This window comes from Mycobacterium sp. ABE4_509 (genome assembly GCF_056160785.1).
In genome coordinates this window covers 1-55,417 of sequence record NZ_JBSWXU010000013.1, presented here as the reverse complement: position 1 = coordinate 55,417, position 55,417 = coordinate 1, and the positions used below count along the sequence as shown (strand labels likewise).

The 55,417-nt window shown below is 68.0% G+C and carries 59 protein-coding genes; 34 read left to right on the top strand and 25 right to left on the bottom strand.

The genetic code is table 11. The features are described 5' to 3' along the window. Positions 1-414: 414 nt before the first annotated feature. From ACXAID_RS05090 to ACXAID_RS05080, 3 genes are all read right to left on the bottom strand, one after another. A complete protein-coding gene (locus ACXAID_RS05090; protein WP_475021099.1) occupies positions 415-822 on the bottom strand; it encodes an STAS domain-containing protein in 408 nt (135 codons plus the stop codon). A gap of 27 nt (positions 823-849) precedes the next feature. After that, positions 850-1,089 carry a microaggregate-binding protein 1 gene (gene mbp1, locus ACXAID_RS05085; RefSeq protein ID WP_475021098.1) on the bottom strand — a complete coding sequence of 80 codons (240 nt, stop codon included), beginning with the start codon at positions 1,087-1,089 and terminating at the stop codon, positions 850-852. A 77-nt stretch (positions 1,090-1,166) separates the two neighbouring features. Continuing rightward, positions 1,167-1,514, bottom strand: a complete 348-nt coding sequence (locus tag ACXAID_RS05080; protein ID WP_475021097.1) for an STAS domain-containing protein — start codon at positions 1,512-1,514, stop codon at positions 1,167-1,169. 307 nt (positions 1,515-1,821) lie between these two features. Here ACXAID_RS05080 and ACXAID_RS05075 point away from each other — a divergent pair, with 307 nt between their 5' ends. From ACXAID_RS05075 to ACXAID_RS05050, 6 genes are all read left to right on the top strand, one after another. Then, positions 1,822-2,172, top strand: coding sequence for a DUF732 domain-containing protein (locus tag ACXAID_RS05075; protein WP_475021096.1), 351 nt, complete (start codon positions 1,822-1,824; stop codon positions 2,170-2,172). 130 nt (positions 2,173-2,302) lie between these two features. Then, positions 2,303-2,596, top strand: a complete 294-nt coding sequence (locus ACXAID_RS05070; RefSeq protein WP_475021095.1) for a hypothetical protein — start codon at positions 2,303-2,305, stop codon at positions 2,594-2,596. A 55-nt stretch (positions 2,597-2,651) separates the two neighbouring features. Continuing rightward, positions 2,652-3,983 carry an MFS transporter gene (locus ACXAID_RS05065; protein WP_475021110.1) on the top strand — a complete coding sequence of 444 codons (1,332 nt, stop codon included), beginning with the start codon at positions 2,652-2,654 and terminating at the stop codon, positions 3,981-3,983. Positions 3,984-4,144: 161 nt separating this feature from the next. Further along, positions 4,145-4,438, top strand: coding sequence for a hypothetical protein (locus ACXAID_RS05060; RefSeq protein WP_475021094.1), 294 nt, complete (start codon positions 4,145-4,147; stop codon positions 4,436-4,438). Between the two features lie 110 nt (positions 4,439-4,548). Next, a complete protein-coding gene (locus tag ACXAID_RS05055) occupies positions 4,549-4,797 on the top strand; it encodes a hypothetical protein (RefSeq protein WP_475021093.1) in 249 nt (82 codons plus the stop codon). 188 nt (positions 4,798-4,985) lie between these two features. Next, positions 4,986-5,405, top strand: coding sequence for an organic hydroperoxide resistance protein (locus ACXAID_RS05050; protein ID WP_475021092.1), 420 nt, complete (start codon positions 4,986-4,988; stop codon positions 5,403-5,405). 79 nt (positions 5,406-5,484) lie between these two features. Here the strand turns inward: ACXAID_RS05050 and cynS are convergent, their stop codons facing one another. Together cynS and ACXAID_RS05040 are read right to left on the bottom strand one after the other, a co-directional pair. Beyond that, on the bottom strand, positions 5,485-5,934 hold the full coding sequence (gene cynS, locus ACXAID_RS05045; RefSeq protein WP_475021091.1) for a cyanase: 450 nt from the start codon (positions 5,932-5,934) through the stop codon (positions 5,485-5,487). Continuing rightward, positions 5,931-6,779: a formate/nitrite transporter family protein gene (locus ACXAID_RS05040; protein WP_475021090.1), complete on the bottom strand. Its 849-nt coding sequence runs from the start codon at positions 6,777-6,779 to the stop codon at positions 5,931-5,933. The genes cynS and ACXAID_RS05040 overlap by 4 nt, the downstream gene beginning before the upstream one ends. Before the next feature lie 187 nt (positions 6,780-6,966). Here ACXAID_RS05040 and ACXAID_RS05035 point away from each other — a divergent pair, with 187 nt between their 5' ends. After that, positions 6,967-7,122: a hypothetical protein gene (locus ACXAID_RS05035; RefSeq protein ID WP_475021089.1), complete on the top strand. Its 156-nt coding sequence runs from the start codon at positions 6,967-6,969 to the stop codon at positions 7,120-7,122. 3 nt (positions 7,123-7,125) lie between these two features. Here the strand turns inward: ACXAID_RS05035 and ACXAID_RS05030 are convergent, their stop codons facing one another. From ACXAID_RS05030 to ACXAID_RS05020, 3 genes are all read right to left on the bottom strand, one after another. Further along, on the bottom strand, positions 7,126-8,148 hold the full coding sequence (locus ACXAID_RS05030; protein WP_475021088.1) for a methyltransferase: 1,023 nt from the start codon (positions 8,146-8,148) through the stop codon (positions 7,126-7,128). 82 nt (positions 8,149-8,230) lie between these two features. Next, positions 8,231-9,562: a ClC family H(+)/Cl(-) exchange transporter gene (locus tag ACXAID_RS05025; RefSeq protein ID WP_475021087.1), complete on the bottom strand. Its 1,332-nt coding sequence runs from the start codon at positions 9,560-9,562 to the stop codon at positions 8,231-8,233. A gap of 90 nt (positions 9,563-9,652) precedes the next feature. Further along, complete coding sequence (locus tag ACXAID_RS05020; RefSeq protein ID WP_475021086.1) at positions 9,653-10,405, bottom strand: 5'-methylthioadenosine/adenosylhomocysteine nucleosidase; 753 nt, start codon at positions 10,403-10,405, stop codon at positions 9,653-9,655. A 100-nt stretch (positions 10,406-10,505) separates the two neighbouring features. On the opposite strand from ACXAID_RS05020, the gene ACXAID_RS05015 reads away from it, so the two are divergent. From ACXAID_RS05015 to pstB, 5 genes are all read left to right on the top strand, one after another. After that, positions 10,506-11,084 (top strand): DM13 domain-containing protein, encoded by a 579-nt coding sequence (locus ACXAID_RS05015; protein ID WP_475021085.1) that lies wholly within the window; start codon positions 10,506-10,508, stop codon positions 11,082-11,084. Between the two features lie 234 nt (positions 11,085-11,318). After that, on the top strand, positions 11,319-12,296 hold the full coding sequence (locus tag ACXAID_RS05010; RefSeq protein ID WP_475021084.1) for a phosphate ABC transporter substrate-binding protein PstS family protein: 978 nt from the start codon (positions 11,319-11,321) through the stop codon (positions 12,294-12,296). Positions 12,297-12,414: 118 nt separating this feature from the next. Next, complete coding sequence (pstC, locus tag ACXAID_RS05005) at positions 12,415-13,377, top strand: phosphate ABC transporter permease subunit PstC (protein ID WP_475021083.1); 963 nt, start codon at positions 12,415-12,417, stop codon at positions 13,375-13,377. Continuing rightward, positions 13,374-14,306 carry a phosphate ABC transporter permease PstA gene (gene pstA / locus ACXAID_RS05000; RefSeq protein ID WP_475021082.1) on the top strand — a complete coding sequence of 311 codons (933 nt, stop codon included), beginning with the start codon at positions 13,374-13,376 and terminating at the stop codon, positions 14,304-14,306. The genes pstC and pstA overlap by 4 nt, the downstream gene beginning before the upstream one ends. 7 nt (positions 14,307-14,313) lie before the next feature. Continuing rightward, positions 14,314-15,249 (top strand): phosphate ABC transporter ATP-binding protein PstB, encoded by a 936-nt coding sequence (gene pstB / locus ACXAID_RS04995; RefSeq protein ID WP_475021081.1) that lies wholly within the window; start codon positions 14,314-14,316, stop codon positions 15,247-15,249. A 10-nt stretch (positions 15,250-15,259) separates the two neighbouring features. Here the strand turns inward: pstB and ACXAID_RS04990 are convergent, their stop codons facing one another. From ACXAID_RS04990 to ACXAID_RS04980, 3 genes are all read right to left on the bottom strand, one after another. Then, on the bottom strand, positions 15,260-16,540 hold the full coding sequence (locus tag ACXAID_RS04990) for a cation:proton antiporter domain-containing protein (RefSeq protein WP_475021080.1): 1,281 nt from the start codon (positions 16,538-16,540) through the stop codon (positions 15,260-15,262). A 180-nt stretch (positions 16,541-16,720) separates the two neighbouring features. Further along, positions 16,721-17,656 (bottom strand): sterol desaturase family protein, encoded by a 936-nt coding sequence (locus ACXAID_RS04985; protein ID WP_475021079.1) that lies wholly within the window; start codon positions 17,654-17,656, stop codon positions 16,721-16,723. A gap of 8 nt (positions 17,657-17,664) precedes the next feature. Continuing rightward, entirely contained in the window at positions 17,665-18,321 is a 657-nt protein-coding gene (locus tag ACXAID_RS04980) for a TetR/AcrR family transcriptional regulator (RefSeq protein WP_475021078.1), read from the bottom strand. 123 nt (positions 18,322-18,444) lie between these two features. On the opposite strand from ACXAID_RS04980, the gene ACXAID_RS04975 reads away from it, so the two are divergent. After that, entirely contained in the window at positions 18,445-20,025 is a 1,581-nt protein-coding gene (locus ACXAID_RS04975; protein WP_475021077.1) for a DUF2252 domain-containing protein, read from the top strand. Positions 20,026-20,047: 22 nt separating this feature from the next. Here the strand turns inward: ACXAID_RS04975 and ACXAID_RS04970 are convergent, their stop codons facing one another. Next, positions 20,048-20,662, bottom strand: a complete 615-nt coding sequence (locus tag ACXAID_RS04970; RefSeq protein ID WP_475021076.1) for a TetR/AcrR family transcriptional regulator — start codon at positions 20,660-20,662, stop codon at positions 20,048-20,050. A gap of 80 nt (positions 20,663-20,742) precedes the next feature. Here ACXAID_RS04970 and ACXAID_RS04965 point away from each other — a divergent pair, with 80 nt between their 5' ends. The 9 genes from ACXAID_RS04965 to ACXAID_RS04925 all read left to right on the top strand — a co-directional run bounded on the left by ACXAID_RS04965 (position 20,743) and on the right by ACXAID_RS04925 (position 31,559). Next, positions 20,743-21,891, top strand: coding sequence for an FAD-dependent monooxygenase (locus ACXAID_RS04965; RefSeq protein WP_475021075.1), 1,149 nt, complete (start codon positions 20,743-20,745; stop codon positions 21,889-21,891). A 622-nt stretch (positions 21,892-22,513) separates the two neighbouring features. Continuing rightward, the gene (locus ACXAID_RS04960; RefSeq protein ID WP_475021074.1) at positions 22,514-25,564 is read left to right on the top strand and encodes a beta-propeller fold lactonase family protein; all 3,051 of its coding nucleotides are present in this window, start codon (positions 22,514-22,516) and stop codon (positions 25,562-25,564) included. Between the two features lie 237 nt (positions 25,565-25,801). After that, positions 25,802-26,821 carry a sodium:calcium antiporter gene (locus ACXAID_RS04955; protein ID WP_475021073.1) on the top strand — a complete coding sequence of 340 codons (1,020 nt, stop codon included), beginning with the start codon at positions 25,802-25,804 and terminating at the stop codon, positions 26,819-26,821. A gap of 138 nt (positions 26,822-26,959) precedes the next feature. Then, the gene (locus ACXAID_RS04950; protein WP_475021072.1) at positions 26,960-27,217 is read left to right on the top strand and encodes a hypothetical protein; all 258 of its coding nucleotides are present in this window, start codon (positions 26,960-26,962) and stop codon (positions 27,215-27,217) included. Between the two features lie 42 nt (positions 27,218-27,259). Beyond that, positions 27,260-28,339 carry a YihY/virulence factor BrkB family protein gene (locus tag ACXAID_RS04945; RefSeq protein ID WP_475021071.1) on the top strand — a complete coding sequence of 360 codons (1,080 nt, stop codon included), beginning with the start codon at positions 27,260-27,262 and terminating at the stop codon, positions 28,337-28,339. Further along, complete coding sequence (locus ACXAID_RS04940; protein ID WP_475021070.1) at positions 28,336-29,121, top strand: DUF427 domain-containing protein; 786 nt, start codon at positions 28,336-28,338, stop codon at positions 29,119-29,121. Before ACXAID_RS04945 ends, ACXAID_RS04940 begins: the two co-directional genes overlap by 4 nt. Positions 29,122-29,273: 152 nt before the next feature. Further along, a complete protein-coding gene (locus ACXAID_RS04935; protein ID WP_475021069.1) occupies positions 29,274-29,582 on the top strand; it encodes a hypothetical protein in 309 nt (102 codons plus the stop codon). Then, on the top strand, positions 29,563-30,558 hold the full coding sequence (locus ACXAID_RS04930) for a CobW family GTP-binding protein (protein ID WP_475021068.1): 996 nt from the start codon (positions 29,563-29,565) through the stop codon (positions 30,556-30,558). The genes ACXAID_RS04935 and ACXAID_RS04930 overlap by 20 nt, the downstream gene beginning before the upstream one ends. Beyond that, the gene (locus tag ACXAID_RS04925; RefSeq protein WP_475021067.1) at positions 30,555-31,559 is read left to right on the top strand and encodes a WD40 repeat domain-containing protein; all 1,005 of its coding nucleotides are present in this window, start codon (positions 30,555-30,557) and stop codon (positions 31,557-31,559) included. The genes ACXAID_RS04930 and ACXAID_RS04925 overlap by 4 nt, the downstream gene beginning before the upstream one ends. 8 nt (positions 31,560-31,567) lie before the next feature. Here the strand turns inward: ACXAID_RS04925 and ACXAID_RS04920 are convergent, their stop codons facing one another. Both ACXAID_RS04920 and ACXAID_RS04915 read right to left on the bottom strand, forming a co-directional pair. After that, complete coding sequence (locus ACXAID_RS04920) at positions 31,568-32,926, bottom strand: wax ester/triacylglycerol synthase domain-containing protein (RefSeq protein ID WP_475021066.1); 1,359 nt, start codon at positions 32,924-32,926, stop codon at positions 31,568-31,570. Between the two features lie 130 nt (positions 32,927-33,056). Then, the gene (locus ACXAID_RS04915; RefSeq protein WP_475021065.1) at positions 33,057-33,806 is read right to left on the bottom strand and encodes a class I SAM-dependent methyltransferase; all 750 of its coding nucleotides are present in this window, start codon (positions 33,804-33,806) and stop codon (positions 33,057-33,059) included. 226 nt (positions 33,807-34,032) lie between these two features. Here ACXAID_RS04915 and ACXAID_RS04910 point away from each other — a divergent pair, with 226 nt between their 5' ends. Beyond that, positions 34,033-35,499 carry a CehA/McbA family metallohydrolase gene (locus ACXAID_RS04910; protein ID WP_475021064.1) on the top strand — a complete coding sequence of 489 codons (1,467 nt, stop codon included), beginning with the start codon at positions 34,033-34,035 and terminating at the stop codon, positions 35,497-35,499. A gap of 11 nt (positions 35,500-35,510) precedes the next feature. Here the strand turns inward: ACXAID_RS04910 and glgP are convergent, their stop codons facing one another. Further along, on the bottom strand, positions 35,511-38,021 hold the full coding sequence (gene glgP / locus ACXAID_RS04905; protein WP_475021063.1) for an alpha-glucan family phosphorylase: 2,511 nt from the start codon (positions 38,019-38,021) through the stop codon (positions 35,511-35,513). A gap of 101 nt (positions 38,022-38,122) precedes the next feature. Continuing rightward, complete coding sequence (locus tag ACXAID_RS04900; protein ID WP_475021062.1) at positions 38,123-38,743, bottom strand: MerR family transcriptional regulator; 621 nt, start codon at positions 38,741-38,743, stop codon at positions 38,123-38,125. Between the two features lie 141 nt (positions 38,744-38,884). On the opposite strand from ACXAID_RS04900, the gene ACXAID_RS04895 reads away from it, so the two are divergent. Next, a complete protein-coding gene (locus ACXAID_RS04895) occupies positions 38,885-39,529 on the top strand; it encodes a DUF1295 domain-containing protein (RefSeq protein ID WP_475021061.1) in 645 nt (214 codons plus the stop codon). A 97-nt stretch (positions 39,530-39,626) separates the two neighbouring features. On the opposite strand, the gene ACXAID_RS04890 is transcribed toward ACXAID_RS04895, so the two are convergent. Next, positions 39,627-39,794, bottom strand: coding sequence for a hypothetical protein (locus ACXAID_RS04890; protein ID WP_475021060.1), 168 nt, complete (start codon positions 39,792-39,794; stop codon positions 39,627-39,629). Between the two features lie 84 nt (positions 39,795-39,878). Between ACXAID_RS04890 and ACXAID_RS04885 the strand changes: the two genes are divergently transcribed. The 3 genes from ACXAID_RS04885 to ACXAID_RS04875 all read left to right on the top strand — a co-directional run bounded on the left by ACXAID_RS04885 (position 39,879) and on the right by ACXAID_RS04875 (position 41,488). Beyond that, positions 39,879-40,463, top strand: coding sequence for a TetR/AcrR family transcriptional regulator (locus tag ACXAID_RS04885; protein ID WP_475021059.1), 585 nt, complete (start codon positions 39,879-39,881; stop codon positions 40,461-40,463). A gap of 128 nt (positions 40,464-40,591) precedes the next feature. After that, positions 40,592-41,011, top strand: a complete 420-nt coding sequence (locus tag ACXAID_RS04880) for a DUF6632 domain-containing protein (RefSeq protein ID WP_475021058.1) — start codon at positions 40,592-40,594, stop codon at positions 41,009-41,011. Positions 41,012-41,020: 9 nt separating this feature from the next. Continuing rightward, positions 41,021-41,488: an META domain-containing protein gene (locus ACXAID_RS04875; protein ID WP_475021057.1), complete on the top strand. Its 468-nt coding sequence runs from the start codon at positions 41,021-41,023 to the stop codon at positions 41,486-41,488. Between the two features lie 28 nt (positions 41,489-41,516). Here ACXAID_RS04875 and ACXAID_RS04870 read toward each other — a convergent pair whose 3' ends face one another. Further along, entirely contained in the window at positions 41,517-41,939 is a 423-nt protein-coding gene (locus ACXAID_RS04870) for a nitroreductase family deazaflavin-dependent oxidoreductase (protein WP_475021056.1), read from the bottom strand. A gap of 80 nt (positions 41,940-42,019) precedes the next feature. Between ACXAID_RS04870 and ACXAID_RS04865 the strand changes: the two genes are divergently transcribed. Further along, entirely contained in the window at positions 42,020-42,829 is an 810-nt protein-coding gene (locus tag ACXAID_RS04865) for a M15 family metallopeptidase (protein ID WP_475021055.1), read from the top strand. A 48-nt stretch (positions 42,830-42,877) separates the two neighbouring features. On the opposite strand, the gene ACXAID_RS04860 is transcribed toward ACXAID_RS04865, so the two are convergent. Beyond that, complete coding sequence (locus ACXAID_RS04860) at positions 42,878-43,075, bottom strand: hypothetical protein (RefSeq protein WP_475021054.1); 198 nt, start codon at positions 43,073-43,075, stop codon at positions 42,878-42,880. A 214-nt stretch (positions 43,076-43,289) separates the two neighbouring features. Between ACXAID_RS04860 and ACXAID_RS04855 the strand changes: the two genes are divergently transcribed. Next, the gene (locus ACXAID_RS04855; RefSeq protein WP_475021053.1) at positions 43,290-43,709 is read left to right on the top strand and encodes a ChaB family protein; all 420 of its coding nucleotides are present in this window, start codon (positions 43,290-43,292) and stop codon (positions 43,707-43,709) included. A gap of 16 nt (positions 43,710-43,725) precedes the next feature. Here the strand turns inward: ACXAID_RS04855 and ACXAID_RS04850 are convergent, their stop codons facing one another. The 4 genes from ACXAID_RS04850 to ACXAID_RS04835 all read right to left on the bottom strand — a co-directional run bounded on the left by ACXAID_RS04850 (position 43,726) and on the right by ACXAID_RS04835 (position 48,097). Next, on the bottom strand, positions 43,726-45,369 hold the full coding sequence (locus tag ACXAID_RS04850; protein ID WP_475021052.1) for an alkaline phosphatase D family protein: 1,644 nt from the start codon (positions 45,367-45,369) through the stop codon (positions 43,726-43,728). Positions 45,370-45,422: 53 nt separating this feature from the next. Then, positions 45,423-47,075, bottom strand: a complete 1,653-nt coding sequence (locus ACXAID_RS04845; RefSeq protein ID WP_475021051.1) for an acyl-CoA synthetase — start codon at positions 47,073-47,075, stop codon at positions 45,423-45,425. 193 nt (positions 47,076-47,268) lie between these two features. Further along, positions 47,269-47,733 (bottom strand): pyridoxamine 5'-phosphate oxidase family protein, encoded by a 465-nt coding sequence (locus ACXAID_RS04840; protein ID WP_475021050.1) that lies wholly within the window; start codon positions 47,731-47,733, stop codon positions 47,269-47,271. Next, a complete protein-coding gene (locus ACXAID_RS04835; RefSeq protein WP_475021049.1) occupies positions 47,723-48,097 on the bottom strand; it encodes a hypothetical protein in 375 nt (124 codons plus the stop codon). The genes ACXAID_RS04840 and ACXAID_RS04835 overlap by 11 nt, the downstream gene beginning before the upstream one ends. Positions 48,098-48,254: 157 nt before the next feature. On the opposite strand from ACXAID_RS04835, the gene trxA reads away from it, so the two are divergent. Both trxA and ACXAID_RS04825 read left to right on the top strand, forming a co-directional pair. Then, positions 48,255-48,677 carry a thioredoxin gene (gene trxA / locus ACXAID_RS04830; RefSeq protein ID WP_475021048.1) on the top strand — a complete coding sequence of 141 codons (423 nt, stop codon included), beginning with the start codon at positions 48,255-48,257 and terminating at the stop codon, positions 48,675-48,677. A gap of 66 nt (positions 48,678-48,743) precedes the next feature. Then, entirely contained in the window at positions 48,744-49,991 is a 1,248-nt protein-coding gene (locus tag ACXAID_RS04825) for an alpha/beta hydrolase family protein (protein ID WP_475021047.1), read from the top strand. A 24-nt stretch (positions 49,992-50,015) separates the two neighbouring features. Here ACXAID_RS04825 and fadD12 read toward each other — a convergent pair whose 3' ends face one another. After that, the gene (gene fadD12, locus ACXAID_RS04820; RefSeq protein WP_475021046.1) at positions 50,016-51,662 is read right to left on the bottom strand and encodes an acyl-CoA ligase FadD12; all 1,647 of its coding nucleotides are present in this window, start codon (positions 51,660-51,662) and stop codon (positions 50,016-50,018) included. 5 nt (positions 51,663-51,667) lie between these two features. Continuing rightward, on the bottom strand, positions 51,668-52,483 hold the full coding sequence (locus ACXAID_RS04815) for a lysophospholipid acyltransferase family protein (RefSeq protein ID WP_475021045.1): 816 nt from the start codon (positions 52,481-52,483) through the stop codon (positions 51,668-51,670). Between the two features lie 295 nt (positions 52,484-52,778). Here ACXAID_RS04815 and ACXAID_RS04810 point away from each other — a divergent pair, with 295 nt between their 5' ends. The 3 genes from ACXAID_RS04810 to ACXAID_RS04800 are packed head-to-tail and all read left to right on the top strand — an operon-like array spanning position 52,779 to position 55,149. Continuing rightward, a complete protein-coding gene (locus tag ACXAID_RS04810) occupies positions 52,779-54,203 on the top strand; it encodes a wax ester/triacylglycerol synthase family O-acyltransferase (protein ID WP_475021044.1) in 1,425 nt (474 codons plus the stop codon). 30 nt (positions 54,204-54,233) lie between these two features. Further along, on the top strand, positions 54,234-54,716 hold the full coding sequence (locus ACXAID_RS04805; protein WP_475021043.1) for a MarR family winged helix-turn-helix transcriptional regulator: 483 nt from the start codon (positions 54,234-54,236) through the stop codon (positions 54,714-54,716). Between the two features lie 16 nt (positions 54,717-54,732). Further along, a complete protein-coding gene (locus tag ACXAID_RS04800) occupies positions 54,733-55,149 on the top strand; it encodes a DUF5313 domain-containing protein (protein WP_475021042.1) in 417 nt (138 codons plus the stop codon). The last annotated feature ends 268 nt before the right edge of the window (positions 55,150-55,417 follow it).

Genomic DNA, 55,417 nt, shown 5'->3' with positions numbered 1-55,417 from the left:
GCCCGGCTCGGGCGTGACCTGCGTCGAGTCTAGCGACGGAAAACGGGCGTCAACCTTCCCCGAAGCCGCGTGCGGCCACGGTTGCGGCCGCACTCTCAGGCCTTGCTTAGGAATCTCTTCGTTATGGGTTCGTTATCTTTCGCCGGTGGCGAGTAAACACTGTGTGAACAGGACCGAAGGCGTTCTCCCAGCGTCCGTTACGGGTCCCCGGCGACACCGGCGAATGACTTTTTCTTAGCTTTCCGCGGAGAAAGTGAGCGCTAAATCACACAGCGACACGGCGGTCGCGGCGGCACGTCGGTCCATCGGAGCACCCCTGGGCCACATCCGGGCCCCGGTGGGTCGCGGCCTCGCGGACGCTGCTTAGCTGAGGCTTAGCTGAGGCGGCGGGTGGTGGGACAGCCGGCCGGCCGGCTACGCCGTTTCGGCGCCGCGCAGCGACGAGATGCGCGCCATCGGTATCAGCCCCTCGGGATCACACAGGTCCAGCACGCGGCTCACCGCAGGGCTCGCGACGACGCACCACTCGACGCCCTGTCTGAGCAGGTGGGCGTTGATGGCGTGCAACGCCGAGACACCGTCGACGGCCATGAAGTCCACCTCGGTGAGGTCGAGGATCATCCCGGCGCAGACGCCGATGCTGTCGCGGACCCCGCGGGCGAACTCCGCGGCGTTGACCGAGTCGACCTCACCGGACACCGACATCGTTTTCTCGGCCCGGGCTCCCCGGCCGCGGGTGCGGCATCCCAGGGTCAACGACGCCGGCCCGGCGGCCAGGCGCCGGCTGCCTGCCGAACGGCTGGGGATGGCTGTGACTGTCATCGATGTGCGCGGGTGTCGCGGCAGCGGCTACCGCTGCTGGGCTTTCTGGCGCTCTTCGGCGGCCTTCGCGGCGGCCCGGGCACTGTCGGCCTCGGCCTCTTTCCTGGCTACCGCCCGCTGGGCGTCGGCCTTGTCCTGCTGCGCCGCACCCTCCCGCTGCAGGTCGTCGCGGCCGGCGACGACGCCGATCACCTCTTTGGCCTTGCCTTTGACGCCTTCGACGACGCCCTTGACGGCTTCCTGCGGGCCCGAGTTGTTGTCGGCCACGGCGACGCTCCGTTCTCATCTGTCCACTGAGCGAAGCGGTGGTTCCCCGAAACGGAGACCGTCAAACCTCCGACGGATCAGCCCGAGAAATTCGTCAGCGCGACGTCCAGTGACGAGAACAGCTCGACGTAGTCGGCGATCCCGGTGATCTTCAGCGGACGGCTGGTCGCCGGACCGTCTGCGACGACCGCAAACCTGGTCCCGTCGTCCAGCCTGTTGTGGGTCGCCATCAACACCTGCATGCCCGCCGACCCGAGGAAGTCGACGCCGGTCATGTCGACGATCAGTCCGGCGGGACGGGACGCGATCGCAGCGTCGATGGATTCCTGGAGTTCGGGTGCGGTCAACATGTCGACCGCACCGACGGCGGTGACGACCATGACGGCATCCGTCTCGCCGACTGCGCGTTCGCTGAATTGCTGCACGTTGGAGGCCTCATCTCTGGGTGCGCAGCCCAGGAGAAATCCGGACGCACACGATTGATCACGATCGATCTAGTGAGGCTGCAGTCTGAACCTGGCACACAACCGCCTACAGGCTATCGGAGTGACCCCCCACCCGTCATCAGGCGGCCCAACCCGCTGCGGTCCGGGTTCACCGACCCCGGCGCCGGCGAAACCGCCGGTCGGCCACGGGCACGCCGCCATCACAGCTGCGGGCACGGGCGGCAAATGACCGGCTCGAGGCGCCGCCGCGGCTACCATCCTCACAGACATCGCACAGGGAGGCCCCATGTACGCCCGCTACGTCCGTCTGCCGAGCCTCGTCGCGGCAACTGCCGCCGCTGCGCTGGCGGTGGGTTCACCGGCGGCCTGGGCCGCCGAGGGGGACGCCCAGTTCCTCTACGCCCTGGCCGATCTCGGCATCGTCTTCCCGACCGAGGAGGCGGCGATCGCCGCCGGCAACAACGTCTGCGACATCGTCGCCGAAGGCAGTGCCAACAACATCGCCCCAGCCGAGATCCGCTCCGCGATCACCACCGCGATGGTCGGCGAGGGCCTGGCCGCCGTCGAGGCCACGCAGCTGATGGGCAGCGCCGTGGCCGCCTACTGCCCGCAGTACGGCACCGTCGTCAGCGGCTGAGCTCCCTTCGCAATCTCCACCCAATCTCCATAGAAGCTCCAAGCGCCGCCGGGCCCGGGGCGGAATCATCGGTGTCAGTCAAAGTTCACCGTGGTGACCCCAGTGGCCCACCGACGCAAGGAGATTCATCATGAAGAAGTTCATCGCAGCCGCGGTCCTGCCGGCCGGTGCGTTGTTGGCTCTGGCCGCTCCCGCCGCCGCCCAGCCCGGATCGGCCGCAACCACGATCGCCGGCCTGGAGGCCCAGGGCTTCGACGTCCGCGTCACCCGGATCGGCAGCGCCCCGCTGGAGGAATGCAGCGTGACCAACGTGCGCAACATGGGCCGGTCGGCCCAGCTGATTCCGTTCGACGACGACGACATCAACGTGTTCACCGTGATCCCCAAGCCCAAGGTGACCGTGTCGCTGAACTGCGGGGGCTGAGCACGACTACGTTCGGTGGGTGACACCGAACGCTCCGCAGGGCTTTCCCCGCGGCATGGCTCTGCTGGTGGCCGGCGCGTTCTTCATGGAGATCCTCGACTCCACGATCATCGCGCCGGCCATCCCGGCCATCGCCGCGTCGTTCGGCGTCGCCCCGGTCGACGTCAACATCGCCATCTCGGCCTATCTGGTCACGGTGGCGGTTCTGATCCCGGCGAGCGGCTGGATGGCCGACAGGTTCGGCATCCGGCCCGTGTTCCTCGCCGCGATCTCGGTTTTCACCGTGGCCTCGCTCGGCTGTGCGCTCAGCTCCTCACTGTCGATGCTGGTCGGCATGCGGGTGTTGCAGGGCCTCGGCGGCGCGATGATGGTGCCGGTCGGCCGGTTGGCCGTGCTGCGGTCCAGCGCCAAATCCGATCTGGTCCGCGCGATCGCGCTGCTGACCTGGCCGGCGCTCGCGGCGCCGGTGCTGGCCCCGGTTCTCGGTGGCGGCATCGCCACCCTGGGATCCTGGCGCTGGATCTTCTTTGTCAACATCCCGATCGGCATCGTGGGACTGGTGTTGGCCGCCAAGCTCATCCGGGGCGGCCCCACGGCGACGGCCAAACCGCTGGACTGGCCCGGTCTGCTCCTTCTGGGCGCCGGGATCGCCGCGGCCCTGGTCGCCCTGGAACACGTACGAGTCGCCGGCACCGACCGGCTGGTGGTGGGGTCGGGGGCGCTGGCCGCCGTGGCGCTGGTCACCGCCGCGGTGTGGCATCTGCGCCGGGCCCGCGCCCCGCTGGTGCAGTTGGGGGTGCTGCGGGTGCGCACCCTGCGGATCACGGTGTCGGCGGGATCGCTGTACCGGCTGGTCATCACGGCCGTGCCGTTCCTGCTGCCACTGATGTTCCAGCTGGAGTTCGGCTGGTCGCCGTTCGGCGCCGGACTCATGGTGGCAGCACTGTTCGTGGGCAACCTGACCATCAAGCCGCTGACCACTCCGCTGATGCGCCGGTGCGGGATCAAGCGGGTGCTGCTGGTCAACGGCGTGTTGTCGGTGGCGTGGTTCGGCCTGCTGGCCCTGCTCGAGCCGGGGATGCCGGCGGCGCTGATCGCGGCGGTGCTCTATGTCAGCGGAGCGCTGCGTTCGATCGGTTTCACCGCCTACAACACTCTGGCCTTCGCCGACGTCGACGGTGATGAGCTCACCCATGCCAACACCTTGAACGCGACGGTGCAGGAGCTGGCCGCCGGGCTGGGCATCGCGGTGGGCGCGCTGCTGTTGACGGTTCTCACCTCCTACGCATGGACGTTCGCCGCACTCGGTTTGGTACTGGCTCTGACGCTGGTCGAGACGCTGCGCCTGCCCGGCGATGCGGGCGCGCACGTCAGCGGCGCACGGTAGTCGCCTCTCGCGATGCCGCTGTGGGCACACCGTTTTCGATCCGTTATCGGATGCAAAGCGGCCACCCATTCTCGCCACAGCCCTACCCCATCGCCGCTGCCTAGCGTTGCCTCCGGCGCGGTGATCGGCCGCGCGAGCACGAGGAGAAACGGAGTGCAACCATGAATCTCACCCCGAAGGTCGCTGCCTCGCTGGCGGCCGGCGGCGTCGCGGCCGCGGGCCTGTTCGGCATGGGCGTCGCGAACGCCCAGCCCGCCCCGCCGTGCGGCGGGCCCAACGCTCCGGCCTGCCAGGGCGCACCGGCCCCGAACGGCGGCTGGCAGAACCGCGGCATGGATCAGGGCCGCCGCGATCACCAGCCGTTCAACTACAACGGTCAGCAGGTGCATCCGATGCCGGCGGGCAATGGTGACGGGTGGGGATTCTGGTTCCTCGGGAGGTGGATCCGGCTGTAGAACCCGGGGCGCGCTCGGCCGGGTCACCCGGATCCGGCCGGGCGCAGTTCCCGGATCGGCCGCGCGCGCCTCCCGCACTAGTCTCGACCTACACTTTAGCCTTAGGTGTCGTGACCACCTTGGCCGAACCGTCGCTGGCGGAACTGGACTTCGAGCCCGAGATTCTGTGCAGCTGCCACAGGTTCTGCGGGCCGCACACCCACCCGGCGCAGTTCTGGGTCACCCTGTCGTGCGGTTGCCCGTACCCGATGTGCCAACGTGCGCTGCGCATCGCCAACGTCCGCCTGAAGGTCCGCCCGTTGACCTGCCGGCTCTGCCAGACCGTCGAGATCGCGATCCGTTCCGTCGTCCGCATCTGACCAATCCCCGGCTGCACGGGCACGCCCCCGAGTGACCGGGTCGGCACTCCCGAACCTGATCAGTTGTGCACAATCAAATTGTGGTAGACATGTCTGGCGGGCCCCGATGGCCTCGATGACCAGGCGGTCTGTGCCGACACGGCATCGACCGAACGATGCGACACCACAACAGAACAGGGAGCACACCGATGAACACCCTCTACACCGCCGAAGCCCTCGCCACCGGTGACGGCCGCAACGGCCACGGCAGGACCTCGGACGGCAAGGTCGACGTGGAACTCACCATCCCCAAGGAGATGGGCGGCGCGGGCACCGGCACCAACCCCGAGCAGCTCTTCGCGGTCGGCTACGCCGCATGCTTCCACTCGGCGCTGCGGCTGGTGGCCAAACAGGACGGGGCCGATACCACCGACTCCACCGTCGGAGCGCGAGTCCTGTTGGGCAGCAACGGCGACGGCTTCGGACTGGCGGTCGAACTCGAGATCACACTGCCCCACGTCGACCAGGACACCGCCCGGACACTGGCCGACAAGGCCCACCAGGTGTGCCCCTACTCCAACGCCACCCGGGGCAACATCGACGTGACGCTCACCGTCACCGACGACTGACGCGCCGACAGCCCCGGGCGGGGCGCATGCGCGCATCTACCCGGGGCTGCCTGGCCGGCCGTCGTTGACTATCCGTACATCACCACCGGTAGTCGAGGAACTTGCCGTCGAAGGTGACCACGACACGATCCCCCTCGGGATGCTCGCGGCGAGCGACGTCGACCTTGAAGTTGATCGCGCTCATGATGCCGTCACCGAACTCCTCGTGGATCAGTTCCTTGATCGCCGGACCGTACACCGCCAGCGCTTCGGAGAAGCGGTAGATGGTCGGATCCGACATCAGCGCCGGGTCGATCCCGCGGGCAGGCTGGCTCTGCAGGCTCTCACCCACCGCGGCATCCAGATCGAGCAGCGCGCACACCTTCTCGGCCTGGGCCGCCGACAGCGGATGCTGACCGAGCAGCGCCGAGACACACCACACCAGCGGGGCGTCGAGCTCGGTGGCGATGTCCGACCAGCTCAGCTTCTTGCGGACCCTGGCCGCGGTGATCAGTTCAGCGGCTTCGGTTTTGGCCATGATCGGGGTCATGCGTTGACTCCTTCGCGGTTGGGAGCGGTGTCCAGCGAATCCAGCCGCGACGGACCGGTGCGGGCGTGGGTGGCGAACAGCACCAACCCGACGAAGGCCAGGCCGCCCACGAGATTGCCTATCACAGTCGGAATTTCGTTCCAGATCAGATAGTCGCTGACAGTGAAATCGCCGCCCAGTATCAGGCCGGACGGGAACAGGAACATGTTGACCACCGAGTGCTCGAACCCCATGTAGAAGAACAGCATGATCGGCATCCACATCGTGATGACCTTGCCCGGAACACTGGTCGACATCATCGCGGCGACCACGCCGGTGGACACCATCCAGTTGCACAACACTCCGCGGATGAACAGCGTCAGCATGCCCGCCGCACCGTGCTCGGCATAGCCGACGGTGCGGCCCATCCCGATCTCGCCGATCTTCTGACCGACCTCGTTGGGGTCGACGCTGAACCCGTAGGTGAACACGATGGCCATCATGATCGCCACCGTCAGGGCGCCGGCGAAGTTGCCCAGGAACACCCAACCCCAGTTTCGCAGCATCGACTTGATCGTGACCCCGCGGCGCTTGTCCAGCAGCGCAATCGGTACCAGCGTGAACACGCCGGTGAGCAGGTCGAATCCGAGAAGATACAGCAGGCAGAAGCCGACCGGGAACAGCACGGCCCCGACCAGCGCGTTGCCCGTCTGCACGGTGATCGTGATGGCGAACGCAGCGGCCAGCGCCAGAATCGCCCCGGCCATGTAGGCGCGAATGAGGGTGTCGCGGGTGGACATGTTGGCTTTGGCTGCGCCGGCATCGATCATGTCGCCGACGAAGTCCTTCGGTTTCAGATATGACATCTGGGCCTTCCAGGGGCGTGGAGAAGGTGGAAACAGGGACCCTCCACGTATTCCCGGACGATATTGCCGATCCGAGACGCTTCCTATACGGCTGTGTTGCTCCGTGTTGCCTGGTTTTCACAATCCGCTCACCCGGGCTGTGAGTGTGCGGTGTTTCACCGGTGGCCGATTTGACAACCCTGCAGCCGTGGACCAAAACAGCATTCCTCCGCCCACGCCCGAGGACGCGACCCGGGCCACCGAGCAGCAGCGCGAACTGCAGGAGAAACTGGACCATCAGGACGAGGACCCCGATGCACCTGCCCGCGACCAGACCCGCCGGGACATCCCCGACGAGAGCTGAGCACTACTTGTAGGCGACCGCTGCGCTCGACGGGCCGTCGAGTGCGATGGTTTCGAACGACCGGAAACCGGCCTCGGTGCACCATTGCCGGAAGTCCGCGGCGGTGTAGTCGAATGCGTCGCCGAACTCGATCAACATGTTCAAAGACATGGTCAAGCCGAAGGTGTTGGTGCGCCGGGCGTCGTCGATCAGGGACTCGATCACGATGAACGCCCCGCCCTCGGGCAGCGCGGCGTAGGCCTTGGCGATCAGCGCACGTTTCTGCTCGAGGTTCCAGTCGTGCAGGATCATTCCCATCGTGATGACGTCCGCGGCGGGCAGCGGGTCGGTGAGGAAACTGCCGGCCACCGCCTGCACCCGGTCGCCGAGGCCTGTCTCGGTGATCCTGCGGTGCGCGATCTCGGTCACCGCCGGCAGATCGAAACTGACACAGTCCAGGTGCGGGTGCGCCGCGGCGACGATGCGGGTCAGCAGCCCGTCGGCGCCCCCGACGTCACACAACCGCTGATGGTCCTGGAACGGGAACCGGGCGGCGAGCAGCTCGAAGTTGCGCCGGGAGGAGGCGTCCATGGCCGCCATGAAGACCTCGAGCCGCTGCGGGTCGGAGTACATGTTCTCGAAGAACGGGCGACCGGAGTGTTTGACCTCGCTCTGCGCCCGCCCCGTCCGCAGCGCCTCGGTCAGATCCGCCCAGTAGCGATAGTTGCGTTCCTCCCAGATGTTGAGCAGGCCGCCCTGGTAGGCCGGGCTGCGCTCGTCGAGGAAGAGCGCGGTCTCGGCGGTGTTGCGGTACCGGGCGGACGGGCCGTCACCGTCGCGGTCGAGCAGGTCGACCGACACCAGGGTGTCTAGGAAGTCGGTGGCCGGGCGCGCCACCAGCCCGAGCCGCTCGGCGATCTCGGCCGCCGTCATCTGCTGGTCCCCCAACACGGTGAACAGCCCCATCCCCACCGCTGACAGCAGCACCTTGGCGGTCGTGTAACCGGCACCGATGGCCATGATCCGGTCCGGTCGCAGGTCGTCCATGGCGGGCCTCCGCTCGTGCGCACGCTGTCTGCCTACGTCGTCACGGTAGCCAAGCCGGGTGCGACCGGCGCCGGAAACGGTGTCAGCTCTTCTCGGGGACTTCGGGGGGCATGCGTTCGCGCAGGCTGTCGTAGATCGGCGGGGATCCGACCAGGGTGGCGGTCAGCACGGCCGCCGCGGTGGCCGCGAGCATCGGGATGGCGGCCTCGGTGGTCGCGGTCATCTCGATGACCAGCACGATCGCGGTCACCGGGGCGCGCACCGTCGCGGCGAAGAAAGCGGCCATCCCCACCAGGGCCATCGGGATCCCCAGGCCAGCCAGATCCCCCGGCCAGACCGCGTCCACGACGCCGACGAACAGCAGGCCCCACAGCGCACCGAGTGCCAGCAGCGGCGCGAACAGCCCGCCGGGCACCGCCGCGGAGTAGGACAGCGGCCCCGCGACGAACCGCACCAGCAGATAGCCGACGATGACCGGCAGCACGAAGTATTGCCCGCTGAGGATCATCTCGGTCAGCACATCGCCGCCGCCGACGGCAAGCGGATAGACGAACATCGCCAACCCGACGATCGCGCCGACGATGGTGGCCTTGCCCAGCGGGTGCACCCGCCCGATGGCGCCGACCTTGTCGAGGAACCACAGCACCAGGCGGTTGTAGATCGCCCCGATGATCCCGGTGAGGACGCCGAACAGGGCGAACATCCACAGCCAGCGCAGTTCCGGGGCGGCGATCGTGTTGACCAGGAAGTCCGGCCGGTTCCCCAGCACCCAGCGCATCACCCCGACGCCGGAGGCCGCCGCGCACAGGGTCGCCAGCACGGTCTTCACCCGGAACGACTTGGTGACTTCCTCGAGGGTGAACAGGGTGCCGCCCAGTGGCGCGTTGAACGCCACGGCGAGTCCGGCCCCGCCGAGGGCCGTCTGCATCATCCTGACCTCGTCGATGGGTAGCCGCACCCGGCGCGCGGCCTCGGCGCCGATCGCCGCACCCATGTGCACCGTCGGCCCCTCACGCCCGAGTACCAGACCTGACCCGATGCCGAGCACACCGCCGACGAACTTCGCCGGCAGCAGGTGGATCGACGGGGGCTTGGCCTCGCGCCGATACACGGCCTCGACATGCTGGATACCGCTGCCCGCGGCCAGCGGGACCCACATCACGATCATTCTGGCCAGCGTGGCCCCGATCGCGGCCGCGGCGATCGGGATCAGCCAGCTGGGTCCCGGCAGGCTGTGTGCCCAGTCGACCAGGTCGAGGCGGAGCCGCTCGGCTTGTTCCAGACACCACCGGAAGGCGCCGCCGACCAGCCCGATGACCGCTCCGGCGACCAGCGCGGTCAGACAGATCAGGACCGCCCCTTGCATCGAGTCGTCAGGTTCGGCGGGACCGGGCGTCGACGTCGATTCGGTCATCGTGGAAGTGTGAGTCCGTCCGTCGTGCCGCGGAATCCGCGCGCATCCATACGCTGGGCCGACTCAGTCTCGCACACCGCGGCGCTTTGCTCAGAGCGCCGGCAGCAGCCGGCGCAGAATGGCGGCCGAGCTGGCGGACACCTCGTCGACGAACGCCGCGAAGTCGAAGCTGGAGTCCCGGCCGGCCAGGTCGGACAGCGCGCGGATCACCAGCCACGGAATGCCGAACGCCTGGCACACCTGCGCGACGGCCGCTCCCTCCATCTCGACCGCGGATCCGCCCAGCTCGCTGTGCAACCGTTGCCGGGTGGGCTCGTCGTGCAGGAACTGATCGCCGGTCAGCACGGTGCCGTAGACGATCCGCGGCGGACGTTCGGAGCCGCCCGCGGCACGCGACACCGGTGGCAGCGTCAGTCCGTCGAGCCGGTCGCGAACCCGCGAGTGCAGGTCGGCGTCGACCCGGTAGCCGAATTCTCCGGTCGGATTGATGAAGGGAACGTGGCCGGCCTGGTAATGCTGCAGTCCGCCGGTCTCGATGACACCGGCGTCGTGCTGGATCGCGCGATCGGCGACCACGATGTCGCCGATGCCCAGGGCCGGATCCAGACCTCCAGCCACCCCGGAGAAAACGATTGCGCGGCAACCGAACCGGTCGGCGAGCAGGCTGGCGACAACCGCGACGTTGACCTTGCCCATGCCCGCACCGACCAGCACCACCTCGTGACCGTCGAGCACCCCGGTGTCGAACCGCGCGTGCGCGATCACCTCGCTCCTGCCCGCAACCAGCTCGCGGCCCAGGTGGGCCCGTTCCTCTTCGATCGCACAGATCAGTCCGACGGTCACCCCCGTATTGTGACCCGACGGCACCGGCACCTGCCGGTGCACCGTCACCGGATTCCCGGGATCGGCCACGGACGGCGCCCGGGCGCCCGATAATCTGCTGGTGAGCGAATCGAATGAGCCGCCCCGGTCGCGGCTGCGCTTTCTGCGCCACCCCGCCGTGATCGCCGGCCTCGTCGTCCTCGTCGTGGCTGCCGGTTTCGGCGCGTACTGGTTCCAGCCGTGGAAGCTGTTCACCAACACCACCGTCGACGAGGCCCCACCCACGGTGGCGGCCGGCCCGGACGTTCCGGGCCCACAGGTCACCGCAACCGGCGCCGCGGTCACCGAGGTGGTGTCCCAGGGGGATCTGGTCAGCCAGGAGCACGAGACCAGCGGGGCGGTGCAGTTGCTGCGTCTGCCCGACGACTCACTGGTGGTGCGCGTCGCCGATCTCGAAACCAGTGACGGCCCGGACCTGAAGGTGTGGCTCACCGACGCACCGGTCACCCCCGGACTCGAGGGCGCCGGGGTGTTCGACGACGGCCGCTGGGTCGACCTCGGCTCGCTGAAGGGAAACCGCGGCAGCGCCAACTATCCGGTCCCGGCCGGCACCGACGTCGACGGGCTGACCAGTGTCAGCATCTGGTGCGACCGGTTCAACGTGTCGTTCGGGGCGGCGGAGCTCACGCCGTCGACCTGACCGTAATACCAACTGCCGGCAAATCTTTTGGTCGCCATGAAGCGGCAGCCAGCTGGGAATTTGTTGCAAACCGGGCCTGCATAACATTCCGATAACGTGCTGGGCCGATGCTGCTCACGACGCGATCATTCACTTCGTGTTCATCGGATGACGACCTTCGCTCCACCTCACGGGCTATGCGCACTGCAGCCGGGCACAGGCTTGGCAAATCCACCCAGACTGAGGAGGACGATCATGGGACAGCGGCACAGTCCGCGAACGGTGGCGATGAGCGTGGTGGCGAGCTCCGCCCTCCTGCTCACCGCGTGCGGTTCGGGCGGCGAAGGCGGCGGCGACAGCGCCGGCGGCGAGAACCTGTCCGGCGACATCATCATCGACGGCTCGAGCACGGTCGCCCCGCTCACCGAGCCGGTCGCGGCGATGTTCCAGCAGGAGAACCCGGACGTGCGGGTGTCGGTGGGCACCTCGGGCACCGGCGGCGGCTTCGAGAAGTTCTGCAACGGCGAGACCGCGATCTCGGATGCGTCGCGTCAGATCAGTGACGAGGAGCGCCAAGCCTGCGAGCAGGCGGGCATCCAGTGGGAGGAGATCACCGTCGCCAACGACGCGCTATCGGTCGTGGTGAACCCGGAGAACCCGGTCACCTGCGTGTCGGTCGACCAGCTGCAGGCCATCTACGGACCCGAAGCCGCCGCGGCATCGTGGGCCGACGTGCCGAACCTGGATCCGCCGTTCCAGGAAGAGCTGCAGATCTTCAGCCCGGGTGCGGACTCCGGAACCTTCGACTACTTCACCGAGGCGGTCACCGGCGAGGAGGGCGCACAGCGCTCTGAAGGCGTCAACATCGTCGGCGAGGACGACAACGCCACGGTCACCGGTGTCGCCGGCTCACCGGGGGGGATCGGATACTTCGGCTACTCCTACTTCCAGGAGAACGAGGACCGGCTCAAGGCGCTGGAGATCCAGAACGACTCCGGCGAATGCACCGCGCCGACTGTGGACGCCACCCAGAGTGGCGCCTACAACCCGTTGGGACGCCAGCTCTACATCTACCCGTCAGCGGAAGCTCTGCAGCGCCCCGAGGTCGCGGCGTTCGTGAACTACTTCCTCGACAACGTCAACGAGGTCGCGCCGAAGGCGGGCTTCATCCCGCTCACCGATGAGCAGCTCCAAGAAGCCAGGGACAAGGTCGAAAGCCTCACCTCCGGCTGACCGAACGTCCCATTCTGAGGCAGGTACCCGACCCGGTCGGCCGGTTGTTCGCACAGACCGGCCGACCGGGATCCGGGGCGGTGCCGACTACTTCAACTACTGGGAAAGCAGGTAACCCGTGGTTTCACGAGACACACTCACCGCTGCGGACCTGGCCAGGCGTGATCAACCGCCCCGGCTCCAAGGCAAAACTCGCTACGGCGAGAAGATCATCAAGGCCATCCTGGCCATCTGCGCGGCGCTGTCGGTGGCGACCACGGTCGCGATCGTGGTGTCACTCGTCGGTCCCGCGCTGCAGTTCTTCCAAACCGTTGCGCCACTCGACTTCCTGTTCGGCACGCGGTGGTCCCCGTCGTTCGTACCGGAGAGCTTCGGAGTCCTCCCGCTGGTCGCGGGCACCGTCAGCGTCGTGCTGTGGGGGCTGCTCGCCGCCATCCCGCTCGGGCTCGGCGCGGCGATCTACCTCAGCGAGTACGCCCCAGACTGGGTGCGCAAGATCGTCAAGCCCATCCTCGAAGTACTCGAGGGTGTCCCGACGGTGGCGTTCGGCTTCTTCGCGTTCTCGTTCATCACCCCGCTGCTGCAGGACCACTGGCCAGGTTTCCTGGGCGACGGCCCCAACGTCTTCAACGCCGGCGCGGCCGGCCTGGCGATCGGGCTGCTGATCGTACCGATCATCGCCTCGATCTCCCATGACGCGATGTCGGCGGTGCCGCAGGGACTGCGCAACGGCGCCTACGCCCTGGGAGCCAGTCGCGCCCGCGTGTCCGTCCGGGTCGTCTTCCCGGCTGCATTGTCCGGCATCGTCGCCGCGATCGTGCTGGGTGTCTCCCGCGCGATCGGCGAGACCATGGTGGTCCTGATGGCCGCGGGCAACAGCCCGAACCTCGACATCACCTTCACCGAGTCCATCCAGGCCATGACGGCCTACATCGGCGTCACCGCTACCGGCGACATCGCCACCGGCACCATCGAATACGACACGATTTTCGCCGTCGGCCTGCTGTTGTTCGTGATGACGCTGGCGATGAACGCGATCAGCATCCGGTTGGTGCGCAAGTACAGGCAGGTGTACGAATGAGCACGAAGACCTACACTCCGCGGACCCGGCTGGCCACCTCCGGCGCCCGGGCCGCCACCGAAGCTCACCTGGGGCGTCGCCCCACCGGAGAGCGAGTGAGCGGGAACCTTTTCTATGCCTTTCTGCTGCTGATGATCTCACTGTCGATGGCGGGTCTGGCGGCGCTGATCATCGACGCCTTCGTCGAGGGCTTCCCGCGGCTGGGCATCGAGCTGTTCACCGAGCCGACCGCACCGTTCCCGGAGGACTCCGGCTTCCTCAACGCGATCGTCGGTTCGATCTTCGTGATCGGCGGAGTCATCGCGCTGGTGGTCCCGCTCGGGGTGGGGGCGGCGATCTACCTCGAGGAATACGCCGACCGGGAACGTTGGTGGAACCGATTGATCGAGTTGAACATCCAGAACCTCGCCGCGGTTCCGTCGATCGTCTACGGCATTCTGGGCCTGGCGTTCATCGTCCGCGGACCGCTCAGTCTGGGCTTCGTCGTCGCTGCGGGTTCGATCACGCTGGCCCTGCTGGTGCTGCCGACGGTCATCCTCGCAGCGCGCGAAGCGATCCGCGCCGTCCCACCCTCGATTCGGCAGGCGTCGCTGGCGGTCGGCGCGACGCAATGGGAGACCATTCGGCACCAGGTGCTGCCGGCGTCGATCCCAGGTATCGCCACCGGGGTGATCCTCGCGGTGGGCCGGGCCATCGGGGAGACGGCACCACTGCTGCTGGTCGGGGCGGCAACGTTCGTCACATTCGTCCCGGAGGGATTCTTCGACAGGTACACGGTTCTGCCGGTTCAGATCTTCAACTATTTCGCCAGAGCACAGGAGGAGTACATCATTCTGGCTGCGGCAGGCATCATCGTGATGCTGGTGCTGTTGCTGGCGATGAACTCGTTCGCGATCTTCCTTCGCAATCGATACGAACAACGTTGGTGAGGACACCATGACAGAGAAGACGACTGCCCCAACCGGAAACGAGCCTCAGCAGGACACCGGCCCGGACGAGCGGCCGGCCGTGCAGGCGCTGCCCTCGGTCGAGGAGACCGCCCGCGAGTCGCGTGAACAGCGCGGTGAGCCGCAGAGCGAAACCGAACGCGAAACGCTTTTCGCCGTCGAAGATCTCACCGTCCGCTACGGCAAGAAACCCGCGGTCGAAGACGTCACGTTCGACATCTACAAGAACAACATCACCGCGCTGATCGGGCCGTCGGGGTGCGGCAAGAGCACGTTGATCCGGTGCTTCAACCGGATGAACGACCTCATCCCGGCCGCCAGCATCGAGGGGCACATCCACTATCACGGTCAGGACCTCTACGACCCGTCCGTCGATGCCGTCGAGGTGCGCAAGCGCATCGGGATGGTGTTCCAGGCGCCCAACCCGTTCCCGAAATCGATCTTCGAGAACATCGCCTTCGGGCCGCGGATCCTCGGTACGACCAAGAAGAGCGAGCTCGAGGACATCGTCGAGGAAGCCCTGACCCGGGCCGCACTGTGGGATGACGTCAAGGACCGGTTGGACGACAACGCCTACGGCATGTCCGGCGGTCAGCAGCAGCGGTTGTGCATCGCGCGGTCGATCGCCACCAAGCCGGATGTGGTGCTGATGGACGAGCCCTGCTCGGCGCTCGACCCGATCTCGACCGGCCGGATCGAGGATCTGATGATGGAACTGAAGAAGGACTACTCCATCATCGTGGTCACTCACAACATGCAGCAGGCGGCGCGGGTGTCGGACATGACCGCGTTCCTGATGGTGCAGCTCGACGACGACGAGGAGAATCCCCGCGGCCGCCTCGTCGAGTACAACCAGACGGACCGGATCTTCACCAATCCGGAAGACGAGCGCACCGAGCAGTACGTGTCCGGCCGAGTGGGTTAAGCCCCGCCGCTTAACCCTGTTCGCCGGCAGCGGTTTCCGTGGTGCGGCTGTCGTGAGTGCTCAGCCACTTGCTCAGCGGCACGGTCGACAGGCCGTGCAGCACCACGGAAACCGCGATCGCGAAGGACACATAGGTGAAGATGCGGTCGTCACCCATCCGGCTCGAGGCGTCCATCGCGTAGTACAGCGCCGACACGCCGATCGGGCCGAACCAGCTCATGAAGGCGAGTTCGGGGCGGCTGTGCAGACCGCGGTAGGCGGGGCTGACCAGCCACACCGCCACGGCCCGACGCACGAACACCGCCGCTGCCAGACCCAGCAGCGATACCGGCCCCAGCGCGGTCCACTCCGCAAACGGCAGGAAGACACCGAGCAGCAGGAACAGCGGGATCATCAACAGCCGGGTCAGCGCGTCGGCGACGGTGTCCTGGATGTTCTCGGCCGACTGCCCGACCACCTGTCCGAACATCGCGGCCGCGACGAAGACACCCAGGATGCCGTCGGTTCCGATGAGTTTGAGTAGGCCGAGTGTGAACAACCCGACCGGGATGGCGACGATGAGCAGGCTGCCGTCGTCAAGATAGCCGCGCCGCCGGCAAGCGACGTAGAGCTTGCCCAATACCCACCCCAGCAGGGCGGCCAGCACCGTTGCGCCCAACACCTGCCACAGCACGACCTCGAGCAGCCAGTCGCCCCAGGCGCGGCCGGGCGGTTCAAGGGTCAACAGCAGCAGCGGCAGCATGACGAACAGAAAGCCGAGGCCGTCGTTGACCCCGCTCTCCCCGGACAAGTTGAACCGAACTCTCGCGGGGACGTACTTTTCGGCGTTGGCCCCGGTGACCACGGGAGTGGTGGTGATGGGATCGGTCGGGGTGAGCATCGCGCCGATCAGCAGCGCGATCGTCAGCGGCATGCCCACGGCCACCAGCAGACCGGCCGCGGTCAGCCACATCACCGCCATCCCGGCGCCGATGATGCCGGCGATCCAGCGCCAGTTGCGCCGCCAGTACCCGTGCGGCAGCCGCAGCGCGACACCGACCAGACCGACGCCGAGCGCCAGGCGCGACCCCTCCTCCAGCAGAGGGTCCCGGTACTCGGCCAGCCGGTCGAATGGCAGCAGGTCCAGCGCGTGCGGCCCCAGCACCGCGCCGAGCGCGACCGCGAGCAGCGGTGCCGGCAGGCTCGCCGAACTCAGCCGCTCGGAGAACAACGTCAGCACCAGGACCGATCCCGCGGCCACTACCAAACCGATGTTCAACAGGTTCACGACCACCCCGATCGTCGCCGGCACCGTCGACGTTGACGTTTCCCGGTCGCGCTCGGACTAAACGCACAGTCAGCCCGCCGGCACGGTGTAGGCCGGCACCGGAACGGCGGCCGGCGTCTGCTCCGCTCAGCCCTACCGCGCGAGCGTACGGTTTCTGACGGGACCACATCGGTATTCGTCAGAAACCGTACGCTCGTTGCGGATTCAGACCAGCTGGCGCGCCTCGACCACCTGCTCGCGCTCGACGGGGCCGAGGACCTCGGCTGTGGCGCGCTCCGACCAGCCCGGCGGTTTGAGCAGGTAGCCGAAGCGGCCGCGCCAGGTCTGTGCCCGCCACACGTCACCGACCATCAGCGCGAACTCGTGGTAGTTGACCTTGATCGGGTTGAAGGTGTCGATGTTCTTGGTCAGCCCGAACCGCACCGGTTCGACCTCCTCGGCGTAGCTGCCGAACAGCCGGTCCCAGATGATCAGGATGCCGCCGTAGTTCTTGTCCAGGTACGGGTTGTTGGCCCCGTGGTGCACCCGGTGGTGCGACGGGGTGTTGAATACGAACTCGATGAGGCGCGGCAGCCGGTCGACCCGCTCGGTGTGCACCGGGAACTGGAACAGCAGCACGATCGCCTGGGCCAGGAAGATCATCCAGACCGGGATCCCGATCAGGGCGAGTGGCACGTACACCACCGAGGTCAGGAAAGCGCCCGGGATCAGCCACGGCAGCCGCAGTGCCGTGGACAGGTTGAAGTGCTGGCTGGAGTGGTGCACGCTGTGGCCGGTCCAGAACAGCCGGATCCGGTGTGACATGCGATGTTTGACGTAGTAGGCGAGATCGGCGCCGAGCACGGCGAGCACCCAGACCCACCACTGTGAGGCCGACAGCGTCACCGGTGCCACCGCAGCGGCGAGTGCCACGATCGGCAACTCGACGAACTTGTCCAGCGGTTTGACCACGCGGCCGATCGCGTAGACCGACACGCTGGCTGCCGAGTCGCGCGCCGACACTCCGGCCTTGGGCCGGGCTGTCGCGGCGGCGTCTCGCGCGGCGTCACGCTTCTCCCGGTAGTAGCCGAGGTACTCGATGGCCATCAGCACCAGGAAGGCGGGGATGGCGTAGATGAAGATGGCGGCGATGTTGTCCATGTGGGCTCCTACTTCCGGTCGGTGGCTTCGGTGGCTTCGGTGGCTTTGGGCATTCCGGCGAGCTGCCAGGACAGCACCTGGCCGAACAGTTCCTCGGAGACGCGCGCCGGGTCGGTGCGGCGCTGCCGCACCAGGCCCTGGTAGAGCGCGAGCACCACGACGGCGAAGGACTCCGGGGTGACGCTGGCGTCGACACCGTGATCGTCGAGCAGCCCGGCCACCACGTCGCGCAGCAGCCCGAGCGTGCGGTCGGTGCCCCGCGCCAGCACCTGCATGGCGTCGGGGTTGCGCACCGCGTGCAACCAGAACTCGGTCTGCAGCGCCGCCACCTCGATGTCCTTGTCGGCGGCGGCGATCAGCATCCGGCCGAGCGCACCCAGCGGGTCACCCCCCTGCGCGCGGGCGGACTGCATGGCCTCGACGATCGCGTCGACCCGGCCCGCGGCCCGTTCGGCCATCAACTCGCTGAACAGCTGCTCCTTGCCGGAGAAGTTGGAGTACACCGCGCCGACGGAGAAACCCGCGGCCTCGGCGACCTGCTCGACCGATGCGGCGCCGTAGCCCTTCCTGGCGAAGACTTCGGCGGCTGCATCGAGTAACCGTTCCCGGGTCTGGGCCCGGGCCTCCGCGCGGGTGAGACGGCGCGGTTTCTCATTGGCTGTCATATTCAGATAGTAACCATTATTTGAATAGTATTTGTTATGATTTGGCTGAGAATTCCGCGTTCAGGCGGCGGCGTCGACCGGAATCGGTTTCGCCGGGCCGGTCGCTGGATAGATCAGACGGGTATGAACGAGAGAGCCGCGACCCGCGACGAGCTGTACAACACGGCCAGGGCACTGGGGCTGGACCTGCCTGCGAAGGCCCGCAAGACCGAGATCCTGACCGCGCTCACGGAGAACAGCACGTACGGGCAGACCGGCGAGGTGCTCCCCGACGACGGCGATATCGACCAGACCGACGCCGGCGGGCGGGTGTCGGCCCGCGACGAACCGCGCGGCTCGAGCCGACGGACCGCATCGCGGATGTCGGCGTTCAAAGCCCTGGCCCAGGCCCGGGCCGCCGGCGAGATGGTGGCACTGCCGAGGACGCTGACCGGAAACGACCGGCGCGTCCACGTCCGCCAGACCATCCGGGAAGACCACCAGCTGCGCATCGCCCGGCACAACGAGGAGGCGTTCGAGAAGTTCGACAAGCTGGCCGATTCGCGGTTCTCGTTCTTTCGCGGGACGGCGCTGCTGTTCTACCGGGACATGGCCGGCGAGGACTCCTGGATGCCGACCGTGCTGGCCGCCGGCGATGTCCACCCCGAGAACTTCGGCGTGATGCCCAATGCCGACAACGTGCCGATCTTCGGCATCAACGATTACGACGAGGTCTTCTACGCCCCCTTCACCTGGGATCTCAAGCGAGGAGCGACCGGGTTCCTGATCGCCGCCGACGAGATCGGCGGGTACGGCCGCGGTAAACGCGCGAAGATCGCTCGGTCGTTCGTGCGCGGCTACGTCGACCGGATCACCGGCTACGCGTCCAATCACAACGAGAGCTCCGCCGACATGCGCCGAGACAACGCTCCGGAGTTGGTTGCCGATCTGCTCGACGGCGCCACCGACGGCACCCGGGCAAAGTGGCTGGCCAAGAAGTACTACAACGAGACCCGAACGGGCTTCAAGTCGAGCAAGAAGCTGGTGCCGATCACCAGTCGCCGTGACGAGTTCCAGGCACTGATCGACCGCTACGTCGAGGAGTCCGGTTTGTCGGTGCCGGCTCGCGCCGGCTCGATGCGGGTCAAGGACGTCGCCGAGCGCCGCGGCCAGGGCACCGCGTCGTTGGGGCTGGTGCGCTACTACGTGATGATCGAGGGACCGCTGCCCGACGCCTCCGACGACATCCTCCTCGAGTTCAAGCAGGCTCGCCGGTCGGCGCTGGACAGTCTGGTGCCGCCATCGGAGCACCTCGTCGACGGCAACGCCGACCGGGTGGTGCACGGCCAGCGGGTGCAGCTGGTCAGCGGCGACCGGTTCTACGGCAGCATCAAACACCGCGGCATCAGTTTCCTGGTGCGGGAGCGCTCGTGGTTCCGGGACGATGTCGACCTCGACGATCTGTCGTTCGAGCAGTGGCGCGACTACGCGAAGATCTGTGGCGAAGTCCTCGCCCAGGCCCACGCTCTCTCCGACGAGGCCGGTCTGCTCGACCACGACGTCGAACCCGAGATCGTCGACGCGATAGGCGTGCCCGACCTGTTCGTCGACGACATCGTTCGCTACGCCGAAGAGGCCGACGACCGCAGCCGGCGTGACCACGACGCATTCTGCGACGACCACGCGTTGGGGGCGTTCGGGCGCATCGATCTGGTCTACCGCTGACCGGCGCCCGGCTCGCCGACGGTCAGGCGTTGTCGCGCCACGGTCGCAGCGCGACGTCGACGGCATCGGTGATCGCCGATGCCGTGGTTCCGATGTCGCCGGGATCGGCGGTGTCGAGGACAGCCCGCAGCGCTCCGGTCACCGACCCGACGAACGCGCCCACCAGCGCGCCCGCCGCAACCGGGTCGAGTCGGTCGGGAAATTCCCGCTGTAGGAGACCTGCGATCTCCCGCTCGGCATCGACCTGCAGCGCCGCGGCTCGACCGCGCATACCCGGCTGGGACCCGATGAGGCGCATTCGCAGCTCGGCCCGCGGGCCCACGAGATCCTGGCCGCCGGCGACCACCGCCGCCAGTGCGCGGGAAAGGACCTCGACCGGGCCGTCGTGCGCGCCGCGGGTGGCTATCGCCTGGCGCACCGCATCGATGCGAGCGTCGACCTCGGGCAGCAACACCTCGTCCTTGCTGGCGAAATAGGTGAAGAAGGTCCGAGCGCCGATCTCGGCTGCGTCGGCGATGTCTGCCACCGTGGTGGCCTCGTAGCCGTGGGTTTCGAACAGCTCCTGGGCGGCAGCGACGATCGCCTCGCGGGTGCGGCGCCGCTTGCGCTCGCGCAGAGTCGGCTCGGGGCGGGTCATCGGACCACGATACGACTGCCGCACTCGTAGCATTATTGCAGTCATTGCATTTTTGCAGCAACTGCAATAATGTGGACGAGGTGAGTTCGAAGACTTCAGTCCTCGTGGTCGGCGCAGGGATTGCCGGCGCCACCGTGGCGCATCGGCTGGGCCGGCTCGGGTTCGACGTCGTGGTCGTCGAGCGCAGCGCGGGCCAGCGGTCCAGTGGCAGCCCGGTCGACGTTGCGGGCCCAGCGCTGCCGGTCGTGGCGGCCATGGGCGTGCTTCCCCGACTTCGCGACGCGGCAACCGTGGCCACCGGCGTCGCGGCGGTCGACCACAACGGGCGGCGCATCGGCTGGATGCCGGTGCACCGCGACGGCGGAATCGAGATCCCGCGTAGCCACCTGTCCTCGATCCTGACCGCCGCCGGCCGCGATGCCGCCGAATTCGTCTATGGCGACACCGTGACCGCACTCGTCGAGGACGGCGACGGTGTCGAAGTGACGTTCGCACACGCGCCGGCGCGGCGCTTCGACCTGGTGGTGGGGGCCGACGGACTGCACTCCAGCGTGCGCAGGTTGGCCTTCGGCGGAGGCTTCGAAAGACCCACCGGACTCTTCGTCGCGACCGCCAACCTGGGTGGGCGCCTCGACGACGGGCACACGGTGCTGCTGCGCAATGCGCCGAATCGACTGCTGTCCTGGCACCCGGGAACCGGCGACGGCATCGCCGCCTTCATCTTTCGCCGCCCCGAGCCGATCGCATCGATTCCAGATCGACTCGGCCAGCACGCGTTGCTCGACTCGATCTACACCGGAATGGGCTGGTGTACAGAAGAATTGCTCCAGGGCGCCCGCGAGGCCGACGACATGTACTTCGACTCGGTGTCGCGCATTCGGCTGCCACGCTGGTCGACGGGCCGCATAGCTCTGGTCGGCGACGCCGCCAGCGCGGTGACCCTGCTGGGCGACGGATCGTCGATGGCCATCGCCGGAGCGGCGACACTTGCCGATTCACTCGCCGGCGATCGCCGGAATCCGTTGGCCGCACTGCAGTCCTACCAGCACCGGCACGGCCGTCTCGTCGCACGCCGGCAGCGCCTTGTGGGAGCCGGCGCCCACTTCCTCGTGCCATCGACCCGTCCAGGGATAGCCGCGCGCAATCTCGCGCTGCGAATGACCGCACTACTTGCCCGCAAACCTGCGATGGCGCGGTCGGGCGCCGAGAAGACCGACAACCTCGGCTAGCGGTGCGCTCCAGGTAGCCGATCGGACTGCTCGGCAACCCGGCAGCCCGGTGACCATGCTGCTGAGCCCATCACCGGAACTCGGCGGCAAAACGCCGCGGGTTTTTTAAATCGTTGCTGTACAGCGCTTTTCACACCTTCGAACAGCCCGGAGGAGGCTCCGGCCGGAAACTACGAACGACAGCGGTGTGAACCCGAACTGTCGACCCGATGGAATCTTCGCCCGCGTCAGTATATTCCTTGACGCGTTGTCGCCAAAGTTGTTGGCTGACAGCAGCTGCAACCGCGAACAGCTCGGTTGGGCATGATACTGCTTCGTCACACCGCAGATCACCACCTGGGGGTGCGCCATGGCCACTGCGAACAATGGTGAACCATTGCCTCGCGCAATTCTTCTCATCGCAAGAGCCAGCGCGGTGTCGCTCCTGGCGGGTATCGGATGGGCGCTCCTGCTTTTCGTCGGCGCCGGCGTGAGCCACGCCGAAAACTCGGATTCGAGCTCTGCGTCTTCCGAATCCAACAGCGCCACAAACTCCTCCGAGTCCTCCGACCCTGATGGGAAGAAAGACGACAAAGATCCGGTTCGGAGCGCGAAGCGTGCTGATTCGGATGACGATTCCGGTGTGGCGTCCGATCATGATTCATCGGGGCGCGCCGGCGACAAGGATTCGTCGGAGCGGTCCTCGACGTCCTTGACGTCCTCGCCGGACGATCCGACGGATTCAGGCCAGGATCCGGAAGACGACGACACACCAGCGGCCCGCGACGACGAGGACGACGACGAACTCGACGAGGACGCCCGCGCGACACCGCGCACCACGGGGGCCTCGACCCAACAGCGCGCAGACACCGACGACAGCACTCAGCAGAATTCGTCGGCGACCGAACCGCGGCCGGCCGACCAAGACTCCGACAGTTCGGCACCGCCCACGACCCTCGCCGTCGCCGCCAGTGATTCGCAACAGCCCAGTGATTCGCGACAGCCGAGCCCGCGCTCCCTATCGCAGCCAGCTGCACCCGCTCCGGCTGAGCAGGTGGAGATCGAGCAACCGGCGACGGCCGAGCCCGCACCGCAGGAGCAGGCGGCGCCGGTACCGCAAGCGGCGGGCGCCATCCCACAACCGCACGCCCAGCCACTGCGGTCACTATGGACCTGGCTGGACCGCGAGTTCATCCAGCCGACGTTCTTCAACAAAGCGCCGACCATCGACTTCGACCCCACCGGAACCGCCCTCACCCCCTCCGGTGTCCTCGGCGACCTGGGTGCGGGCGACTTCGAGGGCGATCCGTTGCGATTCCGGGTGCTGACCGGGCCCGCCGCGGGATCGGTGCAACTGCACGCCGACGGCAGCTTCACCTACACACCCGATTCGCCTCTCGGAGCCGACGGCTACACTGAGGTGTTCGAGGTCGCGGTGCGTGACGTCGGGTGGCACCTGCACGGCCTGGCCTCATTGCTCAACCCGTTCACGGCCGGACGGACGATAGCCACCATCACGGTGGACGTCCCGGCGGCATACACGATCGTCGATGTCGACGCCGACACCGGTGAGATCACCGGGACCATCAACTACACCGACGCCTCCGGCGCAGCGCTGAGCTACGACGTAGTCGACGACGTCGGCATGGGCACGCTGACGATCGGCGACGACGGGTCGTTCACCTACCAGCCCGATGAGGCCGCGAGGCTCGCGGCGGCGGCGCCGGACAGTGCCCTCGACGAACTCGCCGACCGATTCAGCGTGCGGATCACCGACAGTGCGCAACAGAGCGTCACGATCGAGATCGCCGCACCGCTGCGACCCGCATACCACCGTGAGACCGACACCATCGACGTCGGCGTCGCCTCCTCGGCGGTGGCCGTGGTCAGCCACGGCACCGAATCGCGCATCTACGTCACCAACACCGACGACAACACGGTCACGGTCATCGACGCCGCCACCCACGAGGTGGTCACCACGATCGACGTCGGCGCCGGCCCCTCAGCGCTCGCTGCGGCAACCCGGTCCACCCTGCTGTTCGTCGCCAACACCGATGCCGACACCGTGTCGGTCATCGACACCAAGGACGGTTCGGTGCTGCGCACCGTGGCGGTCGGGGCGGGCCCGCGCGGGGTGGCGGTCAGCCCCGACGACGGATGGTTGTTCGTCGCCAACACCGATGCCGGCACGGTGTCGGTCATCGAGATCGACACCTACACCCGGCTGTACGACCTTCCGGTGGGCACCGCACCCGTGGCGCTGGTGGTCAGTCCGGATGGCGAAACCGTGTATGTGGCCAACTCCGGCGACGGCACCGTGTCGGTGCTCGACATCGCCGACCCGGCCGGCACCACCACTTTCGACGTCGGTGTCAACCCGCAGGGCATCGCGATCAGCCCCGACGGGCAACGCCTCTACATCGTCAACACCGACGGCGTGCTCGTCGACGCCGACGGGCTGCTCGTGACCGACTCCGGAACGTTGACCGAGTACGACATCACCACCGGAACAGCCGCGACTGTGGCCATCGGTGACAACCCGACCGGGGTGACAGTCGGATCGGACGGCACCGTGTACATCAGCACCGAGACCGGCGACGCGGTGGCGGTGTTCGATCCACTGACCACGACGGTGTCCACCGTCGACGTCGGCGCCGCCCCCACCGGCATCGCCACCCTGGAGAACTACGTCTACGTCGCCAACACCGCCGACGGCACCGTGAGCGTCATTGCGGTCCCGGGCGAGGGCAATGTCGGCGCACGCAGCACCACGTGGACGTTCTGGAACCTCAGCAGCTACACCATTCAGTTCATCGGATACCTCAACAGCGACGGTGAGGTGCAGAACTCCAATCCGGGTGGCAACGTCTCCTCGGCACCGGCGATCGGGGCGACGTTCGCGCCGGGCGCCAGCGGTGGGTTCCAGTTGGAGAGCCCGGAATACGATGCGCGAGAACTCACCCCGGTGTTCGCGGGGGTGCCGGGCACCGGGCCCGACGACGACCTTCCCTACTGGGAGACCAAGTTCCGTATCCGCATCAAAGGTGACGCCTGGACGGGCACGATCCCGAAGTATGCGGCGACCTGCCCGGTCGGCAACTGCACCGGCACCTACACCGAACACAACACGCTGACGCCGCTGTACCTGACCGACGCGCCGGGCTCGGTGATCACCTACACCGCCGACGACGCACAGCAACAGGCCGAGATCCTCAACGGGCTCTGCTATGACGGTTCACCGGCCAGCTGCAACTTCGACGTCACCGACGAAGCCGAGACCTACGACGCCGAACATCTGGTGGGCCACCAATTGGCCAACGACACCGAAGTAAACCAGGAGTACGACGTCGAGATCAGTGACACCCAGACCCAGTCCGACAGCATCAGCATCGGCACCAAGGCCAGCACCAAGGTGTTCGACCTCGTCACCGTGGAGGTCAGCGCGACCTACGGCCATACGTGGACCCAGAGCCACACGTTCAAGGAAACGATCAAGACCACCGTGCCGCCTCACACGGTGTCCAGCATCTACGCCGAACAGCCCATCTACCGCGACACCGGCAACTTCACCCTCTCGGCGGGCAACACCGTCTGGCACATCGACGGGGTGTACTTCGACTCACCCAACCCCAACGGTAACGGCCGTTACACGATTTCCCAGACGCCGATCGACGACGACGTGGCGGCGGCCTGACCGGATGCGCATGCCGTAATCCCCCGGGCATCGATTGCCGATCACCGAAGCCGCCGAGCGCCGCGGCCCTGGGCCTGGTCCGCCATTACCGGATGATCGATGCACGGCAATCCGACGTCGTCGACCGCAATGCCTTCCGCCGCATCGACCCGATCTGCCGCTGACTTCGCGCCAGGTGTTTTGGTCCCGTGTGCCCCGGGCACGCCGGCACCATGACAATGCCGACGAGAGTGCGCGATGGTTGAGTCACTGACGGCCAACGTGCTGCTGTTCGCCCTCGCCGCCGCGCTGATCGGGTTCGGCGGGGTACTGCTGACCCGCCGCGCCGAGGAGATCGCCAGGATCACCGGGCTCGGCGGCCTGCTCACCGGTGCGATCCTGATCGGCGCGGTGACCTCCCTGTCCGGGTCGATCATGTCGGTGGCCGCCACCGTGCAAGGCGACGCCTCACTGGCGGTCAGCAACGCCGTCGGCGGAATCGCGGTGCAGACGGTGTTCCTGGCGATCGCCGACATGGCCTATCGGCGTGCCAACCTGGAACACGACGCGGCCTCGGAGCCCAATCTGTTGCAGGGTGCGGTGTTGATCGGCCTGCTCGCGTTGCCGCTGATGGCGATGGCACTTCCCGGTCTGGGCAGCTTCGGGCTGCACCCGGTGTCGGTGCTGATCGTGCTGGGCTACCTGTTGGGCCTGCGGTTGACCCGCGGCGCCGAGGAGGCGCCGATGTGGCAGCCGCGGCTGACCTCGGAAAACCCGCCCGAAAAAGTCGAGGACGAGGCGCCGCCGTTGAGCGGACTGCAGACCTGGGTCAGTTTCGTGGTTCTGGCCGGGCTCGTCGCCGGCTGCGGATGGGTACTGGCCCGGGTGGCACCCACCCTGTCAGCTCAGGTGGGGATGGACCAGTCGCTGATGGGCGGAATCTTCACCGCCGCCGCGACCTCGCTGCCCGAACTCGTGGTCGCGGTCACCGCGGTGCGCCGCGGCTCGTTGTCGCTGGCCGTCGGCGACATCCTGGGTGGCAACACCTTCGACATCCTCATTCTGGTGGTGCTCGACGCCGTGTACCGGCAGGGCACCATCTACTCAGCCGTCGCCGCCACCGACATGGCCTGGGTGGCGCTGTCCATCGTGTTGGTGTCGGTGCTCATGCTCGGGCTGCTGCGACGGCAGAAGCACGGCTTCGGCAACGTCGGGTTCGAGACGGTGCTGATGCTGCTGCTCTACGTCGGCGGGGTGGCCGGGATCGCGCTGAGCTGACCACGATGCCGCCCTGTTCCAAGATACGTCGCCGCGCCTTGCTGAGATCTCGATGTGAGTTCGGGTCGCCGCCCGGCGAGGTCTTCCCTACCGGCCCAGGAACGAGCATGATCGGAGCCAGGACGTCAGGAGACTGTGATGTCGGACCTCGCATGGGTGCGCCGATTCGATGCCGCCGCACTCGATGAAATTGCATGGGGCTTCCTGTGCTCGGAGTACACCGAGCACGGCAGCTGGGACGCCCCGCTGGACCGCCGCCTCGACACCTACCTCCGGCACCGGGGGCTCGAGCAGGTGGTCAACGACGGTTCGGCCTACAGCACCGTGCTGGACAGGGTGATGGCCAACTTCGGCCGGGCGCGACGCAACGGCGTGCTCGAACCACCCCACGCGTGACCATCCGGCCGGAGGCTGACAGGTCTCCTAGGCTCGACGGTGATGCTCAGCGACAGCGACCGCCGGGAACTGCAGTCACGGGTGACGCGGCGTGTGCTGGCCACCCGCTCGAAGCTCGAGCGGCGCAGCGCCCAGCGCTTCGCCCGCCTCCCCCGGCCGGCCCAGCAGACTGCGCGGCTGATCTGGCACACCGGCCGCGGCACCATCGACGACCGGGTGCCCGGTCTGGCCGCCGAAGCCGCTCTGTTCACGTTGATCTCGCTGCCGGCGCTGCTGCTGGCGCTGGTGGGGTCGCTGGGTTTCGTCGCCGCTGCGCTCGGACCGCAGGGCAGCACCGAGTTGAGCGAACTGGTTCTCGGCATCCCGGAATCGTTTCTGTCCGACCCGACCTATGCGGCCTATGAGCGCGCGGTCGACACGGTGCTCGCCCAGACCCGGGGCAGCGTGGTGTCCATCAGCCTGGCGCTCAGCGTCTGGACCGGCTCACGTGCGCTGAACCGGTACCTGGAGACCATCACGATCGCCTACGGCGTCACGCCGCGCCCGGGCTGGCGGCGCCGGCTGGTGGCACTGGGCATGACCGTCGGGGCTATGGTCGGCGCGGTCGCCATCCTGCCGCCGATGGTGTTCGGGCCGCGGCTCATCGAATGGCTGGCGCCCGAGTCCGTCGCCCACGCCACGCTGCGGCTGCTCGACCAGATGTTCTGGCCCAGCATCATCGTGCTCGTGCTGGCGGCTCTGGCAACGCTCTATCACGTCGGCGTGCCGTGGAAGACGCCGTGGCGCCGCGATCTGCCCGGCGCGGTACTGGCGGTGGTGTTGTGGCTGGCCGCCTCGGCAGGCCTGCGCGCATATCTCGCGCTGAGCGTCCGCGACGACGCCCTCTTCAGCCAGCTGGCGGTGCCGATCGCGGTGGTGCTGTGGCTCTATCTGACCGCGTTCGCGGTGCTGCTGGGCGCGGAGTTCAACGCCGCCATCGAACGGATGTGGCCGCACGAGAACCATCCGTGGCGGCTGCGGCCGCTGCGCTGGGTGTCGCACCCGCGCCGCTCCGTCCACGGCGAGCCGGCATCGCAGCAGCCAGACGACACCGACACCGATGAACGAGGAGACCGATCATGACCGACACCGCACCGGGTCCCGCCGCCGACTACCCGCCGCCCGCAGCAGCGCGCGGGCGGGTCGAACCGTCGCCGCGGCGGGTTCGTGGATACCTCGACGGCGAGCTGCTCTTCGACACGCTGGCCGCGCGCTATGTGTGGGAGGTGCCGTACTACCCGCAGTACTACGTGCCGCTGGCCGATGTTCGGCCCGGTGTGCTGCGCGACGACCAGCGCGCCCAGACCGTGCAGTTCGGCCCATCGCGGTTGTTCTCGCTGGTCGGCAAGTCGACCACGCACTCCTCGGCCGCGCGGATCTTCGACGACGACGGCGGCGGCCCGGTGGCCGGTCTGGTGCGGTTCGACTGGGCGGCGCTGTCCTGGTTCGAGGAGGACGAACCGATCTACGAACACCCGCGCAACCCGTACGCGCGGGTCGACGCGCTGCGTTCGCACCGCCGGGTCACCGTCGAGCTCGACGGGGTGCGGCTGGCCGACACCCACAGCCCGGTCCTGCTCTTCGAAACAGGTTTGCCGACCAGGTATTACATCGACAGGACCGATGTGGCGTTCGAGCATCTGGAGGCCACCGACACCCAGACGGTGTGCCCGTACAAGGGGGTCACCTCGGGTTACTGGTCGGTGCACGCCGGCGGGGTCGTGCACCCCGACCTCGCCTGGACCTACCAGACGCCGCTGCCAGCGGTGGCGTCGATCGCGGGCATGGTCGCGTTCTACAACGAGGAAGTCGACATCGCTGTCGACGGGGCCGCATTGCCCCGGCCGGCCACGCACTTGCGCTGACCTGAGCACCGGTGGGCCAGGCACCCGGGACCACGCGGGCCCCACCTCGTGAGTGCCGGCCCGGGCGGTTTTACCTCGTCGCATTTCCGCGCTACCGTATTGAAAACGCTTTTCATTTTCAGACGAGTGGAGCGACCAGGGAGGGTGCCGACGTGACGAATTTGGTGAACCCCGGCGGTGCGAAGGCGTCGGCCGCCAAGGCAGCGCCGGATCACCTCGAACTGCTCAAAGCCACCGTCCGCCAAACCCTGTCACTCGACGAGGTCGCCACGGTCGTGATCCAGCAGCTGGCGTGCGCCGAGCCGGGCTGCCCACCGGTCGAGACCGTGGTCGCCGTCCTCGGCTCGCCTCGCCGTAGCTGGAAGTTCGCAGCGCCGACCGCCGAAGTGACTGCCGCACACCTGCACGACACCCTCAGCGCCTACCCGGAAGGACTCGAGCATGACCACCGCGATCGATGAACGCGTTCCCGTCACCGTGATCACCGGCTTCCTCGGATCCGGTAAGACGACGCTGATCAACCGCATCCTGACCGAGAACCACGGGCGACGAATCGCTGTGATAGAGAACGAGTTCGGTGAAGTCGGCATCGACGATGCGCTGGTGCTCGACGCCGACGAGGAAATCTTCGAGATGAACAACGGCTGCATCTGCTGCACCGTGCGCGGCGACCTCATCCGCATCCTCGGAGCGCTGATGCGCCGGCGCGACCGATTCGACCAGATCCTGATCGAAACGACCGGGCTGGCCGACCCGGCGCCGGTGGCCCAGACCTTCTTCGTCGACGACGAGATCCGTGATCGGCTGCGCCTCGACGCGATCGTCACGATGGTCGACGCCGCACACGTGCTCGACCACCTCGACGAAGTCAAACCCGACGATGTCGAGAACGAGGCGGTCGAGCAGGTCGCCTTCGCCGACCGGATGATCCTCAACAAGGTCGACCTGGTCGACGCCGAGCACCTGGCCGCCGTGGAGAGCCGGTTGCACGCGATCAACGGCGCCGCCGAGATCGTGCGGGCACAGGACGCGAAGGTCGACCTCGACCGCATCCTCGACGTGGGCGCTTTCGACCTGCAGCGGGTGCTGCTCGACGATCCCGCGTTCCTGGAGCAGACCGACCATCAGCACGATGAGACCGTCACATCGGTGGGGTTCCAGATCGACGGCGACATCGACGTCGACAAACTCAACACCTGGCTCGGCGAACTGCTCGGCTACCGGGGCGTCGACATCTTCCGCAGCAAGGGCATTCTCGCCCTCGACGGCCAGTCCCGGCAGTACGTCTTCCAAGGCGTGCACATGCTCTTCGACGGCACCGAAGGACGCGAGTGGGGCGCCGCGGAAGAACGGACCAATCGAATGGTGTTCATCGGCCGCAACCTCGATCGCGCCGAACTGGAGGCCGGTTTCCGCGCCTGCCTGGCGAGCGCATGAGCCCGCTCGCCACCGCGCGGGGCACCTGGCGGGTCGACGTCGACGACGCCGTCGCCGCGCTGTCGGCAGCCAAGGACGGCCGGGTGGCGGTCGCAGGGGCCGAGGGCAGCCTCACCCTGATCAGCGCCGACGGCACGATCGACATTCGCAGGCAGGTGTCTTCCGGCGCCTTGACGGTGGCGTGGTCACCGTCCGGGGCCCGCCTCGCCGTCGGATCCATCGACGGCGTTGCGATCGTCGACAATCGAGGGGCCACCCTCGCCGAGTATGGGGGCGGCTGGTGTTCGGCTTTGGCATGGAGCTTCGACGGTGCACGGCTCGCGGCCGGCTTGGGCCGCTCGGTCGTCGTCCTCTCCTCCGACGGTAGGGAACTGATGCGTCGGGACCGGGACAGCACCGTCACCGGCATCGCCTGGATCAAAAGCCGCGTCGCGAGCGCCGCATACGGCGGCGTCCATGTCTTCCACGTTGCGGATTCTGCGGCGGCCGAGGTCCTGCCGTTCACCGGCTCGCTGCTGGCGTTGGCGATCAGCCCGGATCGGCGTTGGGCCGCCAGCGGGAACCAGGACGCCACGTTGCACGTCTGGCGAGTGGGCCGGCCCGGCCAGGAACTCGCGATGTCTGGCTACCCGACCAAGATCAACACCCTGGCCTTCTCCCCCGATTCCGCTCTGCTGGCCTCCGGCGGTGGCTCCAATGTCACGGTGTGGGACTTCCGCGGATCCGGGCCGAAAGGCAGTACGCCGCGGATCCTGGCAGGCCACGAGCAGGTCGTCACGGCGCTGGCTTGGTCACCTGAGGGCAAGCACCTCGCGTCGTCGGGAGCCGACGGCCGGGTAGCGGTGTGGAAGCCGCAGAGCGTCCCCCCGGGGCGAGCTGTGGGCACCCGCGACACCTGGCAGGAACCGTCTTCGGCCACCGCGCTCGCCTGGGATCCCTCGGGTCGCGTGGTGGCCGGATGGGAGAACGGCACGGTCGCCGCGCACGTCTTGGCGAGCTGACGGCAGGATCAGGACCCAGACAGCGCCAGCACCTCGTCGAAACCGGCCCGCAGGCAGTCGTGGAACAGTTCGACGTCCGGGATGGCCCCGGTGTCCACGTCGATGCCCAGCGCGCAGGTGTCCACGTAGGTCAGCAGGGTCACGTTGACCGCCGCACCGATCGTCGGCCCGAATGCGTACTGGGTGCGCACCTTCGCCCCGCCCAGCGACACCGGCACCGGGATGCCGGGCACATCGCTGGCAAGGAAGTCGACGTGGCGCAAGATCGAGCCGATGTACCAGCGGGGCATTCGGTTGAGGACGCCGGCGATCACCTGGGTGTGCGGCAGCGACCGCTCATGACGCACCAGTTCGGTACGTTCCCGGATCTGCCGGATCCGTTGCGCGGGATCGGCGAGGCCGACGGGTACGTCGAAACGCATCAACGTGATGTGGTTGCCCCCAGGCGCGTCGGTGTCGACCCGCAGGCTGATCGGCATGGACAGATGCAGAGCGCCCACACTGACGTCGTGCTTCTCGTGGTAGCGGCGCAGTCCGCCGGCCACGCCGGCGACGAACGCGTCGTTGAGCGCGGCCTGGCAACGGTGCGCGGCGTCGCGCAGCTGCGGCATCGGCACGTCGTGCACCTCCAGCCGGCGGGTCAGGGTCCGCTGGGTCATCAGCGATGATCCGGTGCGGTTCACCGGCCGCACCGTCCGGTACACCGAGGTGGCCAGCCCGGCAGCGGAATTCAGCGTCTTCACCGGGTTGCGCAGGCTTTCGGAGACCAGCCTGGGGACGGCCGTGAGCGCTGCGGCGGCGGTGCCGCCGAGCATCCCGGCGCCGTAGCGGGCGGCGTCGACGTACCCGTCGAGCAGCGAGGGCAGCGACGGCACCACCGAGTCGGGGCCCTCCCCCGACAGCTCGGACAGGCCGAACAGCGCCATCGCGATCTGCACTCCCCCGACCCCGTCGGTCAACGCGTGGTGGAAGGTGCACAGCACGGCGGCCCCACCGTCGGACAGCCCCTCGATCAGGGTGATCTTCCACAGCGGCCGGGCCCGGTCGAAGTCCTCCATCTGGGCGAGCCGGGCCAGTTCGAGCACCCCGTCGATCGACCCCGGTGCGGGGGCGGCCACCCGGCGCATGTGGAAGTTCAGGTCGAACTCGGCGCACGGCTGCCAGCGCGGTGGCGCCGACAGCGGCGAGTTCACCACCCGCTGGCGCATCATCGGCAGTTCGTGGGTGAGGCGCTCCACCCGGTCGCGCACCTCGTCCCAGTCCGGCAGCCGGTCCAGCACCAGTACGGTCACCACCGTCGACCTCAGCCGGGGGTCGCTTTCCATGGACCAGGTGAATGCGTCACTGCTGCGCATGAATTCATTCATCGTGTGCTCCCGCTCACACACCACGGTAGATCCCCGCCGGGCGCCGGCGCAGCGTTCCCGGCACGCAGGTGACCTTGTTCCCTCGATGTGGCGACCGAAGTCCCCGGGGCAGCGACGACGGCGCGCCGGGTCAGGTCTTCGTGGCCTCGAAGAGGATGAACACCGGGTGCTGGTGCAGTTCGTCCCAGAAGCCCGGTTCGTGCGCGGCCAGCGCGGCCGGCGGGATGACAGGCAGGTGCACCGTCACGTCTGCGAACCCGGCCTGCTCCAGTGCGCCGCGGTAGGCCTCGATCGGCAGATAGTAGTTCTGTATTTCCAGGCCGGACCCCACCAACACGGTGAAATCGATCGGGGCGCCCTCGCCGGGCTCGGCCGCCAACCGCATGTCCAGGCCGTAGCGGCGGTAGTCGGGCTGGGGATCGTAGTGATACACATCGGGGTTGACGTTGATCGTCACGAACCGCCCGCCGGGCCGGACGCGACTGGCGAGCCCCGCGCACATGCGCGCCAAGTCGGCTCGGCTGCGCGCGTACACCATCAGAAAAGCACAGACCACGGTGTCGAAATCCAGCGGAGGATTGGCGACCGTGCACGCGTCGCCGACGACGTACTCGATGCCGAGCGGTTCGCGGGCCTCCTGCCGGCGAGCCAGCTCGATCATTCGTGCCGAGACGTCCAGCCCGACCGCCTGCGCGGCCCCGGCCTGGCGCAACAGTCGGGTGAAATGCCCTTCCCCGCAGGCCACGTCGAGGATTCGCTGCCCGGTGACGTCGCCGACCAGCTGCAGCAGCGAGAATGTGTCGACCTGGTAGACCGGCAGGGTGTTCTTGGCCTGTTGGTACAGCTCTGCGGCGTCGTCGGCGTCGTAGTCGGTGACCATGCACGCCCCTCTGCGCGGTCTCGGTCCGGGAGTTGGACGCCAGCATAACGCCACGGCACCCGTCGGCCAGGCGGGTGCGGTAGTCCCGCGCCCTGGCAACGTACAGATTCTCGACTGCTGAGATGACCGAATTCCTCTCCCAGCGGCGCTTCGCCGCCCACTTCCCTTTCGCCGGCGTTCGTGTCGGCGTAACCGTCTCACCGGTGGTGCCGCCGACCATGGATCCATGGCCGGCATCGCGACCTCGCCCTTCGCTCACCCGCACGAAGTGCTCCGCTCCGAGATCCCTGCTCTGCAGTCTTCCGATACCGTGCTGGAATTCTCCGGCCGGTTCCGCTTCGGCATCGACCAGTGGGCGTACGTGCCCTTCCCTGTCCCACCCGGAGTCCAGCGACTGCGGGTCGATGTCGGTCACAGCAAGTTCGCAGTGGTCAGTGTCGCTCGAAATGTGCTGGATCTGGGCATCTTCGGCCCCGACGGCTACGATGTCGGCAACGCGGCGGGCTTTCGCGGCTGGTCGGGCGGGGCGCGCGAGACCTTCATGGTCTCCGAGGCGACGGCCACTCCCGGCTATCTTCCCGGTCCGATCACCCCGGGAACGTGGGCGCTGGCGATGGGACCGGTGGTGCTCAATCCGCTGGGCATGTCGTGGTGGGCGCGGGTCGTCCTGGAATATGGCGCTCCGGCTCCAGCCGCGGCACCCGCTCCTGTGTCGGTCCGCTCCCGCGAGCCGCGCGGCGCGGGTTGGTATCGCGGCGATCTCCACACGCACACAGTTCATTCCGATGGCCGCTGCCACCCCGACGAGCTCGCCGCCGCGGCCGCTGCGGCCGGTCTGGACTTCCTGGCGTCCACCGAACACAACACCAATGCAGCCAACCTCGCCTGGGAGTCAGCGGCGGTGGATCCGGTGGTGGTGTGCGGCGAGGAAGTGACGACCCGCCACGGTCACTGGCTGGCGATCGGGATGCCACCGCAGTGTTGGATCGACTGGCGCTACACGCCCCGCGAGCGGGTGTTCGCCGGGTTCGCGCGCCAGGTCCGCGAAGCCGGCGGCCTGGTCGTCGCCGCCCACCCGGCGGCGCCCGTGCCGGGCGCGGCGTGGGAATTCGGTTACCGAGACGTTGATGCGATCGAGGTGTGGAACGGCCGCTGGAACCTCGACGATGAAGTGGCACTGCGCATTTGGCATCGACTACTGGTACGGGGCAGGCGGATCGCCGCGGTCGGGGGCAGCGACTCGCACGGCGAGCACCAGCGCGTCGGCTACCCCCAGACGGTGGTGCGCGCCGACGAATTGGAGACCTCGGCACTGGTCGCCGCGTTGCGGGAAGGCAGGTGTTACCTGGCACAGTCCGATGCCGTGACAGTGGACTTCCGCGCCGAGGCGCAGATCACCAGCATCGACCGCTGCACTCGCGGCCCGGGCGCCTCGCTGTCGGTGCCGCCGGATGGTGCCGTAACGGTCAGTGTCACGGTCAAGGGCACACCTGACTGCGTCGTCACGGTCATCACCGCCGAAGGCCGCGCGGCGCAGGCCCGCGTCGACGGTTCGGGGTCGGCGGAGCTTCGGTGGCAGGTCGATGCCCACTGCGCCCGGTTCGCCCGGGTCGAGGTCAGAAGCATCCGCCGCCGGAAACACGCCGGCTCCATGGTGGCTCTGACCAATCCGATCTGGTTGACCGCTTCCTGACCGCGAGAAGCTCAGTACCAGGAGATATTCGGCGCTTCCAGCGGAATCGAGGCGTCCGGGTGGCACGGGACGACGCGGGGTGTATAGGCCTGCGGCGGCCGCGGCCCGTCGGCGTGGGCGTGGTAGCTGAAAGTGCCACGGACGACCTCCTCGCCGCGGTCCATCGGAATCTGCACAGGCCCCTCGTCGTCACCTGCCTCGGCGTAGAGCTGCACCGCCACCGCCTCGGGCCCAATGGCTCCCAGCGATACCAGAACCCGGAAGTCGTGCCCGCCGCCGGTCGGCTCGATGTGCAGAGACCCGAACGACACCTCACCCCAGTAGTTGCCCACCAGTTCCCGCCAGCGCTGCACTGCGCTGCCGACCCGACACCCGTCGGCCAGGCGAGCGCGGTAGTCCCGCGCTGCGGGGGCGTACAGCTCCTCGACGTACTGGCGCACCATCCGCTCCGAGGAGAACTGCGGGGTCAGCGTCGTCATGCTGGCCCGCACCCGCCGCAGCCATTCGTCGGGGATCCCGCTGTCGTCGCGCGCGTAGAACATCGGAACGATGTCGTCTTCGAGCAGCCGGTAGAGCTGCTGGGCCTCCTCGGCGTCCCACGCGGGGTCGCTGCTGTGCTGGGCGCCGTCACCGATCGCCCAACCCACCTCGGGTGCGTAAGCCTCCGCCCACCAGCCGTCGAGTTCGGAGAGATTGAGACCGCCGTTGACGAGTACCTTCATGCCGCTGGTGCCGCTGGCCTCCCACGGCCGGCGCGGAGTGTTGATCCACACGTCGACACCGTTGACGAGCTGCTCGGCCAGCAACAGGTCGTAGTCGGCGATGAACGCCACGTGCGAACGGACATCGGGGCGCGCGGCGAACTCGAACCAGCGTTGGATCATCGCCTTGCCCAGGCCGTCGGCCGGGTGGGCCTTGCCCGCGACCACCATCTGGACGGGCCGGTCGGGGTTGGTCAGGATCCGGGCGAAGCGGTCGGGGTCCTGCAGCAGCAGCGCGGTGCGTTTGTACTCGGTGAACCGGCGGGCGAAACCCAGGGTGAGCACGCGCGGATCGAAGATGCGCTGGGCCTCGTCGATTCGGTCGGCGGTGGCGCCGGCGATGGTGAACTGGCGCGCCAGCCGTTGCCGCGCCCACTGCACGAAACGCTCCCGGTTTCGGTTGCGCATCTGCCACAACTCGTCGGTCGAGACCTTGTCCATCCAGTCGCCGATCGGCGTCGGGATCCCCAGCCACTGCTGACGCAGCTCGGCTTTGGTCCACAGCTCGTCGGCGGCCGGCGAGTCCCAGGACGGCACGTGCACCCCGTTGGTGACGTGGCCGACCGGCACCTCGCAGACCGGCCAGCGGGGGAACAGGTCGGTGAACAGTTCGCGGCTGACCTCTCCGTGCAGCCGGCTCACCCCGTTGACCCGCGATGCCCCGCGGATCGCCAGGTAGGCCATATTGAAGGGTTCGGCGTCGTCGTCCGGGTTCGCCCGGCCCAGCTGCAGGATGTCGCCGATGCTCATCTGCATCTCGGCGGCGAACGGCGTCAGGTAGCTGACGACGATGCCCGGGTCGAATCGGTCGAAGGCCGCGGCCACCGGGGTGTGGGTGGTGAAGACGGTGCCCGCCCTGGCCACGGTGAGCGCGACGTCGAAGGGCACGTCGTGTTCGAGTGCAATCCACCGGGCACGCTCCAGCACCGCGAACGCGGCGTGCCCCTCGTTGAGGTGGCAGACATCGGGGTAGATGCCGAGCTCGCGCAGCAGCCGCCACCCGCCGAACCCGAGCGCCATCTCCTGTTCCCACCGCACCTCGGGGTCGGCTTCGTAGAGTTGGGCGGTGATGCCGCGGTCCGACGGGTCGTTGGCGGGGTCGTTGCTGTCGAGCAGGTACAGCCCGAGCCGGCCGACGTTGACCTCCCAGGCACGCAGATACACCGTGCGGCCTGGGAACTCGAGCGGAATGCGGATCCAGGCTCCGTCGGAGCCACGCAGGCGGCGCACCGGAATCTCACTGGGATCGCTGAACGGGTACAGCTCGTGCTGATTGCCCTGCGAGTCGAGCGCCTGCCGGAAGTACCCCTGCTGGTACAGCAGGCCGACACCGACCACCGGAACCCCGAGGTCGGTCGCCGACTTCATGTGGTCGCCGGCCAGGACGCCGAGTCCGCCCGCATAGATGGGCAACGCCTCGGCAAGGCCGAACTCCATGCTGAAGTAGGCCGTCATGCCCATCGAGTTCGCGGCTTTGGACTGCGGAAACCAGAACGGATCGCTGTTGCGGCGGCCACGGTCTTCGACCAGTTCCTGTACCTGGGCACAGAACGCATCGTCGTTGCCGAGGTCTTCGAGTTCGGGCTGGCCGATGGACTTCAGCACCGCCCACGGGTTGCGGGCAGCGGCCCACAGCTCGGGGTTGACGCGGTGCCACACCCGGTCGGCGCGGTGCGACGAGATCAGGCGCATGTCGAGTGCGAGGTCATCGAGACCCTGCAGCGACGCGGGAAGTTCGATCTCGGTGTGTCGGTCAGCCATCAGCATCTCCCAACCGGTCCAGAGCGCTTGAAACCTACCTCAGCGTGCTTAACCGGAGGGGAAATTCCGGTGACGGTCGGTGTTCGTGCGATGTTGCGACACTAATCGGCCGGGTGCTTGACCAGACTCTGTTGGGCAAGCCGCCGGATCGCGCAGAGCACCGGCTCGAAAAGGACTGTGCCGAGGACCGTGTACTCCACAGCCTCGTCGGCATCTGTTGGCATGTTGGCGATTTCACCGGAGGCAATCGCCAACATGTGTTCGCCGTAGCTGCTGAACCGGCCCTCGTCGAGGGGGAAGCCGGCGGCCTCGACGGCCTGCAACGCACGTTCGAGCAGAGCGGCCGCGGGCGCCTCCGCGCGGTAGGACGGTCCCAGCCAGCGCGCGGCGCGCTCAGCGCGCGGGTAGCCGGCGGTCGCCTCGGCCTCGGCATCGGCATCGGCATCGGCATCGGCCATCACCGTGGTCGCGGCAGCCAGGCGCTGCACCAACGACATGTCGGTGTGCCCGACCAGCTGCAGTATCGCCTTGGCCTGGCCCAGCGACAGTCCGGCCGGCCCGGTCAGCGCCTGGATGAGATGCAGGCGCCGGACATGGGCGGCGTTGTAGCTGGCGCGGCGCGGGCCTTCGGGTTCGCCGGGGTCGAGCATCCCCTCGCGGATGTAGTACTTCACTGTCGCAACCGACACACCAGCGTGCTCGGCCAGCTCCGATATTCGCACCCGTCCATCCTCCCGCACGGCCGCGCAGCGCACTCTGGCGGGACACTGCAGGATAGTATTACTATCTAGCATGTGGGCCCGTTTCCACCGGCCGCATTCCGGCCTCCACCACATCCATCGGGGTCCACAGGAGAGGGCACGATGAAAACCACCGGCTTCTACATCGATCTGCACAAGGCGCTCGTCATCCCGGTCACGGCAGCAGCAATGGTCGCCTTCGCCAACTACAGCGCCATGATGTGGCTCTACCTGGCGATGCACGGCACCTATTCGATCCTGTGGCTGATCAAGGGCCGCACCTTCCCCGATCAGCGCTTCGCCGAGCGGCTGCCGGCGGGGGCCGGCATCGCGTTCGTGTTCCTACCGCTCGTCGGCTACTACGCGGCACCGATTCTGTTGGCATGGCTCGAACCCGACGTACCCGGCGTCGCCGTGGGCGTCGGCGTCGCCGTCTATGCGCTGGGGATCTTCCTGCACTACGTCTCGGATGCGCAGAAGTACTTCACGCTGCAGGTCCGCCCAGGGCTCATCGACTACGGACTGTTCGCCCGGACCCGCAACCCGAACTATCTCGGCGAGATCCTGATCTACCTGGGTTTCGCAATCATCGCCTGGAATCCCATCCCGTTCATGGTCAACGCCGCCTGGGCACTGGGCTTCTTTTTGCCGAACATGATCAAGAAGGACCGCTCGATGCAACGCCACCCCGGCTTCGCCGCCTATCAGGCCCGCACCGGACTGTTGCTCCCCCGGTTGCGCCGGCCCGCGTCCGTCACGTCCGGATGACCCGGCTCCCGAACTCGCACGGGTTGCTCAAGCGGGCCGCTCCGGCCCGCTTGAGCAGTGCAGTCCCGGGGACGTAGGACCCGAGGCCGGCGAAAGGTCAGCGAGCAGTGGTGAGGGGCGCGTCGGCCGAGGCCGCGCCGGCACGCGGCGAAACCGCGACGCCGTGGCGAATCGCGCTCGCAGCGTCGATGCCGTGTGCGAAGTCGCGCACCGCGTCGATGACCGCGGCGGACCACGAGCGCAGATCGATCTTGTTCATGTCCATCACCTTCGAATCTCACTGATCTGTAAAGCAGCGCCGAGAGTAGCTACACTGATCTGTGAAGTCAAGGAGAGTGGTGAGCAGTTCGTGAGTGTTGACGAACCCCATCTGACCGAAGGGGCCCTTCGCATCCTGGAGGTGGCGACCGACCTGTTCTACCGCGACGGCATCCATGCCGTCGGGGTGGACACCATCGCCGCGGAATCCGGCGTCACCAAGCGGACCCTCTACGACCGGTTCGGTTCCAAGGACGTCCTGGTGGCCACCTACCTGCGGCAGCGCCACGAAGACTGGTGGCAGTTGTTCGAGAAGCACATCGCCGAGGCCGAATCACCGCGCGCCCTGGTGGTGTTCGACGCCTACATCGAGGACGCCGGCTGGGTCAGCCGCGGGTGCGCGTTCGTCAACGCGGCCGCCGAGCTGCCGCGGGACCACATCGCCTATGACGTGATCCGCGAGCACAAGCAGGCGGTGCGCGAGCGCCTCGCCGAGCTGGTCGCCGAGGACCTCGCCGACGGTGCCGACGCCGCCCGAACCGCCGAGCACCTGTTTCTGCTGGCCGAGGGCGCCATCGTGCACCGCGGGCTCGACGACAGCGCCGAACCGATGGACACGGCACGTAGCATCGCCCGAGAATTACTGACACACAACATGTCTGAGTGCCGCGGTTGACTTTCTCCGCCGCCGGCCGGCACCGAACCCGGTCCCGCCGAAACCGCCTGAGCGCTGGGCACGACGTGGGAAGATCCTACGGCGACCACCGGGAGCCCACCCAGGCCGACGCGAGGAGATGATGTGTGATGTCCGGCGAGAAAACGGCCAACCGCGGGCCGCTGCTGCTGCTGCGGATCGCCCTGGCGGTCATCGGTGTGATCTTCGTGGTGGGCATCTACCCGCTGACCAAGGTGTGGCCGTCCGGATGGGCCTGGGGGCACGGGCCGTCGCACTACCTGGCGATGATCATCGGTCTCTATGCGACCCTCGGGGTGTTCCTGCTGTGGGCGACGCGTGATCCGCTGGGCAACCGGAGCCTGATCTGGTTCACCGCGGTGTCCAGCGTGGTGCATGCCGTGATCATGGCCGTCCAGGCGCTGGCCGATGACGGGGAGCGTGGCCACCTGCTGGGCGATGTGCCCGCCCTGCTGATCGTCGCCGCGGTGCTGGCGGTATTGATGCGCCGCGCTGAGTCACCGGGCGGCGTTCCGGCCGCCACTGGCTAGTCTTGCACCATGAGCTCAGCCCGGCTCACCGCGACGACGCTGCTCGGGTGCGCGATGACGCTGGGGGCGTGTTCACCCGAACCGGCCGGCACACCAGTCGATCTGGACGGCACCAGCTGGCGGCTGACCGAGCTGCAGTCCATGGACGACGCCCAGGGAACCACGACGGTTCCCGAGGGCCAGCAGTACACCGTCGAGTTCGGCCCCCGCGACGACGGTGTGGGCCAGGCCGCCTTCCAGATCGACTGCAACCACGGTTCGTCGACGTGGCAGGCGACCGCCGCCGAATCCGGGGACTCGGGGCAGCTGACCTTCGGCCCCATCAGGGTCACCCTGATGGCCTGCCCGGCGGGCTCACTGGATCAGGAGGTGTCCACCGCGCTCGGTGACGTGCGGACCTATCTGGTCGAGGACGGCCGCCTGCACATGTCGCTGTTCGCCGACGGCGGCATCCTGACCTGGGGGCCGCTCGACTGAGTGGTCGTCGCCGGGCTGGTCGACGACGCTATTCCAAGACGAAGACCGGGATCAGCCGGTCGGTGTTGGTCTGGTACTCGGCATAGGGCGGATAGGCCGCCACCGCCAGTGCCCACCAGTGCTCACGCTCGGCGCCGTCGATTTCGCGGGCCGTCATGGTGGAGACCTTGTCACCATCCTGCACCGTGACGGTCGGATTGGCCTTGACGTTGTGGTACCAGGCCGGGTGTTTCGGGTCGCCACCCTTGGACGCCACCATGGCGTAGCGCCCGTTCTCCTCCACCCGCATCAGCGGCACGTAGCGCTTCTGGCCGGATTTCACTCCGGTGGTGGTGAACAGGACGATGGGACGGTCCAGCACCTCGACACCGTCGGTGCTGCCCTGCTCGAGAATGCGTTCGGTCTGCTCGCGCACCCAGTCTGTGGGGCTCAGCTGTGGTTGTTCGGTCACCCCTGGCCCAACGCGTGCCGCAGCGAGTTATTCCGGCCCGCGTCGGGACACGGCCGGCGGCCGAATGCTGCAATGGAACCATGACACCACTGACCAAGGTGGCCGCGATCGCGGCCACGGCGCTGGTGGCCGGTCTGCCTGCCCCGGCGGCCGGTGCGCAGCCCGACACCACCGCGCCGCCGGATTTCGTCTCGCTCAGCGAGGTCGCACCGTCGATCCTGCTCGACATCCGGTACGCGACCGCGCACAACTTCATCGGTGAGCCGATCGACGGCTATCAGACGCCGATGTGCATCCTCACCCGCCCGGCCGCCGAAGCGCTGGGCCGGGCCCAGCAGGCACTGGTCGCGCAGGGCTATTCGCTGAAGGTCTACGACTGCTACCGCCCGCAACGGGCGGTCGACGAATTCGTCGCGTGGGCGGCCGACCCTGCAGCACAACAGATGAAGGGCGAGTTCTACCCGTGGGTGGACAAATCGCAGTTGTTCGCCGACGGTTACATCGCCGAACAGTCCGGACACAGTCGTGGCAGCACCGTCGACCTGACCCTGGTCGCGTTGCCGGCGCGGCAACAGCCCGCCTATGTGCCCGGTGAGGCGCTTTGGGCGTGCACCGCGCCGGAGCCGCGGCGCTTTCCCGACAACAGCGTCGACATGGGGACCGGCTACGACTGCTTCGACCCCTCGGCGCACACGCTCGACCCGGGTGTCCAGGGTGATCAGCTGAAGAACCGGTTGCTGCTCAAGCAGGTGCTGGAAAGCCAGGGTTTCCAGAACTACGAGAACGAGTGGTGGCACTACACGTTCAAACCCGAGAGCCATCCCGACACCTACTTCGACTTCCCCGTCGCAGCGTCCTCGCTGACCGGGCCCACTCCTGCGCCCGGGTGACCTCGGCTGCCGGCCGAGTGGCCGGCAGCTCGACCGCAGCAGGGTCGCCTACAACCGGTCCATCTCGCGCGCGAACGCCGCCAGCTCGATGAAGGTGTAGTGCCGCGGACGGATGTGCGGGTGTGGTTCGTGGGCGTTCTCGTCGAAGACCCAGTGCAGCGCCTCGGCGGCGCTGTGGACGGGGTGGTGACTCACTTCCCAGATGTGGCCGTGCGCATCAGCGGCGGCCGGGTGTGTTGTGTTCATCGTCGATCTCGGTTCCGTGCCGCACCGTTGTCGGTACCACTCCATTGTCGCGCTGCCCGGCGGCCGAGACCAGACCGGCGGCGCGTTTAGCTGCCACGAAAGTGCGGGTAGTCGACGGAAAGAGGGTCCGGAGACCCCGGCAGGGACGGCGTCGTTTCTGCGCGGTGTCCGGCCACGACAGTCGTAGCACCATCGACCCGGGAGGGCAGAAACCATGCCGATGACCAAGAAGAGCGGAAAACCCAAGAAGAGCGAGCTGCCGAGCACGCTGCGCAAGTCGGGCAAGAAGGCTCAGAAGACGTTCGCCAAGGCGCACGACGCGGCTGCCGAGGAGTACGGCGACGGTGAGCGGGCCCATCGGGTCGCCTACAGCACGCTCAAGCGCAAGTTCGAGAAGGTGGGCGACCACTGGGAGAAGAAGGAGAAGAAGGGCCCGTCGGACGAGCGCGCCCGCAGCGGCGGCCCCAACGCCAAGGGCGCCACCGCCGGCGGCGTCGACGCCAATGCGACCAAGAAGCACCTCGCCGACCTCGCCCGCAGGCTCGACATCCCGGGCCGCTCGAAGATGAACAAGGGCGAGCTGGTGAGTGCGATCCAGAAGGCCAACCGCCGCAAGACCGCGAACGCACGATAGCCGCCGTTCGCCCGGTTCAGCGCAGCTTGTGCTCGACCACGGTGCGTAGCCGCGGTGGTCGCAGGGCGCCGGAGACCTCCTCGAGGCGAACGCCCACTTCCCCGCCGGCCACCTCGAGGGTGCCGATCTGATTGCGGAAGTGCAGCCCGGTGGCCTCGCGCCAGCGCAGCCTCGGCCGCGGCACCCGGGCCGCCCTGGCCAGTGCCCGCCCCAGCGCCGAGGCCGCGCGGGTGTGCCCCAGGACCTGGAACAGCCGTTCACCGATCTTGAGGTCCTTGCGCAACCCGGAGCAGACCACCTGCCAGACTTTCGTCGGCGCGGGGTCGACCTCGTCGGGCAGTGACACCTCGGTCACCCAGCAGTGGTGTACGTCGCCGCCGAGCAGCACTATCGACTCCGGTGCCGGTCCCAGCCGCCCGGCCGCGCTGTCGATCACGAGATCTTCGACGTCGCGGAAGCTGCGCTGGAAGACCGCCCAGTGATCGAGGTGCGCTTTCATCCGGACCTGCTCGCCGAGTCCGGACAGCCGCCGCCCCCAGGCCCCGTCGGCGACGGCTTCGGACCACCCCTCGATGTCGTGGACGCCGTAGGGCATCAGGAACGGCAACGACGAGGCGATGATCAGGTTGCGGTACCGGCCGTCGACACGGGAGCTGACCCAGTCCCATTCGTCGTCGGTGGTGATCCGTCGCCGCCCCGCCTGCAGTTGGCGCCCGGTGCGCGAGTCGACGACCACCAGGCGCGTCGACCCGAAGTCCCGGCAGTAGCTGAACCGGGAGCGCCCGTCGTCGCTCTCGGCGTCCCTGGCCATCCGGCGCAGCGCGGCCGTGCCGTCCCTGGTGCGGGAGACCTCCTGGAACGTCTCGTTGCCGGCCAGCTCGTCGGGGGTGAGGTTGCCCAGGTGCTGGAACACCCAGTACGCCATCAGGCCGCCGATGATGCGGGTTTCGTACCAGGAGGTCTGCCGTTTCTCGGCCAGCCAGGCCGCCGAGATGTTCCACCGGTCGTTGATCTCGTGGTCGTCGAAGATCATCGACGTCGGCAGGGTGGACAGGATCCAGCGCACCATGGGCTCGGTCCACGCGTCCCAGTAGCCGATGCAGTACTCCTCGAAGTCCTCCAGCGCTTCGACGGGTCCGTCGGCGTGCACCTCGCGGTCGGCGACCAGGTCCTTGATGTCGTCGGGCACCTCGTCGGCGTAGAGCTGGTCGCCGAGCATCAGCAGCGCGTCCGGCCACAGCGCCGAGGGCTGATCGAGCATTCGTGCGCCGAAGGCCCGCAGCGCGTCGACACCTCTGCCCTTGGGATGCCACAACCCGCGCAGCGTGTAGGGCATCCGTTGCGGGGCCGAGGTCCGGCAGGAGCCGAAGGCCAGACGCAGCGACCCCTCCGGCCCGATGAGCCGGATCCGCGGCTGGGGATAGGGATAGTCGGGCGGCGGCCAGGCCATCTCGCCGTCGAGGTGGACCTGGTAGGGATACTGCTGATGCGGGTCCAGCCCCTCGATGCACACGATGGCGAAGTGGTGGCCCTCGACCTCGAAGGTCTGGGCCCTACGCCCGAGGATCTCCACATCGCAGGCCCGGTCCGTCTCCACCCACACGGTGGCGTCGGTCTGACCGACGTGGCGCAGCAGCGGGCCGACACGAATTTCTGGCACCCGTCGCGGCTTCCCGCACGCGCGGATGTCGAAACACCGGCCCCGCGCCGGGCTCAGCCCTCGACGTCCATCTCGACCAGTACCCGGCGCAACAGTTTCCCGGTGGCGTTGCGCGGCAGCTCCTCGACGAACACCACGTCGCGCGGCACTTTGTGGCGGGCCAGGTTGTCCTTGACGTACTGTTTGATCTCCGCAGCGTCCTGTCCGGCCCCCGGCTCGGATACGACGAAGGCGCGCAACCGTTTTCCGAACTCGACGTCGTCGACACCCACCACCGCCACCTCGGAGATGTCGTCGCGTTCCTCGAGCAGGTTCTCCACTTCCTGCGGGAAGACGTTCTCACCACCCGAGACGATCATGTCGTCGTCGCGGCCGTCGACGAACAGCAGACCGTCCTCGTCGAAGTGGCCCATGTCGCCGCTGGACATGTAGCCGTCGATGATCTGCTTGCTGCGGCCGTCGGTGTACCCCTGGAAGGGCGCTCCGTTGCGGACGAAGATCCGGCCGCGGCGATTGGTCCCCTTGACCCGCTGATCGTTCTCGTCGTAGAGCACGACCTCGCAGGTCACCGGGGCGCGGCCGGCCGAGCCCGGCGCGCGGCGCAGCTCGGCGGGGTTGGCGACCGAGGCGATGGCGCATTCGGTGGAGCCGTACATGTTGTAGAGGACGTCGCCGAAGGTGTCCTGCACCCTGGCGGACAGTTCGGGGCTCAACGCCGACCCGGCGACCACGATCACCTTCAGCGAGGAGGTGTCGTACTTGCCGAGGATCTCCGGTCCGAGCTCGACCATCCGGTGCAGCATCGTCGGAACCGCGACCAGCATCTCGGCCTTGTGGTCGGCGATCAGCTTCAGGGTGGCTTCGGGCTTGAATCGCCGCGCGGTCACCACCTTGTTCCCCAGCGCGGCGCCCACGGTGTAGGTGGCCCAGCCGGTGCTGTGGAAGATCGGCGAGACGATCACCATCGTTCCCTTGCGGGGGAACGGAATCCGGTCGACGATCTGCGCTGTCGACAACGGCGACACCGTGTCGCGCGGTGCGCCTTTCGGCAGTCCGGTGGTGCCGCTGGTCAGGATGACCGAGCCGCCCGGCTTGCTCGGCGGCGGCATCGGCTCGGTGGAGTTCGCCGCGATGATCTCGTCGAGGGTCTGCGCACCGTCGGGCAGTTCGGCACCGTCGTCCACCCAGGTCAGGATGCGGGGCAGCTCGGAGGGCAGCGCGTCGAGCAGACCGACGAACTCGCTGTCGTGCAGCACCACGGTGACCTTCTCGCGCTCGCAGACCTGGGCGAACTGCGGTTTGGCGAACCCGGTGTTCATCAGCACCAGCCGGGCGCCGAGCTTGCCGCACGCGGCCATCGCGATCAGCAGCCCGCGGTGGTCCCGGCACAGCAGGCCGACGACGGAGCCCTCGATGACACCGAGGCCGCGCAGACCGTGGGCCAGCGCCCAGGACTGGTCGTCGACCTGCTTGTAGGTCAGCGTGCCCCGCTCGTCGACGACCGCGGGCAGGTCGGGAAACCGGCGGCCCCCCTGAATGGCCATCGTCGCCTGCGGTCCGTAGACGCGGACGAGCTTGGCGCCCTGGACGGTGCCGCTCAGATCTTTGAGGTCCAGAACGCCGGTCTCGACGAGCCGCTTCACCGCGCGCCCCGACTCACCGAGGTGTTTCAGCTGCTGTTGGATGAGTGTCAGTGAACTCGCCATGGCGCCCTCTCCCGCGTTGGATCCACTGACCACGCTAGCAGTCACCGCCGGCCGCCGACCTTGATCCGGCAGCGGAGTCGAACGTCAAGCCCCTGGGCAGTTTTCGCGTCCGCCCGGATCTCGGCACGCCCCGCGCGATGGGTACTTCTATCTGATGGGCGATGAATGTTCCTGGTTTGAAGGACCTTTCGGATCATTCGGGAGAGTTGACGAATTCCGCCGCCGTGGGGTGCACCTCGATCACACATCGCCGGCCCTTGTCCCCGGCGGCCAGGTAGTGCCGCATGACCGGCAGCAGCCGGGCGTGCCGGACCATGTCGACGAGCCCGGGCAGGGTGAGGATGTACTTGCGGGTATCCCGTCTGGCGTACCACCGGAACAGGTCCGGCTCCGTTCGCACCCTCGCGTCGCCCTGCACGCGCAGCAGGCGATGCCCGGACCCGGCGCCGTCGACACTGAACAGGATGCTCACCCGGGGGTTGGCCGCCACGTTGCGCGCGGCCAGGGTGCGGTCGGTCGTGCCCAGGTAGATCCTGCCGGACCGGTAGACGAAGTAGAGCGGGTTGACGTGCGGGCGCCCGGTGCGCGACAGCGTGGCGATCCGCGCCACCATGGCACGCCCGATGACGCTCACCACGGCGGGGTCGTCAGTCTTCATCGTCGACGTACCTCATTCGCCCGTAATCCCAGGCGACCGTTCGGGTGGGCTCGATCGCGAACCAGCGCAACCCCTGCGGCCGGTCCCGCGACTCTGCGGCCGGGCCCGCGTGGCCCCGCAGGTACACGGCTCGCAGCTCGAAGAACTGGGAGCCCTCGTCGACGAGCAGCACCACCTCCGCGCCCGTCTCGGGCGCGGCGGCTTGCGCCGGCAACCCGACCAGGTAGTCACCCTCGGCGACGACGACGCTGACCGGCTCGAGCCGGGGTTCACCGTCGCCGGCGAAGGCCAGACACGCCCTGGGCACCCGGGTCAGAAGGTCCCACGCCTCGGCGGTGTCGACGTTTCGGGTCACTCGCTTCATTGGGCCGTCCTCGGCTCGGCACGCCGGCTCGAGGGCCCGCGCTGGTCACCGACAATCTTCCCGCACCGGGGCCCGGGCCGGAAGCGCCGGCGACGACATCCGGGCCGGGCTCGCCGATCGAGGCCCACGACGCTGCCGGACCGCCGATAATCAGCTCATGCCGACCAGCACCGTCGCCTGCCCGCACTGCGGCCAGCGCAACCGCGTGCCCTCCGGAGGCCGGGGCAGGCCGCGCTGCGGCCGGTGCCAGAACTGGCTGCCCTGGATCGTCGCGGCCTCGGACGCGGACTTCGCCGATGTGGCCGAGGGGGCCTCGGTTCCGGTGCTGGTCGATCTGTGGGCGACATGGTGCGGGCCGTGTCGGACCCTCAGCCCGGTGCTGGAGCAGCTGGCCGCGGAGCGGGCGGGTTCGCTGAAACTGGTGAAAGTCGATGTGGACAGCGCCCCGCAACTGTCGCAACGGTTCCAGGTGCAGGCGGTTCCCACGTTGCTGTTGCTCGAAGGGGGCCGCCTGCTGGCGCGCCAGTCCGGGGCTGCGCCGCTGGCCTCGCTGCGGAGCTGGCTCGACGGCGCCCGCTGAACCGGGTCCTCGTCGAGGGACGAAAGACCCTGTTGCGGCGCCGAGAGCCGTTCCTAGGCTGCGTCCATGACAGCTCCGCAACGGGGCGACGCTGGTCGGCAGACGCCGCCCGGGACCGGTTCGGGCATCCCGGGCGTGGGATCTCTGGTGCATGTCGTGGGCCCGTTCGCCCGGGCGGGAAGGTTCTACGCCCAGACCTGGACGCGTTACCTCGGCGGCGAATCGATCGATCACCTGCCCGTGGTGCGCCCGTCACCGGTGCTGGCCGCCCACGCGCTGCTGGACGAAGTCGTCGTCACGGTGTTCCGGGCGTTCCGCGGTTTCCCTGAACTGGAGGTGTTCCAGCGCGTCGAACGCGAGGTCGCCACCGCGGTGGAGTTCTACGACCGCCACGGCTGGCTCGACGAGCCCGAAGCCTTCCTGGCCCCGCCGCCACCGCTTTCGGAGGTCAGCATCAAGAGGGTCGGCCAGGGGAACCGGGCCCATGAACGCCTGTCCTTCGACAGCGGGTATTGCCCGTTTCCGGGTGAGCCGGGCGCCGAGCGGTGGCAGAGCTACACCTCGAATCAGCGCGAATACGCGCTGATACTGCGCCACGACACGCCGCGCCCCTGGGTGGTGTGCCTGCACGGCAGTGAAATGGGCCGCGCCGAAATCGATCTGAGGCTTTTCCGGGCCTGGCACCTGCACGAGAATCTCGGCCTGAACGTCGCACTGCCGGTACTGCCCATGCACGGCCCGCGCAAGCGAGGGTTGCCCAAGGGGGCCGCGTTCCCCAGCGAGAACCTGCTCGACAACGTGCACTCCACGGCCCAGGCGGTGTGGGATGTGCGACGTCTGCTGTCCTGGATCCGATCCGAGGATCCGGGCTCGCTGATCGGGCTCAACAGCATGTCGCTGGGCGCCTACATCACCTCGCTGGTCGCCAGCCTCGACGACGGCATCACCTGCGCGATCCTCGGTGTGCCGGTCATCGATCTGGTGAAGGTGTTCGAATACCACGCGGGTTTCTCCGACGACGACCCCCGCCAGCAGATGCTGGTCAGCGCCGAGCCGCTCGGCCGGATGCTGTCTCCGCTCTCGATGCAGCCCCGCGTCCCGATGCAGGGCCGGTTCGTGTACGCCGGCATCGCAGACCACATCGTGCATCCGCGCTCGCATGCGGTCCGCATCTGGGACCACTGGGGCAGACCCGAGATCGTCTGGTACCACGGCGGACACGCAGCCTTCTTCCGGTCCAAGGCGGTGCAGCAGTTCGTCGACGAGGCGCTGGTGCAGTCGGGCCTGGTCGAACTGGCGGACCTGGAGAACTGACCCCGCGGTGGTGCGGGCCGGCCGTCACACGCCGACAAGCCGGGCCTGCAGGTCTGCGCGTGCGATCTTGCCCACCGCGTTGCGGGGCAGCTCGTCGAGCACGATCACCTCGCGCGGCACCTTGTAGTTGGCGAGCTGTTCGCGCACATGCGCTTTGAGCGCGTCCGCGCTGGCCGAAGCCCCGGGTTCGAGCACCACGAAGGCGGCCAGCCGTTGACCGAACCGCTCATCGTCGACGCCGAGGACCGCGCACTCCGCGACGGCGGGGTGACTGGTCAGTGCCGTCTCCACTTCCAGCGGGTAGACGTTCTCGCCGCCGGACACGATCATCTCGTCGTCTCGGCCCACGACGAACAACCGGCCGGTCGGGTCGAGGTAGCCGATGTCGCCGGTGGCCATGAAACCGTCCTCGATGTCCTTGGTCTGCCCCGAGGTGTACTCCTCGAACTCCGTTGTGGTGCGGGCGAAGATCGCACCGACCTGACCGTACGGCAATGGGTTCCGGTCCTGGTCGAGGATGCGGATCTCGGTGCCCGGCATCGGCGTTCCGGCGGTGTCGGGAGCAGCGCGCAGGTCCTGTGGGCCGGCCAGGGCGATTACGCCGACCTCGGTGGCGTTGTAGTTGTTGTAGACGACGTCGCCGAACTGGTCCATGAACGCGGTGACGACGTCGGGACGCATCCGCGAGCCGGCGGCGGTGACGAAGCGCAGCGATCGCCCGCTGAACCGGTGTCGCACCTCGTCGGGCAGGTCCATGATCCGGTCCAGCATCACCGGGACCACACTCAATCCGGTGGCCTGGTAGCGGTCGACGAGTTCCATCGTGGCCGCCGCGTCGAAGGTGCGTCGAAGCACCAGGGTGCACGACAACATGGTGCCCATGATGAGTTGGCCGAAGCCCCAGGCGTGGAAGAGCGGGGCGGCGACGACGGTGGTCTCCTCGGCGCGCCACGGCAGCCTGCCCAGGATCGCCGGCCCTTCCATTCCCCCGCCACCGGCCGCGCGTCTCGCGCCTTTGGGAGTACCGGTGGTGCCTGACGTCAAAAGGACCACTCGGCTGTGACGGCCCGCGCGGTGTGGCCGCTGCCCGGCGTGGCATGCGATGAGCGTCTCGACGGTGCGTGCACGCTCGCCCGGATAGTCGGCCCAGGCCACGATGCGCACCAGATCGCGTTGTGCTTGGGCAGCGAAATCGACTGCGGTGCTGAACTCTTCGTCGTAGATGAGCACATCGGGACGCTCCCGGGCCACGACGTCGGCGAGCGCGGGCCCGGCGAACGACGTGTTCAGCAGCAGTATGTCGGCTCCGGTCCGCTCGGCGCCGGCCAGCGCGTCGACGAAGCCGCGGTGGTTGCGGCACATGATGCCGACCGTCTTCGGCCCACCGGCGCGAAGGTGCTGCAGCGCTGCCGCCACGGCGTTGGCCCGAATGTCCAGTTCGCGGTAGCTCAGCACACCGAGTTCGTCGATCAGCGCGGGGCGATCGGGGCAGCGGCGGGCCGACACCGCGATGCCGACGGTGTCCGAGAATCCAGCCCGCGCAACGGCCGCGGCCATGCGCACGTACTTGTCCGGCCGCAGGCCCACGACCAGCCGTGCGTTCACCAGCGCGCGCACGGCGCCACCGATGTCGGTGGCCCGGCGAGCAATGGAGCGCGGTATCACGGCCATGGCGATCACCCCAGTATCGGGAAACGTCGCCGGGCGGCCAGCTCGTCCAGCGCCGCCTGCATCGTTGTGCGGACATGCTCGTCGACCGCCGCGACGTCTGGGTCGACCCCGAACTCGGCGGCGAGGTCGATCGGCTCCAGTACCTGGGTGACGATCTTGGACGGCAGCGGGAGGTTGACTGCTCCCACGCTCAGCCCGAACGGCACCCCGACCGACACCGCCACCTCTTCGGCACGGGTCAGGCGCTTGAGCCCCACACGGCGGGCCAGCCATTGCCCACGGGTCAGGAACAGCTGCGTCTCCTGGCCGCCGATCGACACCATGGGCACGATCGGCACCCCGGCCTCGAGCGCGGTGGTGACGTATCCCGTTCGGCCGTTGAAATCGATGACGTTCTGCTGCGCGGTGGGGCGCAGCGCGTCGTAGTCACCGCCCGGGAAGACGATGACCACCGCACCCGACCGCAACGCCCGCACGGCGTTGTCACGGTTGGCGCGCAGCATGCCCATCCGGGTGAACAGCGGCACCACCGGCCCCTGCAGCAGCAGGTCGTGCATCAGCGTGTACACCGGGCGCTCGAAGCCGAACTCCTCGAAGAACCCCAGCCAGAAGACCGGGACATCCTGGGCGAGGAGGCCACCGGAGTGGTTCGACACGATGAGCACCCCGCCCGGCGGAACCCTTTTCACATCACGCACTTCGGTACGGAAGTAGCCGCGGTACAGCGGTCCGGCCATCGTCAGCATCCACTTCAGCAGATCGGGGCGCCATTGACCGGTGAAGTCCCCTGGGCGAAGGGCGGTCCGGTCTTCGTCGGTCACAGCGAAACCTCTGTGGAAGGCACTTCGTGCAGGCGAATGGCTGTGCAGTCCCCGATCCAGAGCGCTGCGCCGCCAGCGTAATGTGGCCCGCGTCACATGTGTTGGAGTTTCGCAGCGGAAGTGACTTTGGTCCTTTCGCGGACCCCGACGTGCCGCCGCCGATCCGAAAGTCAGTGACCCACTTCGGGTCAACTCCCGTCACGCGCCACCCGGAATCGCTACGCTGATGTGACGCAGATCACCCTGAATGTTCCGCGGGCGGGGACGTCGACGGCCCATGCGGAGGAGGACGACCATGAGATCGACGCGGCCAGCCGATGACGGCATCAGGCTTTCCGGAAGTGACACCACCTTCATCCTCGACGAGCCGATCGAGCCACAACACACGCTGAAGATCGCGGTGTTCGACGAGGCGTCGAGCCGTGGTTTCCAGTTCGAGCGGATGGCGCGGACCCTGGCCGATGCCGCGGCACTGCTGCCCCAGATGCGGTGGCGGGTGCGCGAGGTCCCCTTCGGCCTGGGCCGGCCCGTGTGGATCACCGATCCGCAGTTCGACGTGCGCAACCACCTGCGCCACACGGTGTTGCCCAGGCCCGGCACGAAAGCTCAGCTGTGCGCGCTGATCAGCCGGGCCGCGGGCGAAGCGATCCCGCCGGGCCGGCCCCCTTGGGAAGTGCTGTTCGTCGAGGGCTACCAGGGCACCAAGGTCGTCGCGGTGCTGAAGATGAACCACGCTCTGGCCGACGGGGCGCGGTTGGTCGAGTTGCTGGGCCTGCTGTCACAGCCGGCGCCGGACGGCACCCCCGCCGCACCGGCGATTCCGCGTCCGCCCGAGCAGCTGAGCGATGCCGACGCGCTGCGCGGAGCGAGCCGCGCGCTGTGGGACGAGTTGCTCCACGAGGTGCCGCGCCGGCTCGGCGCCATCCGCCGGGCGCACGCGCAGCGGGACCGCGCCAGACAGCCTCATCCGCCATCGATGCTGCACGACCAACCCGTGCTGCCCTGGCGCGGCGCGGTGACACCTGGCCGATCGTTCTGCTGGACGTCGGTTCCCCTCGACGACGTCAAGAAGATGGCCAAGGCGACGTCGGGGACGGTGAACGCCGTCGTCTTCGCGGTCGTGGCCGGCGCGATCCGCGAGTACCTGGCCGAGAACGGGAAACCCTTCGACCGGCCGATCGTCGCCAACGCGGCCGCCAAGGTCACCCGCGAGGGCGACACCCGGCTGTGGGGAACCACCGCCACCAACCGGACATTCACGCTCCCGACCGATGTGGCCGACCCGCTCGCCCGGCTGCGCGCGGCGACCGTGCAGACCAGGGCGGTGAAGGCAAGCGTGGATGCCCGCCCGGTGCAGCGCGAGGAGTGGTTCGACCTGGCTCCGCCGGCCCTGTTGCGGCCGATGCTGCGGGTCGCCCGCCTGATGGGCCCGCGGCTGAACGGGGCCGTGATCGTGTCCAACGTGAAGGGGCCGAAGCAGAAGCGGTACTTCGGCGGGATGGGGGTCGAGAATTTCATCTCCTGCGGCCATATCAAGTACGCAGCCGGCATCAACATCACCGTGTGGAGCTACGCCGACACCCTGAACTTCGCGGTGTTCGGCTGCGCGCGGACGTTGCCCGACGCCGGTTCCTTCACCGATCGGATCGAGTCGGCGTTCGAAGAGCTTCGGCAGGCGACGGGCGTCGATGCGGCGCTATGGCCCTCACCACATTGCTAGCTACCTAACTATTAGGGCACTATCTAATGTATGTCCGCGCCGACGAGTGCCGATCCGCTGTCTTTGGACCAGCAGGTCTGTTTCGCGCTTGCCGTGACCAACCGGGCGGTGCTGGCCGTCTACCGGCCACTGCTGGAGCCGCTGGGCCTGACCCATCCGCAGTACCTGGTCATGCTGGCGATGTGGGACCACCACAAATCCCAGGGCGGTCGGGAACCACTGACGGTCAAACGGATCGCATCGACACTGCAGATGGATTCGGCGACCCTGTCGCCGATGCTCAAACGCCTCGAGACACTCGGGCTGATCACCCGCACCCGCAATGCCGCCGACGAACGCGCCACCGACGTCCAGCTCACCGAGGCCGGGGCCACCCTGCGTGAACGCGCCACCGCGATCCCCGCGGCCGTGGTGGCGCGGTTGCGTGTCGATCTCGCAGAATTGGAGCGCCTGCGCGACGCGCTGACCCGAATCAATGCCGCCGCCCTGGCCGCCGGCGCCCTGCAAGCCTGAACACCGAAGGAGTCCCATGACCGCCTCCACCCCGAACCTGTGGCAACGCCTGGGCTACATCTACGGCCGCCGGCTGCCGAAGTCGATGCAGCGCTGGGTCGCCGAGGACCTCGCCGGACAGGGCGCGGTGCGCAGGCACATGATCCGGTATGCGATCCCACCGCTGTTCGTGCTCGCGCCGTTCTGGCTCATCCCGGTGAACCTGTACATGCATCTGGAGATGACGGTGCCCATCTACGTGTGGGCGCTGCTGATGGCACTCGCGCTGAACAAGCCGTGGCGGCGGCACCGCCTGGCCCAGCACGGCCTGGACCCCAACCTGGTCGACGTGATCAAGCGCAAGCAGCAGGCCCGGATGCACGAGGACTACGAACGCCGATTCGGCCCCCGCCCCGAAGAGGCCAAGTGGCAGTCCAACAGCAGCCCGTTCTAGCGGGCCGCTGACGGACCTGCGCAGGTTTCGGGAGGAACATCCCGACGGGGCCGCCCCGCCTCCACAGAATCACCGGCCACTCAGGCAACAATGGCCTCATGGGCCGACCCTCCGATACGCAGCCGACCGCCGACGACGAGCGCCCCGACCCGGCTGCCGATGCGCCACCGCAGTCCGCTGCGGACACACCCGCGGCGGACGCACCCACGGCGGACACGCCCACCGCGCCGGCGGCCGACGCTCCCCCGTCCCCGGCGGCGGAGGTGCC

Excerpts from the sequence above, each read along its gene's own strand:
- ACXAID_RS05090 (WP_475021099.1), bottom strand. The coding sequence starts at position 822 with ATGACAGTCACAGCCATCCCCAGCCGTTCGGCAGGCAGCCGGCGCCTG.
- ACXAID_RS05075 (WP_475021096.1), top strand. The coding sequence starts at position 1,822 with ATGTACGCCCGCTACGTCCGTCTGCCGAGCCTCGTCGCGGCAACTGCC.
- ACXAID_RS05070 (WP_475021095.1), top strand. The coding sequence starts at position 2,303 with ATGAAGAAGTTCATCGCAGCCGCGGTCCTGCCGGCCGGTGCGTTGTTG.
- ACXAID_RS05065 (WP_475021110.1), top strand. The coding sequence starts at position 2,652 with ATGGCTCTGCTGGTGGCCGGCGCGTTCTTCATGGAGATCCTCGACTCC.
- ACXAID_RS05060 (WP_475021094.1), top strand. The coding sequence starts at position 4,145 with ATGAATCTCACCCCGAAGGTCGCTGCCTCGCTGGCGGCCGGCGGCGTC.
- ACXAID_RS05050 (WP_475021092.1), top strand. The coding sequence starts at position 4,986 with ATGAACACCCTCTACACCGCCGAAGCCCTCGCCACCGGTGACGGCCGC.
- cynS (WP_475021091.1), bottom strand. The coding sequence starts at position 5,934 with ATGACCCCGATCATGGCCAAAACCGAAGCCGCTGAACTGATCACCGCG.
- ACXAID_RS05040 (WP_475021090.1), bottom strand. The coding sequence starts at position 6,779 with ATGTCATATCTGAAACCGAAGGACTTCGTCGGCGACATGATCGATGCC.
- ACXAID_RS05030 (WP_475021088.1), bottom strand. The coding sequence starts at position 8,148 with ATGGACGACCTGCGACCGGACCGGATCATGGCCATCGGTGCCGGTTAC.
- ACXAID_RS05025 (WP_475021087.1), bottom strand. The coding sequence starts at position 9,562 with ATGACCGAATCGACGTCGACGCCCGGTCCCGCCGAACCTGACGACTCG.
- ACXAID_RS05010 (WP_475021084.1), top strand. The coding sequence starts at position 11,319 with ATGGGACAGCGGCACAGTCCGCGAACGGTGGCGATGAGCGTGGTGGCG.
- pstA (WP_475021082.1), top strand. The coding sequence starts at position 13,374 with ATGAGCACGAAGACCTACACTCCGCGGACCCGGCTGGCCACCTCCGGC.
- pstB (WP_475021081.1), top strand. The coding sequence starts at position 14,314 with ATGACAGAGAAGACGACTGCCCCAACCGGAAACGAGCCTCAGCAGGAC.
- ACXAID_RS04985 (WP_475021079.1), bottom strand. The coding sequence starts at position 17,656 with ATGGACAACATCGCCGCCATCTTCATCTACGCCATCCCCGCCTTCCTG.
- ACXAID_RS04980 (WP_475021078.1), bottom strand. The coding sequence starts at position 18,321 with ATGACAGCCAATGAGAAACCGCGCCGTCTCACCCGCGCGGAGGCCCGG.
- ACXAID_RS04975 (WP_475021077.1), top strand. The coding sequence starts at position 18,445 with ATGAACGAGAGAGCCGCGACCCGCGACGAGCTGTACAACACGGCCAGG.
- ACXAID_RS04970 (WP_475021076.1), bottom strand. The coding sequence starts at position 20,662 with ATGACCCGCCCCGAGCCGACTCTGCGCGAGCGCAAGCGGCGCCGCACC.
- ACXAID_RS04955 (WP_475021073.1), top strand. The coding sequence starts at position 25,802 with ATGGTTGAGTCACTGACGGCCAACGTGCTGCTGTTCGCCCTCGCCGCC.
- ACXAID_RS04950 (WP_475021072.1), top strand. The coding sequence starts at position 26,960 with ATGTCGGACCTCGCATGGGTGCGCCGATTCGATGCCGCCGCACTCGAT.
- ACXAID_RS04945 (WP_475021071.1), top strand. The coding sequence starts at position 27,260 with ATGCTCAGCGACAGCGACCGCCGGGAACTGCAGTCACGGGTGACGCGG.
- ACXAID_RS04940 (WP_475021070.1), top strand. The coding sequence starts at position 28,336 with ATGACCGACACCGCACCGGGTCCCGCCGCCGACTACCCGCCGCCCGCA.
- ACXAID_RS04930 (WP_475021068.1), top strand. The coding sequence starts at position 29,563 with ATGACCACCGCGATCGATGAACGCGTTCCCGTCACCGTGATCACCGGC.
- ACXAID_RS04925 (WP_475021067.1), top strand. The coding sequence starts at position 30,555 with ATGAGCCCGCTCGCCACCGCGCGGGGCACCTGGCGGGTCGACGTCGAC.
- ACXAID_RS04920 (WP_475021066.1), bottom strand. The coding sequence starts at position 32,926 with ATGAATGAATTCATGCGCAGCAGTGACGCATTCACCTGGTCCATGGAA.
- ACXAID_RS04915 (WP_475021065.1), bottom strand. The coding sequence starts at position 33,806 with ATGGTCACCGACTACGACGCCGACGACGCCGCAGAGCTGTACCAACAG.
- ACXAID_RS04910 (WP_475021064.1), top strand. The coding sequence starts at position 34,033 with ATGGCCGGCATCGCGACCTCGCCCTTCGCTCACCCGCACGAAGTGCTC.
- glgP (WP_475021063.1), bottom strand. The coding sequence starts at position 38,021 with ATGGCTGACCGACACACCGAGATCGAACTTCCCGCGTCGCTGCAGGGT.
- ACXAID_RS04895 (WP_475021061.1), top strand. The coding sequence starts at position 38,885 with ATGAAAACCACCGGCTTCTACATCGATCTGCACAAGGCGCTCGTCATC.
- ACXAID_RS04890 (WP_475021060.1), bottom strand. The coding sequence starts at position 39,794 with ATGGACATGAACAAGATCGATCTGCGCTCGTGGTCCGCCGCGGTCATC.
- ACXAID_RS04880 (WP_475021058.1), top strand. The coding sequence starts at position 40,592 with ATGTCCGGCGAGAAAACGGCCAACCGCGGGCCGCTGCTGCTGCTGCGG.
- ACXAID_RS04875 (WP_475021057.1), top strand. The coding sequence starts at position 41,021 with ATGAGCTCAGCCCGGCTCACCGCGACGACGCTGCTCGGGTGCGCGATG.
- ACXAID_RS04865 (WP_475021055.1), top strand. The coding sequence starts at position 42,020 with ATGACACCACTGACCAAGGTGGCCGCGATCGCGGCCACGGCGCTGGTG.
- ACXAID_RS04860 (WP_475021054.1), bottom strand. The coding sequence starts at position 43,075 with ATGAACACAACACACCCGGCCGCCGCTGATGCGCACGGCCACATCTGG.
- ACXAID_RS04855 (WP_475021053.1), top strand. The coding sequence starts at position 43,290 with ATGCCGATGACCAAGAAGAGCGGAAAACCCAAGAAGAGCGAGCTGCCG.
- ACXAID_RS04845 (WP_475021051.1), bottom strand. The coding sequence starts at position 47,075 with ATGGCGAGTTCACTGACACTCATCCAACAGCAGCTGAAACACCTCGGT.
- ACXAID_RS04840 (WP_475021050.1), bottom strand. The coding sequence starts at position 47,733 with ATGAAGACTGACGACCCCGCCGTGGTGAGCGTCATCGGGCGTGCCATG.
- ACXAID_RS04835 (WP_475021049.1), bottom strand. The coding sequence starts at position 48,097 with ATGAAGCGAGTGACCCGAAACGTCGACACCGCCGAGGCGTGGGACCTT.
- trxA (WP_475021048.1), top strand. The coding sequence starts at position 48,255 with ATGCCGACCAGCACCGTCGCCTGCCCGCACTGCGGCCAGCGCAACCGC.
- ACXAID_RS04825 (WP_475021047.1), top strand. The coding sequence starts at position 48,744 with ATGACAGCTCCGCAACGGGGCGACGCTGGTCGGCAGACGCCGCCCGGG.
- fadD12 (WP_475021046.1), bottom strand. The coding sequence starts at position 51,662 with ATGGCCGTGATACCGCGCTCCATTGCTCGCCGGGCCACCGACATCGGT.
- ACXAID_RS04810 (WP_475021044.1), top strand. The coding sequence starts at position 52,779 with ATGAGATCGACGCGGCCAGCCGATGACGGCATCAGGCTTTCCGGAAGT.
- ACXAID_RS04805 (WP_475021043.1), top strand. The coding sequence starts at position 54,234 with ATGTCCGCGCCGACGAGTGCCGATCCGCTGTCTTTGGACCAGCAGGTC.
- ACXAID_RS04800 (WP_475021042.1), top strand. The coding sequence starts at position 54,733 with ATGACCGCCTCCACCCCGAACCTGTGGCAACGCCTGGGCTACATCTAC.